Below are 46,853 nucleotides of genomic sequence, written 5' to 3' on the forward strand. Positions count from 1 at the left end.
TTTTATTTAGGATTGACTATATCGTTATACTCATATTACACGATGGTATTCGTGCTATGCATCGATTTCATATATGTTTTATCGCTAGGCTGATATAGTAACGATCATGTCAGCCCCGTTTTTATATTTATTTTAATCAAAACCAGGGTTGTTGGCTTTAGTAAACATAAACCCTCAGCGCCAATATACGGTCTCTGATTGACGTCATATTATTGTTGTTTTAGCGGCGTGCATGACCAACGTAGCTACTGTATGATGGACAAAACGTTATCTTGCCATTATTTACATAATGCAGGATAACCCAAGGCATGGTTATTTCATACTGACTTTGTACAATTTTGTGGCTGCGCGCTGATATCGTGGCAGGCTCTATATACATGTATATGAATCAAATCATGTTATGATAGCAAGCAAAACAAATCATAAAACAAACAAAAGTCAATTAGTAAAAATGCTATCGACTACTCGTTTATCAAGCTTGCTATCATCATCCCTGTTTTCCATCTTTTGCATTTTTAGACCACTGTTATTTGTCTAAGAATGCTTTTGCCCTTGCTACTTTATAGTGTATATATCATCTCAAGCTCATGTTGCGATTCATGATGGCTATCAATGTGATGACCCAGATATAATCAGTAATGATAACAATTGATCATAAACGAACGGTAGCGACTATCTTATAGCAGCTATGGATAGATATAAAATATGACAAGATTACAAAAGGATTAATTTATGGATACCGCCCTATTGCTATCCGGCGTGGTTGGGATTGGCATTGCCGCCCAATGGCTGGCTTGGTATTTGAAGCAACCGTCCATTTTATTTTTATTGCTCATTGGCATTATCATCGGACCAGTCCTGGGGGTGTTTGACCCTGATTTGGTATTAGGTGAGCTGATGTTCCCCTTTATCTCTTTGGGCGTGGCAATTATTCTATTTGAGGGCTCGCTAACGCTAGAGTTTGATGAGATCAAGCAGCATGGTACTGTGGTGCAAATGCTGGTCTCGATTGGTGTACTCATCACCATCGCTATCGTGGCGCTGTCGACTTATTTGCTATTCGATGTCGACCCATTGATTGCACTCCTGTTTGGTGCGCTGGTCTGCGTGACCGGTCCGACGGTCATTATGCCGCTGTTGCGTAGCGTACGCCCCAATAAAACCATCTCTAATATCCTAAAATGGGAAGGCATTATCATTGATCCAATCGGCGCAATTGCCGTGGTATTGGTCTATGAATATATCATCTCAGGCGGTGAAGCCAGTAGTATCTTGCTATTTGCCAAAATTGTCGTATTGGCAACGGCACTTGGTATGGCAGGCGCTTGGTTACTGGCGTTCCTCATGCGGCGCCATATGGTTCCTGAGTTTTTGCGCAATGTTTTTACCCTTGCATTCGTCTTGGTCTTGTTTTCGGTATCAAATCACTTGGAGCATGAATCAGGATTATTGACTGTGACCGTACTGGGTGTGGCTTTGGCAAACTGGCCAAAATTCCCACGCGAGACGATTCTAGAGTTCAATGAGTCTTTAACCGTTCTACTGATCTCTGTGCTATTTATTATTTTGGCCGCTCGTGTAGAGCTGGCAAGTTTATTGAGCGTAGGATTTGTAGGTCTGGTGCTCCTTGCTATTGTCATGTTTGTGGCGCGTCCATTATCAGTATGGGCGTCCTCCATCGGCTCCAACCTCAAAACCAATGAAAAGCTGATGATCAGCTGGATTGGCCCTCGCGGTATCGTCGCTGCTGCTATCTCATCCCTGTTTGCGATTCGTTTGCAAGAGTATGATATTCAAGGCGTTGAGCTGCTTGTACCATTGGTATTTATGGTCATCATCGGTACGGTAATGATTCAGGGTCTGGGCGCAAAGATGGTCGGCAACTTGCTGGGCGTACGTGAGCCTGAGACCAACGGTATTCTTATCGTCGGCTCAAACCCGATTGCCCTACTCATCGCCACCTCTCTTAAAGAGCAAGGCTTCGATGTCATCGTCGCCCATAATAACTATACCAATATCGCGCGCGCACGCATGAGCGGACTGCGTACTTACTTTGGCAACCCAATCTCTGATCACGCTGATCACCATCTTGATCTGATTGGTATTGGGCGTCTGTTTGCCATGAGTATGGACAAAGAGATGAATACCTTGTCTGAGATTCATTATCGTCATGAATTTGGCGAGCGTAAGCTATACCGCCTCAAGTTCAGTGATGAAAAAGTCAAAAGTGAGCGCGACGACAAGCAGTCCAATTTTCACTCACAGTGGCTATTTGGCAAAGATGTGACGTATACCAAGCTTGCTAGTATGCTGTCCAAAAAAGCCCGCATCAAAATCACCAACATCACTGACAGCTATAGCTTTGAGCAGTATAAAGCGGATAACAAGCAGTTTGTGCCGCTATATACCATAGACAAAGAAGGCAAGCTGCACGTCATTACTGATAAGTTCGAAGGTACGGTGCCTCGCGATCGCAAGCTTATCTCCTTAGTTGTGGATGATGAAGTACAGCCAAAACCAGTGGACGTAACACCAAAACAAGAGCAAGCGCGTATGGTCGCCGATGCCAATTTTGAGTCCAGCTCAAAAGCGCCTGAAAAGCGTAAAGAAAAAGAGCTGGGCAGCGATAACCTACAAAAACCAGCGCCAGAGGCACCAACTAATACGGCTCAAAATACTGAGCAAAGCGTCGCCAGTGCCCCTAATGCGAACAGCGCCATAGATAAGTCCAATACTGCGACAGTCGCGGCCGATGATAAGGCAGTAGCACCAAAAACAGAGGCTACCAACACAGCGAACACAGGTGTGATGACAGCAAACTCGACCGCGACCTCAAAGACTAAGCCGTCTAGTAATAGTAATGCCAATGGTAATGGCAACGCGCCTAAAAATAAAAAAGGAGCGCTTGATCCCAATCGTCTCCCTGACTCTGGTCAAGACAGTGCTACTCATTCGACTGCCAAAGCTGACACCGACGCTTCTGGCGCGGTTGGGAAAGAAGCCAAACAGAGTGAGCTGAATGACAAAAATAGTGATAAATAAACTCTATCGTTATTTAACCGCTAACGTCATAATTGGTTAAATAACAAACTGTCATCAATAAAAAGCCCCAGCGACATGCTGGGGCTTTTTATTTTTATCATATCTGCTTGATTATTAAATCTACTTACAAGATAAACATGCTCACTCAAATATGATTATTCAACATCAAATCTGTCTACGACTGCCTGCCATATTCGCGCGCTCACCTCATCAGTACTGCCTGACGCATCGATACGCTGGATACGTTCAGGATGCGAGCTTGCAAGTTGACTAAAACCGGTATGTACCCAAGTAAAAAACGCCATTGCCTGCTGCTCAAAGCGATCTGCTGCGCTGCGCTTATTGGCGCGTGCCATGCCCTCTGCTACAGGTAAATCAAGCCATAAAGTCAGCTCAGGCAACTGCGTCACAAACTGCTCGATCAGCGTCTCAATTTTGGTCAGCATCGCTTTATCGCCATGTCCGCGTCCAAAACCCTGATACGCAATAGTAGAGTCCGTAAACCTGTCACAAATAACCCATGTGCCACGTTGTAGCGCAGGCAGGATGACTTGCTGCATATGATCACAGCGTGCTGCAAATAATAATAAAAGCTCTGTATCATCCTCAATTTCAGTTGCAGGATCTAGCAATATATCGCGCAGTCGCTCAGCAAACGGACTACCACCCGGCTCGCGCGTACGAAGGTAGTGAATACCGTTTTTCTCTAGTTGCAAGCATAGCTGTTCAATCGCCGTGGTTTTCCCGACGCCTTCCGTTCCTTCAAAACTAATAAACCGCCCTGCAATAGGTGCGGTCGTCGTTTGTGAAGCATTTGATTCCGGTAGCGTGGACGATGCTGTACTCGTTTGTGCGGATGGCGCGTTGGTCTGTATAGATACTGACATGATATGACCTTATGTCATCGGTGAGCGCTATCGTTAGATTATAGCGCTCAATAAACGATACGTTTTATAAGAGATAAAGAAGTGCTTTATTGCGGCGGTGTTTGAGATTTTTTCTCGCGCATGACGCTCAGATAGTCTTTTACCGCTTGGTTGTGCTCAGCCAAGCTATTGGTAAATTTGTGTCCGCCGTTACCAGTTGCCACAAAGTAAAGGGCGTCGCTATCGGCAGGATGCAAGGTGGCTTCGATAGACGCAGCAGATGGCAGCGCGATTGGCGTTGGCGGTAAGCCATCAATCTGATAGGTATTATAAGACGTTTTTTCATCGATGTCTTTGCGGCGGATATTACCATCATAACGGCTACCCATACCATAAATGATGGTCGGATCGGTCTGCATACGCATGTTTTTAACCAAGCGATTTCTAAACACGGCAGAGACTAGCGGACGCTCTTCTGGTACGCTGGTTTCTTTTTCGATGATAGATGCCATTACTAGTGCTTCGTAAGGGCTATTATAAGGTAGGTCAGGCGCACGGTTTTCCCACGCATCAGTCAGCGCTTTTTGCTGGCTTTTATATAGGTCCGTGAGCACTTTTTTATCGCTCGTCCCTTCACCATAATAATAGGTATCGGGCGCAAACCACCCTTCAAGATTATGATTGACGATAGGATCACTACTGTTGGTCACGTTATCTGGCAATATACCAGCCAAATCTAACGCTTGTGCAATGCTGGCATTATCACTGTCTGCGGTCAGCACTTCTTTTTCGATATTGTCATTATCACGCAGCGCTTGATAGAGGTCTTTTGAGGTTTTGCCTTCGATGATTTGCACCTTTACCATAGCTGCTTTTGCGCCCTGCTCTAATATTTGCAATGCCTCAGCAATGGTTGGATTTTCAGGTAATTGATAAATGCCTGCATGCAAAGGCGCATCGACTTGCGACTTAATATATAGCTTGGCTACGCTGGCCGAAAATAGCGGAATTTGATTTTGCCACTGCGGCAATAGGCCATAATACGTCTGACCTTGCTCAATCGTGACCATTTGCTGCGGCTGCTCGATACGACCAAACAAGGTCTGATACACCATGACTAAGAAAAATGCAGCAATGAGCCCTAGCACCAGCAATACTTGATAACCGCGCTGCATAAAAAATGAGGGATTGTTGACTTTATATTGACGCGGTTTGCTGTTGCCACTGATCAGTGAGACATTGGTCGCTGGCGTGTCTTGCACCCTATCTACCACTGGTTGCGCGTCCGGTAGCGTGGTGTCTACACGCTCCTCGACTGTGCCATCTTGCTTATTCGATGGCGACTTATTGGGACGTTCAGGTGGTGTATTGGGTGTGGGCTTGCTCATGGCAACTCGCGAGGCAGATGTTTGCTAGAATTTAGCACTGAACCGTACGATTTTCAATGGTATTTGCTTAGCTTATGCATTAACTTGGTCTATACACTGATTTATATGGCTCAACATTCCCACCTTTTACTGGTATTTTTATCACTGTCCATCGATGCTGACACTCTATTATGAATCTATATTTTGACCAAAGACTCGCCAAAAACTATCACTCTAAATCACAGATTATTCGTGTTCTCAGTGAAACATGGGTAACAGAAAATGGTTACTGTCCTAATTGTAGCGAGCAGCCTTTGACTGAATTTGCTAACGGTCAACCTGTTGCTGATTTTTACTGCGCGCACTGTAATGAGCAATATGAGCTAAAAAGTAAAAAAGCCAAGTTAAGCAACATCGTTAATGATGGCGCTTATAAGACGATGGTTGAGCGTATCAATAGTAAGGACAATCCCAGTTTTTTCTTTTTGACCTACTCAAAAGCATACGCCGTTAATAACTTTCTCATTATTCCCAAGCATTTCTTTACGCCCGATATTATTGTTAAGCGCAAACCATTATCAGTGACTGCCAAACGCGCAGGTTGGGTGGGTTGTAATATCGACTTACGAAAAGTGCCAGAGTCAGGCAAAGTCTTTTTGGTCAAAGACCAAAAAATTATGGATAAAGAGTCGGTTACCCAGCAATTCCAAAAAACCCTATTTTTACGCACGCAATCTATAGAGTCGCGTGGCTGGACATTAGATGTTTGGCAATGTATCGATCGACTTGATGCTCACTTCTCTCTGAATCAGGTTTATGCTTTTGCTGATGAGTTACAGCTCAAACATCCTGAAAACAACCACGTAAAAGATAAAATTCGCCAACAGTTACAGGTATTACGAGATAAAGGCATTATTGAATTTATAAGCCGTGGCCATTATCAAAAGTTATACTAAGAACACTTATCATCCCATAATGGCAAACCTTTGGCAGCAACCAAACGACCGTAAAACTTGTGAGGAGGATAATCTAGCTCTAGCTCATCATTTACTTTGAAAAAGTATTTCACATTGCCATCGAGACAGGTATAAGCTCGATTTTTTACCTGTTTATTCCAGCTCATTAACAGCCCTAACGGAGTGCGAGAAACTTTAGTAAAAGCTTGTCTTTCGGTTGTGATTGCACACATCACAGTATCTTCATGAAACTGCTTATCTAAACCTTGTTCAATGACTTCTTGACGGGTATGCGCATACTTAAACACACTTCCAAACGCTGTGTATTTTTTATCTTTCTTAGAATAAACAATACTAAATGCTATCTGTGAATAGCAAGGTAAGTGAATTACTTCATCAGGATTTTCTTTTGCTACACAGCAAACTTTATTAAATATCATCAATCTACGAACTTGTAGTGGAATTCGTTGATCTTTATATACCGAACGCATGCGATATTGTCCTTTTAAAAATTTCTATTGAAAAAGGATCATTGATCGATTTGCTTTATGGCACAAGTCTGCGTAACAAAAGACGATCACTTCTTTTGAGGGCTTTTGCTAATCTAATTGGTATAAATAACTGAAGTGATATATGAGAGACTTTAATTATTGAGGATATTTATGATAAAGACAGGCGGTTCAAATACTTATCAAATAGAAGTAATCGAAACGATGAGTGCACTTATAGAAGTGGTTGCAGAAGATGGTGAAATTGCTCTACTAAAAGCGCGAGAAATGTATAGAAGCGAGGATATTATTTTAGAACCTGATGATATGCTTGATACTGAATTTATTATCTTTGGCGTAGAAGAGGATGAGTAGCTAGCTCAAACCAAAAGTAGCTCTCAGTCCTTGTGAACATTAATGTATAAGCGTATAGATAATAGTAGAGCGCTTTCTCTTGACCAGTACATTCCATGATGGTTTAACAGTCAAAAACGGTAAAGTCCAGTCAGTCAATAAAGGTCAGTGGGACAAGCTTGTCAGTGACAATGATGCTTATTTATTCACCTATGAATGGCTTTTTGCTGTCCGAGAGAAAATGGCAGATAATGCGACATTATGGGTCAGTGGTACACATCACAATATTTTTACTCTGGGTCGTATTTTGCCGCAGCTTGGTTTTAAAATACTTAATGTTATAACTTGGGAAAAAACCAACCCACCGCCTAATTTTTCTTGTCGGTTTTTCACTCATTCTACAGAGTTCATTATTTGGGCGAGAAAACATCCTAAAGTGCCACATTATTTCGATTACGACTTGATGAAACGACTCAATAACGATAAGCAAATGAAAGATGTGTGGCGCTTGCCAGCAATTGCTAAATGGGAAAAATCTTGTGGTAAGCACCCTACGCAAAAACCTTTGGCATTATTGGCACAGATGATTTTAGCCTCTACTAAAAAAAATGCTTTGATACTTGACCCTTTCGCTGGATCTTCAACAACAGGTATCGCAGGTAATGTCTTAGAAAGACGTTTTATTGGTATTGAGCAGGAAACTGTATATTTACAGCTTAGCCAAGCGCGCTATGAAGACCTACAACATGAAGGGAGAAAAGAGTTTTTTAAACAACATTTCTATCGTTTATTAAATAAAGAAAATAACAGCTAAACAGATTTAAAGTCCACAATATCACCTGACAATAACGTCAAACTGCTAATAGGCATGATGCCGCGCAGCGCATTGCAAAAGAATAACCGCGTCAACCTAGGCAAGTCCTCATCTGATAACGACCGTATCACCACTGGATATTTTGTCGTGGACAAAGCATCAATGAGCACTTGCCGCATCACACCAGCAACGCCCGATTGTTCCATGGAAGGGGTGTACCATTGACCTGTTGTTAGATAGCTCTCATGCTTGTTCTCAACACCTTCGTGGCCACTAGGGTGCGTTTCAGATTCGCATAAAGGCTCATCTGCTAACTGATAGAACACATTGCTCATCGTACCTTCAACCCAATGACCACTCATATCACGTAGCAGTCCTTCACTGAGGCTCTTTGTAACGTTAGCCGCCAGTGGTTCAGCTTTTATACGCTGTAGCTCGCCACTGGCAAGGACATTATCTAGGCGGCTCAGGCTTTTGAGTCCTGCCAGCGATGGCGGCAGGCAGGCAATCTGTGAAGATAAACATATCGCCGAGGCATTCGGCTGCATGGGTACTAGATTGCCATCAGGTAATGACAGTACCACAGCCGTGGAGACTCTCATAACAGCCGGTTTTAGCCAGATCTCACAAGCACTTCCTGATTCACTTGGTACATAGCCATAACCGCGAATGTCTTGTGCGGCGCGAGTCACCACGAGCTTGAGCATACCCTGCTCTAGCTGCTGGGCATATATTTTTAATACTGCCAGTAATTCCTCGCAGTCTATATCTAACTGCAAGGCGTCGGCATGGGAGATGAGCCGCTGATGATGGTAGTCTGCCCATAGGATGAGTCCGTCCATCACACCCATGGTCGTAAAAAATCCATCCGCATATGCTAGGCCGCGGTTGTCTGGCGACAGTGTCACCGCTTTGCTAGTTGCCGTATCGTCTTGTGGATATAGACATACCCAGCTGTTGGGCAGTGACGTCATGTCTAGCATCGCTTAGCTATTGTCTGTTTGGGCAGCGGATTTATTGATGACTAGCATACAGCTATAAAACTCACATTTTGCCAGTTCCACTTTCTGTCCGCCAATGACTCTGTTTTTGATGATTTGATTACTGAGCATATCAGCGACCATTTTGCCACCCTCATCACCCATCAGTCGGCGCGATAGTTGGTAGGCTTTTTTGGCATGGTCTTGGCTCAACTCTTTTTCTTTATCAGAATCGGTCGGATTGGCATAATACCAGCCAAGCTCAAGGTATTTTTCGGAGTCGATAATATCTAGATAAGGCGCGTCCGTCTTCATAAAGCGATATTTGGTGGCAGGATTACTGGCATAGTCTAGGCTATTTTCATCCGTACTTATTACTTTACCAAATGCTGACTTGATACTATCTAACTCATCGGTGCCAAGGGGCTCGCCCTTGTCAGCGTTCCATGCCGAGACATCGTATTTTACTGGTGTACCTTGTTGGGCGGTCGCGCCATCTAGATCAGGATTGTCTACCGCGCTGTTCTCTACAGGAGCCTCAGCCACAGCCTGCTCGCTGCTCTCAGCGTTTGTCTCTGGATTTTGAGCATCCTCTTTGGTGCTATCACAGCCGCCAAGCGTCACACTAACTGCCATTATCGTACCGACTAGAAGAGTCTGAAGGTTATGATTCCACATGGTTAATTTACTCACACTTTTAGATTGATCTTAAAAGAATATTAACGAGCTGGCCCATAAGCCACCGATAACAAAGGTTTTTTTAATAAAGAATGTATGTAATAAAAGTTATAACCTAACAGTCATTAGAGCATATTATACTAATTAACATATAATCGATAGTTTACCCAACTGCTCAGCGCTTGACTACCTTTTAGGCTACACATAACGTTCCCAGAGGGTACATATTTGTTAAATATATCACTCATCAAACTCTGCCCGATATAAGGCTTATGAAGTGAGCCATTGGTTTGTCAATCATCATTTTATCGCTTATGATAAATGGCCGTAAGCGATGCATTTTTAATGATGTCTTGCCTCTTTTAGCCAATGGACCCTTTATGACCCAACACTTCATCGTTATTGGCAACCCGATTGCCCACAGCAAATCCCCTGAAATTCATGCGCAGTTTGCCTTACAGGCTGGTATTGATATTCGCTATCAGCGCCAGTATTGCCCTGACGATGCTGCCAGTTTTACAGCGGTCATTGAGGCGTTTTTTCATGGTGGTGGTATGGGTGCTAACGTGACCGTACCTTTTAAGCAAGTCGCTTATGACTGCTGTGCGGCGCGCGGCGGCTTGTCAGAGCATGCCAAAACAGCAGGCGCGGTCAATACGCTCATGATAAATGAGGCGCTACTACAACAAGGCGCGTCGATAAAAGAGGCCATATACGGCGATAATACGGACGGACAAGGGCTCGTTAATCATATAACACGCTTAGGTTGGCCACTGGACGGTGCTCGCGTTGCCCTGATTGGCGCAGGCGGCGCGGCGCGCGGTGTCATACTACCGCTGATTCAAGCAGGTATTGGCTCACTGACTATTGCCAATCGCACAGTGAGTAAAGCGGTAGATTTGGTGGATGAGCTGAGCGCAGCAAGCTCGGTGATTGCAGCGCAGCAGATTCAGACCTGTGCCACCAAGGATTTGAGCGGCACGTTTGATATGATTATCAATGCCACCTCTATTGGCTTATCAGGCGATAAACTGCCGCTGGATGACACTCTACACTGTCAATACGCTTATGACATGATGTATGGGCGCGACCTACCCTTTTTGCAGCATTTCGCGGCGCGTGATGCCCAAACGTCTGAAGGTTACGGCATGCTCATCGGACAAGCAGCATTGAGTTTTGAGCGCTGGACTGGTCATACAATTGATGTCTCAAAAGCAACAGAAGCACTGAGTCAAAATACTTAATGGAACTCTTAATCAGCAGCATCAAACTGCTGCTTATTATTCACTAAAGCGCAGCAGCAGCCAGTGCTCCAAACGCCGCAGTGGTACACGCAATTGTGTAGAGTGGATGGCCAAACCACCGCTCAGACCAATCACACAGCCAAGTGCCGTATCAATCATGCGCGTATGAATGACATCTCCTGCCACTGGCGGCACCGCCATCGTGCTGCCGTACTCTGCGATAAATATCGTCAACGGTGTAATAAAAATCACCGCCAGCCCATAATGCCGATCGACAAACGACTCAATCAATAGCATCATACATAATATAGCCACGGCGACACCCCATGTCGAGAGCCCCCAAGACAGCATCCAACTGGCAACCACCATACCAACCAACGTACCCAATATACGATGCAACTGCTTGATCCACATGGTTCGCAGCTGGATGCCTTGAATAATAATAAAGCAGCTCATTGCCACCCAATATGGATAAGGCATGTCTAATAAAACTGCTATTACCAACGCCAGACTGATGAAACTTACGACAATGAGGCTATCACTGATCATATCTGGCTCATAATGATAACTAGGCGCAGGGGCAATAGGACGTGTGGCGAGCAAAAACAGTGTATACAGTAGCGCGAGCAACATCGAAGATCCGCTACCCAATAACACAAGCCCTATCGCTGAGAGCACTCGATCTAATGGGACAGGAATAAAAAGCGCGATTGCCCCAGCCATCAATGTAAATAGCCCTGCTGGTGGTGGCTGCTTATAGTATCGACCCAACATCACCACGCTAAGCGCAACAAGCATAAAAACAGGCAGCCTGAGTATAGGTAATTGCTGCGCCATCAAACCCAGCGCAAAACTGAGTATCATGGCAAATCCCCAAGCCATCACTGTTACCAATCGATAAGGTAACCCGCCCACCAATGGCAGGTTTAAAATAATCATTGACCCTAGCGACGCTTTGATTCCAGCAGATAAGTCACCAAAGTAAGCCCCCACAAATACTGGAAAACTGATCGCAATCGCAGCAACAATAGGCATATGCCAGGGTCTTCGGCTACGATTGACGGTTAGTAAATGCCCAAGTTCACCATCAATGAGCCCCTTAATACGCGTGAATAGCGCGGTCAACCAAGAGGTTTGTTTGTGTAATTTTGACTCACTCATAGAGGGTCTGCCTTATTTATAGTCAATCAATATTAAAAGTGGTACAAGGCAGACGAGTGCAAGTACTACAGTAGTAGGCTAAACGAGTCTAACGCTGTAACACTTTAATAGTGGTTCGACTATATTATGTCTATTACTCTTCGGTCTTCTGCTTATCATCAATCATCTATAACAGATGATCTTTGAGCACGTCCAGCACATATATCAGCCACTTCATAAAACTAAAATTAATTAATTAAGGTAAAAGTCATGAATAATAGTTATGAATTGTATATTTATTGGTCTATAAGATTTATAATCATATCAACGCAATAATAGCTGACGCTCAACAAGGACGTCCTAAAGCCCTTCACAATGGACTCGCTGTTTATTACTAGCACTCATAACAACAGATATAGTATCTATCTCGATTAAAATAATGACACATCGCTGACATGACTCTTGACTCAAATATTGCGTCGTAAGTCTATGATAGCGAACCAACCAAAGAGAGCGATTATGTTAACTTACAAAGCACCTCTACGTGACATCAAATTTTTGATTAATGATGTATTTGATTACCAAACGCATTATAAAAGCCTAGACAATGGCGAAAACGCGGATCCTGAAACCATAGATATGATCCTACAGGGTATGGCAGATTTTGCTGAAAACGTCCTTGCTCCTATCTATCAATCAGGCGATGAAGAAGGCTGTCATTTTGAAAATGGCGAAGTCACCACACCAAAGGGCTTTAAAGAAGCTTATGACCAATTTGTAGAAGGCGGCTGGCAAGGTATCTCGTATCCTGAACAGTACGGCGGAATGAACCTACCCACATCAATCAACTTAATCAAAGCTGAAATGATCGGTACTGCCAACTGGCCGTGGGCGATGTACTCTGGCCTCTCAACAGGTTGTATCAACACTATCATGCAGTACGGTACCGATGAGCAAAAAGACCTTTATTTACCAAAATTGGTCGAAGGAACGTGGTCAGGTACGATGTGTTTGACCGAGCCTCAATGTGGTACCGACTTGGGTCAGGTAAAGTCAAAAGCCATCCCGCAGGATGATGGTACCTACAAAATCAGTGGCACCAAAATCTTCATCTCAAGTGGTGAGCATGATCTAACGGACAATATCATTCATATTGTTTTAGCACGCCTACCAAATGCGCCAGAGGGTACACGCGGTATCTCGCTATTTATCGTACCAAAATTCACGCCGAATGCTGAAGGCGAATCTGGCGAGCGCAATGCTGTTGTTTGCGGTTCAATCGAGCACAAAATGGGTATCAGCTCGTCTTCTACCTGTGTGTTGAACTTCGATGGTGCTACTGGCTACCTAATTGGCGAACCGCACAAAGGCCTAAAAGCCATGTTCACCTTTATGAACACTGCTCGTATCGGTACTGGTATCCAAGGTTTGGCACATACGGAGCTGTCTTTCCAAAATGCATTGCCCTATGCCAAAGAACGCCGCTCTATGCGCACCCTTTCTGGTACCAAAGACCCTGAAAAAGTAGCTGATGCGATCATCCACCACGCTGACGTACGCCGTATGCTCTTGACGCAAAAAGCCTTTGCTGAAGGCGGTCGCTCAATGATTTATCATTCAGCACGCTATGCGGACAAAATGGCACAAGGCATTGTCAATGGCGATGAAGAAGAGTTTGAAAAATGGGATGACAAGCTAGGTTTTTATACGCCAATCCTAAAAGGGTTCTTGACTGAGCTTGGTATCGAAGCGGCCAAACACGGTCAGCAAGTCTATGGCGGCCACGGCTATATCAAAGAATGGGGTATGGAGCTGATTGCTCGTGATGCTCGTATCGCGACCATGTACGAAGGTACGACTGGCGTACAGGCATTGGATCTATTAGGCCGTAAGGTTATCTTGCAATCTAAAGGTAAAATCATCCGTGACTATACCTCAAGCATCATGAAATGGTGCGGCGAGTATGCCCTTGATAAAGACATGCGTAAATTTGTTTGGGCACTTACCAAGCTGTGCGCTGAGTGGAACACCTTGACAGTACGCTTGATGCTAATGGCTCGTAAAGACCGTGAAATCATCTCAGCCGCATCAGATGACTTCTTGATGTACTCAGGTTACGTCATGATGGGCTACCACTGGGCACGTATGGCAGCCGTGGCCTATGACAAGCTTGAAAATGGCGGTACAGAAGCACCAGAATTCTACAAAGCAAAAATTCAAACCGCCGAATTCTATTTTGACAAGCTGCTACCACGTACCTCTGGACATGCTGAATCCATGGTCGCACCAAGCGAGAGCATGACAGCGATGGATATCGACAGCTTTGCTTTCTTAGACTAATACAGTATCAATAACGTATAAAAAAGCGCCTATCATTTAGGCGCTTTTTTGTGTTTAACTGACCGTATTATGATTAAAGACTATCAAAAGTAACCTGTAATTTAGGAGCAAATAATGGTTTTACCTAACGATAAAAACACGGCTTTAGCTGCTCGATATATACGAGCATTGGTCATTAGTACCACGCTCGTCAGTATTGGCATCAGCAGTGCAGCGGCCAAAAGTAGCGATAGTACTCTGCATTTTGCAAAAGGCGCTGTTACTAGCGTCGTCACTGGTAAACTCGCTCCTCATACCGATGAGCAGTGGTATCGTTTCGATGCTGCAAGTCAGCAATATGCCGTTATTAACATTGCACCACTTGCAGGTACGCCCGAGACTGCTAACGTCGGTGTATTGCATATGCCGGATGGTACCCAAGATGGCACCAAAGGCGGTATCATTTATCAAGGCTGTCTGCCACAAACGGGAAAATACCGACTCCGTATCGCACGTAATCTTATGGCCACTCATGGCAAAACAGCAGGCTATAAAGTTGAGGTCATGATACTACCAAAGGTTGCTAGTCAGTCTTTGTGCAAGCCCGCTTAACCATATACGTCTAACGCCTTCAAACAACAGTATTCAAAATATAATAAGTCGCTTTGGAAAAGGTTAAAGCGTTTAACATTAACTACCTAGCATCTTCTTATGATATACCGCACTAATCTCTTCGACTTCTACGCATATTTGCAGTGCCGCACGACCTGATTGCTCGTCTCCGATCTTTTCTTCGATGGTAGCGACCAAGAGCTCAGCCAGCTGATTACGAGTCTCTATATCGCGGCCGCTCATCAGTTTTAGATTGGCATAGATAAACCCATTCGCTTGCTCATCATCTTCCACACCCACCAAAAACGTCTCAATAGGTAAGATACGTGTTTTGATATCTGTCGGCTTACCAAAATATCCACTGTCCCATAATGCTTTATTGAGCGACTTTAGCAATGATTCTTCGTGAGGGATACTGACATTGGGCGTAGCTTGAACGGTTAAATGCGGCATGAGGACATCCTTAAATAGAGAAAGTAATAGATCAGTTGGCTTATTAGTTTACGCGCTCTGCCTCATCGCCGTAAAACGTTTATTTGTATTATTCATCAGTAATCGCACTAAAATGCGCATCAAGTGTGTTGGCTAATTGCGCTGGTGGTAACTCAATCTCCAAACCGCGACGACCGCCACTGACATAGACCGTTGTCTGATCTTGAGCACTGCTATCTATGACTGTTTTTAGGCGCTTTTTTTGCCCGAGTGGACTGACGCCGCCCAACACATAGCCGGTACTACGTTCTACTTGCTTGGGATCTGCCATTTGTACTTTTTTGCAGGACAACAATTTATTCGCGGATAAGGCTTTGGCCATTTTTTTAAAATTGAGGGTTTTATCTACTGGCAATATCGCAACCGCAAGGTCGTCAGTATCGGTCGATACCACCAAAGTTTTGAACACTTGCACTGCCGCCACGCCAAGCTTTTCTGCGGCTTCTAAACCAAAAGAGGCCGCATGACTGTCATGCGTGTATTCGTGTATGCGGTAATCAAGACCGCGTTTTTTGGCAAGATCGATAGCTGGCGTCATAATATTTCGGCTTAATAAAATAGAACTAAAGAATAGGCGTCATACGGATTAAGGATTAAATAGACATGGCATCAATATATTATTACGCCAAATATCGTAACTTTCAAATACTTGACCGTTTTATATCATTGCTCGCTTACTAGTGAGTAACCCAATAGTATTAATATTAGCAGTATATACAGACACTATATATCGCTTTAGTGGCTTTTATGGCATCATAAGCGCAACATATTTGACTATTTTTGATACTGATTATGATACCGAAGTTCCTAAAAAAACGGATTTTTAAAGCGCCAGTCAGCACTGACCGCACTTCTGAAACTGACGCGGGTCCAATCGTCACCAAGCCTTACGCTAATGCTCCGATCAATCAGCTGTATCGTAAACTATCGGGACAGCTACTCGATGTTGCTGTCAAACCGAAATTATTGGGTGAATTGCCTGATTTTGATAGCGACGAGCAGGTACTTAGATTTTATGTGCTACAGGATTATTCTCGCTCCAACAGTATTTTGATCGATTTGCAGACGCAAGAGCATAACTTGCCGCCTGCATTGGTTGGGGTCAATGACGCGGCTCACAATATCAAAGAAAATGCAGCCATCATATTTTTGAATCACCCAAGTGCCAAAGACAATCAGTTGTCTCCGCGCCTTTCTCGCTTAGTCTCTGCGGTTTTGCAATATCCAGAGCTAAAGGTGCGCCTAGTACCCGTATCTATCCTGTGGGGACGCGCCCCTGAAAAAGAAGACTCGCTATTTAAACTATTAACCGCTGACAATTGGCAAGACCCGAGTATCAGCAAGCAGTTATTTAATATCGGCGTGATGGGCCGTGATACCTTTGTACAATTCCACCCACCCCAAGATTTGCGTACTATCATCAATGATAGCCTCAAAGGTGAAAGCGCGGGCCCTAACGTTTTTGACTCAGTTTCTGAAGGCTCAGTTTCTAAAGACTTGGTTTCTAAAGATTTGGTTTCTAAAGATTTGGTTTCTAAAGATTTGGTTTCTGAGGATTCAAGTACTAAAAGCTCACCTGCTACAGACTCACAAGATACTGAATCAGCAACGACGGATAATGATGTCAAAACTGATGCTGAAAAATCACCTAGCTATACGCTCGTGGCGGCTGCTGATGGCAATCGTGAACTCGTGCGGATGCTACAGCAGCAATTGACGATTTATTTAGACAAGCAGCGCGCCAGTATGCTGGGCCCTGATTTGTCGGATAGACGTAATTTGGTCGATAAACTGGTCTACTCGCCAGCGATTAAGCACGCAATAGAGCTGGAAGCTGCCGAAAAAGGCACCAGCGTACGCGACGCTCGTAGTCAAGCGCGAGGATACGCCAATGAGATGGTGAATGACTATTCTCATTCCATTATTCGTGGGTTTTATAAGTTTTTAACGTGGTTATGGACACAGTTATATGACGGTGTCGAAGTCCATCACTTTGAGCGAGTACGTGACCTTGCGACCGATTATGAGCTGATTTATGTGCCGTGCCATCGCAGCCATGTTGATTATCTATTGTTGTCTTATGTCATCTATAAACGCGGTTTGAGTATCCCTTATATCGCAGCAGGTGATAACTTAGATGTGCCAGTATTGGGACCGTTATTGCGCGGCGCTGTCGCTTTTTATATTCGTCGTAGCTTCCGTGGCAATGCCCTTTATACCGCCGTATTGCGTGAATATATGCATACCCTTATCACGCGTAATACGCCGATCGAGTACTTCATTGAAGGTGGTCGCTCACGTTCAGGTCGCCTACTACCGCCCAAAATGGGTATGCTGGCGATGACGGTACATAGCCAGTTACGTCAAACCAATAAGCCTGTGGTGTTCATCCCAACTTATATTGGTTATGAGCGTATTATGGAAGGCGGCACTTATATCGGTGAGTTAAAGGGCAAACCAAAAGAATCAGAATCGTTGATTGGGCTACTCAAAGTGGGTCGTAAAATTGAGCGTATTTTTGGTAATGTACATCTAAGTTTTGGTACACCGCTGCATCTTAGCGATTTTATGACAAAGTTCGATGTTCCAGCCAACAGCTTACCGTCCGATCGCACCGACTCCCCACTCGATGAAAAAGCCAGTGCCATGGTCGATAATATCGGTGTAAAAGTCATGCAGCACATCAATAAAGCTGCCGTGATAACGCCTGTGTCGCTGCTATCATTGGTACTACTATCCGCACCGAAAGCGGCACTGGATGAAAACAGTTGCCGTGAGCAAATCGCTTTGTACCAAGGCCTTGCGCAACAGCTTCCTTATGCAGATGACACTGTCATCACAGATATGAGCCCGCAAGAAATCATTGATTATGGCATCAAGCTAAAACTCATAGAGCGTACGCCGCACATCTTGGGCGATATCATTCAGGTCGCTGGCAAGCAAGCGGCATTGCTCAGCTATTTCCGCAATAACATTCTACACGTCTTTATCTTGCTGTCTTTCTTATCAGCGCTAGTGGCACGTAACGGCCGTATCAAACGCAGTCGTTTAGATAGTATCGCTGAGCAGTTATACCCATTCTTGCAAGGTGAGCTGTTCTTATACTACCCAGCGCATGGTTTGGCGGAGACGCTCAACAAAAAAGTCGATAGTTTACTCTCTCATGGGTTGATTGTTGAGTTGGGTGATGACACGCTTAGTGTTCCTGAGTCTAATAGCAAGCGCTATCAACAGCTACAAGTACTGGCGACACCCGTTGGGCAAAGTCTTGAGCGTTATTTTATGACGCTTGCCCTACTCGCTCAGCAGGGCTCTGGTAATCTGACCGAAAGCGAAGTCGTTGACCTGTGCCATTTGCTTGGACAACGCTTGTCTGTACTGTATGCCGATGATATTCCTGACTTCTTTGATCGCGCATTATTTACTAGCTTTATCAGCGCTTTGACTCGTCTTGATTATCTACAAAAAGATGATGAAACGGGCATATTGACCTTTGACCATCGTATCAATGACATCGCCAGTCATGCCAAATATGTGCTGACGCCTGATATGATGCAAATCTTGCAGCAAGTCGCAAGTTTAAACGAAGAAGAAATCACTCGTGCTATTACTGAGATTAGTAATAAAAAGCAGCGTAAATTTGGGCGTAAGCGTTAATCGTTAGTCATGACTTTTAAACAATTAAGCTAAACAAAAAAGACCGCTATTGATTAGCGGTCTTTTTTTATGCAGTTCCAATATACCAAACAATGGTATTAGTTGGTGATTTTCTTATACTTAGCACGCTTAGGCGTGGCGTCATCACCCATTGTCTTTTTACGATAGGCTTCAAACTCACTGTAGTTGCCATCGAACCACACTGGGCCTTCTTCTTCAAACGCCAAGATGTGGGTGGCGATACGGTCAAGGAACCAGCGATCATGCGAGACGACCATGACCGTACCTGGGAATACTTGAATCGCATCCTCTAGCGCACGTAAGGTTTCAACGTCCAAGTCGTTCGAGGGTTCATCGAGTAGCAGTACGTTTGCGCCCTGCTTTAGGGTTTTTGCCAATTGCAAGCGGTTACGCTCACCACCTGATAATTGACCGACATGTTTCTGCTGGTCTGAGCCTTTAAAATTAAAGCGGCCGATGTACGCACGGCTTGGCGTGGTGTAGTCACCGACAGTAATCATGTCAAGACCGTCTGATACTTCTTCCCAGACGGTCTTTTTGTCGTCTAGGTTGTCACGCACCTGACCGACATAGGCAACCTTGACACTTTCGCCCAAATCAACCGAACCAGTATCTGGGGTATCACGCTCAGTAATCATGTTAAATAGCGTGGTTTTACCCGCACCATTTGGACCGATGATACCAACGATAGCACCCGCTGGGACATTGAAGCTTAGGTTTTCATACAATAAACGATCGCCAAACGACTTGGAGATGTTATTGACCTCGATAACTTTATTACCTAGACGCGGACCGGGCGGAATATAAATCTCTGAGGTCTCATTTCGCTGCTGGAATTCTTTTGAGTTCAGCTCTTCAAAACGCTGTACGCGCGACTTAGACTTCGCTTGCTGACCCTTTTGATTTTTACGAATCCACTCAAGCTCTTTTTTCAGCGCTTTGGCAAACGACTCTTCTTGCTTCTGTTGTTCCTCTAAGCGCTTGTTTTTTTGCTCTAACCATTCAGTATAGTTACCTTCATACGGGTAGCCATAGCCTCGGTCAAGCTCCAAAATCCACTGCGCCACATTATCCAAGAAATAACGATCATGGGTAATGGCAACGATAGTGCCGCTATAGTTTTGCAAGAATTGCTCAAGCCAAGCGACTGATTCGGCGTCCAGATGGTTAGTAGGCTCATCGAGTAGCAGCATATCGGGACGTGATAGTAGCAGGCGACATAAAGCAACACGGCGTTTTTCACCACCTGACAGTTTACTCACGTCCGCGTCCCATGGTGGCAGACGTAGCGCATCGGCGGCTTTCTCTAACTGGTTATTTAGATTGTGTGCATCCCATGACTGGATAATGTCTTCCATTTTGCCCTGCTCTTCAGCAAGTTTGTCAAAATCAGCATCCGGTTCGGCATACTCAGCATAGATTTGGTCTAAGCGCGCTAACGCATCTAACGCCTCACGCATGCCGTCCTCGACGTTGCCGCGCACATCTTTGCTGTCATCGAGTTGTGGCTCCTGCGGCAAGTAACCAACTTTGGTTCCTGTTTGCGCACGTGCTTCACCGCTGAACTCAGTATCCACACCCGCCATAATACGTAGCAAGGTCGACTTACCTGCCCCATTGATGCCTAAGACACCAATTTTGGCACCCGGGAAAAAGGACAGATTGATATTTTTTAAGATTTCACGCTTAGGGGGAACAAGTTTTGACACGTTGTTCATCGTGTAAATATATTGAGCCATTAACACTCCGATAGACTGCATAGAAGAGAACAGCAAATACCACTCAGCGCTGCTGCCAAGCGTGCCGTAACTCAAAATCAGGGTTACAAATTATCGTTCATTATCGCATTGTGGCGCATACCCTGCAAGCTAACAGGTTGTTTTACCCCTTGTTTTGCAGCTTTTGTCATAGAGTATCGCTGTTTCTGGATAAAAGCGGGCAAAAATATTTTTCTGAGGTTACGAGCTTAACATTCTGATTCATTGCTGTTTGATAAAAACCACAAAAAATAGCATCAAAACTTTCGCAAAGTTAATCAATAGCCGTTAACATATTAGAGTGGCTTAACAGCGCAAAAAATAATGGTTTAGTATGCCATTAATGAAACTGGCTATAAGCTGAGTCATTATTTCTCATATATTTTTAATAATATTTATACAGGTACTGATTAATGGCCAACGGCTATCGCCCTGAAATAGTTCAACGTGCGTTTGTCGATTTTATCGGGTCGCGCTTACATCCGTTTTGGTCATTGACGACACCCAAGCTACGCCTTATTGCTCGATACGAGATGAGTGATGATTTAATTGCACTGCAATTTGAGACCAATCGAGCGTTTAGGCAGCAGATATCCAAAGGGGCAGATGATTGGCAAGGCGGTCAGTATCTTGATTTACGTGTTTTTATCGATGGGGTTTATCATCAGCGCAGCTATTCACTCGTAGGATTGGCGAATCAGCCATTGTGGTGGCAAGATGATGCCGTCATTACTAAGTCAGCAAAAAGCCAACGCCATACGGTTACTATTGCTGTTAAACCGCAAGGGTTAGTATCTGACTATTTGACCAAGCAACTGTCGCTATCTAGCATCGTTGATACCAGTATGCCACTGGGTCATTTTACTTTGGCACAGGCAAAGACAAGTTTAGATAATAGAGAACCAGATAACCAAAAACTACACCCTTTATTATTTGTCGCTGGCGGTAGCGGTATCACGCCTATGCTAGGACTTATTGCGCAAGCACTAGCAGACGGACATCAGGTAGCGTTGCTACATTATAATCGAACGAAACTTGCCCAGTTTCAACATCAGTGGCAACAGCTGAGCGATATCTATCCAGCCTTCAGCTATCATTTTATCCATACTGATAACCCTGCGACTTATTTGGCTGGCGAACGATACTTAAGTGCAGAGGGTCTGTTATCACTTAATCTACCATTGGTAGATACTCAGATATTTGCCTGCGGTTCACAAGCGTTATTAGCTGGCTTATATAAAGCAGTGTCAGAAATCATTTTACCGCAAGGCAATCAGCTACGTGACAATATTATTATAGAGAATTTCGGTAGCGCACTGCCTGATTTTGATAGCGGTGGTAATCAAGTACTAGATAATGCACTACAGACAGAGTCGCATACGGTGTATTTGCGATCACGGCAACGGCAGTTCGATAGCGACACTACATTATTGGTCGCTGCCGAAAACGCAGGTATACGACTGGCGCATGGTTGTAGGCAAGGAATTTGCCAGTTGTGCCGCTGCAATAAAGTGAGCGGCGTGGTCAAAAACATCCAAACTTACAAGATAAGTAGTGATGGTTACGAGTCTATCCAAACCTGCATCAATATCGCCATGACAGACGTGGTGTTAGACATTTAGCCCTGCTGAAATTAAAAATACGACCACCAACCCCTGACTATCGCCCTCTTAAAACCAAAAAATAGACTGATGTTAATTCATATTGTATGCTAAAACTTAGATGACTCATAAAATCGAATCCAGTGCTGCTTATTCGTGCCATTTCGGTTAAGGATTATATATGCGCTTATTACCACCTATTGATACAGCACATTCTGCCGTACCCATGTTGACGCCTTTGTCCGATGCACAGTTGGCAAGAGATAGTAGCGAGCAGCCAACTCTATCATCACAGCAAACGCCTTATCCCACTGTGACGCAGGCGCCTTTACCCAAAGCACAAAGTGATGCCTTGACAGTAGAATTAAATGCGCTATATGAAGGTGTGATGGACTCATTAGGTAGCGATGACGCCAAATACATTCAGCGGATTTATGCGACTGTGGTCTATAGTGAGCTTGTCGCCCGTGGTTTACTGGCTGTCGCAGGACGCATGTCATCACGCCGCTCGCAGATAGGGGCTTGGCTGTTGGGTACGTCAATACTTAGTTTTAGCAAAATACTCAACAATATGGAGCTTGGGCATAATGTCATGCATGGTCAATACGACTGGATGCAGCATCCGCATCTGAACAGTCAGAAGTTTGATTGGGACATTGTCTGCCCTGTCCCATTATGGCAACACTCGCACAACTATCTACACCATACGTTTACCAATATTGTTGGGCGCGACCATGACGTTGGCTATCACTTGATTCGGGTGACAGATGAGCAGCCTTGGACGCCAGAAGATCGCTACAATATGTTTAGTACTGCCGTATTGGCCTTTGGCTTTGAGTGGGCGGTTGCCTTTCATGATATTCAGATCAGTGTCGATGAATACGCCGACTCCCCTAACTTGCATAAAATCATGCAGCAAAAATCTCGTGCACTATTTGCCAAAATTGCCCGCCAAGTTGGTAAAGATTATGTGGCTTTGCCAGCCGTAGCCGCCTTGACCTTAGGTCGTCGTAGCGCTATGAGCACACTGAGTGGCAACATAGCAGCCAATACGGTTCGTAACCTGTGGACGTGGGCGGTGATTTTCTGTGGCCATTTTACAGAGCAGGCTCACATCTATACCCATCTCGATGCGGATGAGAGCGAAGGCGACTGGTACGTGCGTCAGATTCTTGGCTCTAGTAATATCAAAGGGAATAAATGGTTTCACATTTTGACTGGCAATTTGTCTCATCAGATTGAGCATCATATCTTTCCTGATATGCCAGCTAGCCACTATGCCAGTATTGCCCCGCAAGTAAAAGCCATCTGTCATAAATATGATTTGCCTTACAACACTGGGCGTTTTAGCACACAGCTACGACAAGTAATAGGACGTATTCATCACTTTAGTAAGCCCAGCGAGCAAAAGTGGCAAGCCTACCAGTCGGTATCGGCTGCGGATACCACCACTCACTCACATAAGTCGACACCAGAGAGCGAGACAGCAAAGGGTCTTAGTCGATTCTTACCACCCGTCGTTCGTAAAGCGATAGCTTATATATGGTGATATATTCACATTTTTAACGCAGATTAAAAGACATTAATACTATTAACAATCGTCATAACGACTATTACGGTAAGCGACTAGATTGTTTGATATCAATCATACATACTCAACCAAGCACAAAATATTTACTGATGACGTAGTATTTAATAAATCTGCCTTCTTCATTCATCCTTAGAAAATATGGCAGTTATTAAAAATTCGATAATAATAAATGGAGTTGTATCATGAGTAACCAAACCACTAAATCAGCACTAGATATCACACATAATCAAGCAGCGAATCGTTTTGAGACTACCGTCGATGGTCAGACGGGCTATATCAGCTATCAAGACCGTGATGACACCCTCGTCTATGACCACACGATCGTTCCGCGACAGTTAGGCGGTCAAGGTGTCGGTTCAGCACTAGTCAAACATGCGCTAGATTACGCCCGTGAACATGATAAAAAGGTTGTGCCGCAATGCTCGTTTGTGGCCTCATATATCAGCAAGCACCCTGAGTACCAAGATTTGGTATAGCTTACCGCCCTTTATCCCAAACAACTAGTATGCAGCAATTTTAGATTAGGAGATCCATCCCAATATAACTTTTAATAAACCAATCCGTATAACAATAAAGGTTATTAATATGAGTAGTTTATCTGACAAGCAAATTGATCTACAGTTAGAAGAGCTTGCTGGTTGGCAGCGTGATGGCAATAGTATCGTCAAGACCTATCACTTCAGCGATTTTATTGAGGCGATGAGTTTTATGAACCAAGCGGCATTTTATGCTGAAGCACTCGAACATCATCCGGAATGGCGTAATATATACAATATAGTCGAGGTACGCCTAACCAATCAGGACACCGGCGGCGTTTCTAGTTTGGACATTCGCCTTGCAAAACGCATGGAGCATATCGTGCAACCCAAACGTCTATAGCCTTATATTTCTGTTAAATGAGTAACTGAAGTGCTTTAGTTGAACATAAGAAAAGACCCTCAATTGAGGGTCTTTTTTTATACTGGATTTTTTATAGTAATAAGCTGTGTTTACATTTTGCGACTAACAAACGCCACAATAAATAAAATCACAGCGACTGCTAAGAAGATGTATGCCAGATTAGCAGACAGTCCTGCAACGCCGCCAAATCCTAATAAACTTGCTAGCAGTGCGATTACTGCAAAGATAATAGCCCAACGAAACATAATATTCTCCTCAAATAATTGTTAAAAATCAGATAGTAAATTTTATATAGTATTGATTTAATATAGTATTGATTTAACTTTTTTTCTAATACCAGTCATATCTGCTTACAAACATAGATTAGCAATATTTCTCTTTAAACAACGTGCATTTTAGTAATGATGTCAGTAGATTATGTAAAGTTTGTAGCAAGTGTTAACACCTTTTATTTTTTCTTGTGTCTATAAACATATTATTTAGGATGATGAGCACCTTATTTGCTAAATTATTGATTGTCTTATGGTTGCATATAAATAACATCAAAAATTTCTGAAAAATAGATTTGGCAATGAAAACTGTCGCGACCCCATAAACTTCTAACTTATTCAGACCACTTGGTTTATAGTTTAAAGTCACATTATCATCCAATATATTAAGGACAATACTTATGAGTACCGAGACGGATACCGCAAAAACCGCACAACAAGATACTAGCGACAACCGCCCTTATGCCGTCATCTTATATGGCGCAACAAGCTTTGTCGGACAAATCACCGCTCACTATTTAACCAATTTTTTATCCAATGCTAAAAATAAAGATGGCTCTAACGTCACTTGGGCAATTGCAGGACGTGATGAAGAAAAACTCAATGAGCTACAGTCGAAACTTGAGAGCAAGGTAGATATTATCATTGCCAATAGTAAAGACTCTGCCAGCCTTGATGAGATGACCAAACAGACACAAGTCATCATCTCAACCGTCGGCCCTTACCTCAAATATGGCGAACCTTTGATAAAATCTTGTGCCGAAAATGGTACCGATTACGTCGATCTTACTGGTGAAGCGATCTTTATCAAAGACATGATGGACAAGTATCAAGATACTGCCAAACAAAGCGGCGCACGGATTGTCAACTCTTGCGGCTTTGATTCTATCCCATCAGATTTGGGCGTTTACTTTATGCAAACCAAAGCAGAAGAGAAGTTCGGAGAAGCTTGTAACGTGATTCACATGCGCGTAAAAGCGGCAAAAGGTGGCATCTCTGGTGGTACGATTGCCTCGATGGCTACGATATTCGAAGAGGCTGGTGAAGACAAGGCTCGCCGTAAGCAAGTAGCCAACCCTTATCTACTAAACGATGACACAGATGTGCCCAATGTACGTCAAGACAATGTCAGCAAACCAGAATACGACAGCACCCATAAACGTTGGTTGGCGCCCTTTGTGATGGCGAGTATCAACACACGTATTGTCCATCGCAGTAACCAGCTACTTGGTTATGAATACGGTCGCGATTTTAAATATGACGAAGCCATGTGGATGAAAGATGGTGTCAAAGGTAAGTTATCAAGCTACGCGATGAGCGCGGGTCTACTAGGATTTGCCACTGCCATGATGATTAAACCAAGCCGTGAGTTATTGTCCAAGCATGTATTGCCCAAAGCAGGCACAGGCCCTTCTAAGGATGAGCAGGAAAATGGCTACTTTGATATTCGCCATTTCGGACAAACAGCTAAAAACGACACCATCACGGTCAAAGTTACCGGCGATAAAGATCCTGGTTACGGTAGCACTTCTCGTATGCTCGCGCAGGCAGCATTATGTCTGGCACAAGATATCAGTAAAGAAGTCGTTGGCGGCGGATTCTGGACGCCTGCCTCTGCGATGGGTAATAAGCTCATAGCCCGTTTAGAAGAACATTCAGGTCTGAGGTTTGAAGTTATCGATGGTTAACCGAATGTAAAACATTTAAATAATGATTTATTAACGCTGATGATTTTCATGACCGTATCTTGATAACAAGGTGCGGTTTTTTAATACGCAAATTTTATAGCGCTCATCTATCATATTAGCGAATACTAATAGCGTATTTTTTGGTAATCAATGTTGCGGTTTTTCGATTTTTTAGTACATTATGCTACAGATTTTTAGTCTAATGGCACAGTCATACTCTCCTCAATACGCTAGAACAAAATACATTACGGTGTGATTGTTATAGAGAATATTGATTTAAAATTTTTAATCAAAGTTCACTTCAAAAAACATCATCTAGTAAAAATATTTCTCTAAAACAATATTATTGATCGAATTGATATTAGTCAGAATTTTCCAGTAGTTCGTGTGCCAGATAAAGGTTTTTAGCAGCCTGTTATCGATACAAATACTGGTAAATATATCATTGTTGAATAAAATAGATCCAAATGCTTACTTTATTTCTTAAATGAAATGTGGGTTTAGTAGTTTCACAACGTCACAACAATACACCAAGCTGTTAGAACCTTAATGAGTTTACTACTGAAATGTCTGTTATATAACTGGTACTTTGTTTTTACAAATTATAGTAAGGTCAAACCAAAATCTGGCTGTCCTCAATTATTTGGATTTTAGACATAATTATATATAGATATGGCAGCTGTTTTTAATCATTGTTCATTTATCGAATTTGGAGTTTTATAATGAAAAAGAATATTTTATCGTTAGTCTTAGGAGCGACACTTGTTTTGCCAGCGGCAGCAATAGCTGCACCTGTCAATACCAGTGACATTATGCCAGCAGATATGCGTGCCACTCCTGTCGATAATACTTTGCAAGCCGAAATAGAAGGCCCTGATGGCGAGCTTGTCGCTACTCAACCGGGTGCTGTTGATAACAACAACATGGACGCGATAAATGAAGATATGGAATCTGAAGAAGGTGACATGGACGAAGATATGACCGTTACAGCGGACAAAGAAATGCCTGAAGATCAAGTTAAAGCTGAAGTTGCTCAAGCCAGAGCTGAATTGGCTCAGGCCCGTGCTACCGCTGAACGCCCTACTCAGATGACAAATGACGTTCAAAGCAGCCAAGTAACACCTGCTGACATGCGCGAAAAGCCAGTCGAGATTACCTTACAAGAAAAGAAAAAAGACCGTCGTGGTGAGCTTTTAGCGACTCAGCCTGGTCAAGTGGAATTTAACGAAAACCGTCGTTTCACCATTCGTTAATAATGACAGTGCTTGATTGAATAGTATGATTAATAGTTTACTACTATCAATAAATGACATATAAAAAGGCAGCCAATTGGCTGCCTTTTTTGTTGCACACGGCTATAAATTTTGGCTATTTCTTAGTTTTAGTCACGCCAGCTTCTTGTAACAAGGCGCCAAGTGTACCCATTTTACTAGGTGCTTCCGCTTTATCGTTTTTGATCGGTTTGCTACGGTTACTATTCGTATTGTCCTGACGTTTACCACGTGGCTTAGACGAACGCTTATCAGCAGCAGAACGACTATTATTTGGACGGTTACTATTCGCCTGATTACTGCGTGGACGGCTCACTTTTTCACCACCTGTACTGGTTGCAGTAGACTTAGCAGCCGTACGGACAGATTTTTCAGACTCAGGCTTCATACTAAATCCGATACGACCACGTTTTTCATCGATAGAAATAACACGAACCGATACGATATCACCAGGTTTGACGCGGTTCATGGGATCTGCGACAAAGTCATTGGCCATCTGAGAGATATGGACCAAACCATCCTGATGTACACCGACATCAACGAAACAACCAAAAGCCGTTACGTTAGTGACCACGCCTTCAAGCTGCATACCTTCGCTCAAATCTTTGATGCTATTGACATCATCACGGAAGTTAGCCGTTTTAAATTCAGGACGTGGATCGCGTGCAGGTTTAGCAAGCTCTTCGATAATCGCTTTTACGCTGACATTATCATCGTTAGCAGCCAGCGCAGTCGTATCGATAGCATTCAGTACACCATCGTTACCGATGACTTCTGATAAAGGCTTGCCGGCTTGTGCGAGTAAGCTATCAACCAAGGCATAGCTCTCTGGATGCACGCCCGTTGCATCTAATGGATTGCTACCATTACGAATACGTAAGAAACCTGCTGCTTGCTCAAACGTCTTAGCGCCTAGACGTGGAACATTTTTGAGTGCTTCACGGCTATCAAATGCCCCGTGCTCGCGGCGATAAGTCACGATTTGCTGCGCCACATTACGGTTCAGACCCGCGATATGTGCCAAAATAGCAGGACTCGCTGTATTCACATCCACACCAACCGCATTCACGCTATCTTGAGTCACTTTATCAAGACTATCTGCCAGCTGGTTTTGGTTCACGTCGTGCTGATACTGACCTACACCGATGGCTTTTGGATCGACTTTGACAAGCTCTGATAACGGATCTTGCAAGCGACGTGCGATAGACACCGCACCGCGCACCGACACGTCTAAATTGGCAAGCTCATCACTAGCAAGCTCGCTCGCCGAATAGACGGAAGCGCCTGATTCATTGACGATGACAGCTTTGGCTTTAAGTGCAGCGTTCGCGGCCAAAATCTCTTTAATCATTGCATCGGTTTCGCGACTTGCCGTACCATTACCGATAGCGACCAAATCAACATCATAAGTACTTAATAGCTCATCAATGACTTTTTTGGCTTCATCCATTTTGTTGTCAGGGGCAAACGGATAAACGGTTGCGATGACAGGTTTTTCTTCGCTATCTGACATGACATGACCTTGCGCATCCACAATGGCCATTTTTACGCCATGACGGATACCAGGATCGACACCTAAGATCACTTTAGAGCCTGCTGGTGCAGCCATCAATAAATGCTGTAAGTTACTAGCGAACACATCAATCGCATCTGCTTCTGCAGCTAGGCGCTTTTCGGTCAGTAAGCGGTGCTCGATATGTGGACGCCATTTGTCTTTCCACAAACTACTGGCCGCCTCTGTCAAAAACTCACGGCGTGCTGCTGGCGCTTTGGCATCGACATCGAAATGATTGATAATTTTTTCGATAAATGGTGCGTCTTCGCCTTCGATTTTTAGACCCAAGACGTTTTCTTGACGACCACGTAACATCGCTAATAGGCGATGGTTTGGCAGTCGAGCCAGGCTTTCGCTATGCTCAAAGTAGTCTTTGAACTTTTCGCCAACTTCACGCTTTTCTTCGCTCGCAACGCTCGATACGATACTGGCAGTTTTGGCAAAACCATTGCGTAAGTTGTCCAACAACCCCAATGCTTGCGTCCACTCATCAACGATAATGGCTTGCACACCAGCAAGCTGCTTGTCGATATCGCTAAAGTCAACGTCGATCTCATTACCACTATCATCAGTGATACTTGACTGAACTTGATAATCAGCCAGCGCCTCTGTCGGGGTGATCTCTTGCGTCAAGACAGCTTGCGCAGCAGCATCGAGTCCAGCGGCACGTGCTTTGGCAGCCGGTGAACGACGACGCGGACGATATGGCAGATAGATGTCTTCAAGCTCAAGCTTAGACGTCGCGTTATCGATACGCGTCTGTAGCTCATCGGTCAAATTGCCCTGTGTGCTCAGTAGCTCAGTGATTTTGAGGCGACGGGTGGCCATGTCACGCTCATAATTCAAAGACTTCTCGAGAGCACGCAGCTGTGCGTCGTCAAGGTTTTGCGTTTTTTCTTTGCGGTAACGCGCAATGAAAGGAACCGTTGCGCCTTCATCATAAAGCTTCACAAACGCATTGACTTGAGCAGTCTTAATGCCAAGCGCGCGAGCAAGCTTGTCGTGAATATTCGCGTGTGTGGTTGCATCCAAAACCTGTGCATTTGTCGAGGTTTGAGATGACGTTAAGGTATCAGTGCTACTCATATACGTATCAATCGTTGAGAAATGTAGTTTTGCATTATAGCAAAAGCTGCATGAATAAAAATCCTTTTTATCTTTTCGTTAATTATCGCCTGTTTTGCGGCATAAAACGTTTTATATCAAACGTTCTGTAGCCTTGTTAAACAAACGCATACAGCATTTATTCTTATGAGTGATGCAATTCGCAGTGCAATCTTATACACTAAAGTATCCATAGCACAAATATTGAGATGTGCTGATATATTGAACAATAGTTTTTGGTTTTATGACGTGCTTGTTTTGATCCATCATTAAATAACGATAATTAATGGCAGTGTTTTACTCATCGCTTTTTACTCGTCATTTCTGCTAACAATAATTTTTATAAGAGGATGCCTGTATGACTGATAACAACAGCCCCGATACTTTGACTCAGCGTATTTTAGTTGTCGATGATGACGCTCGCCTGCGCTCTTTGCTACAGCGCTTCTTAGAAGACGATGGTTTTGTCGTTCGTACTGCCCATGATGGTAGTCAGATGGACAAACTCATGCAACGTGAGCTCTTCTCTTTGGTTGTGTTAGATTTGATGCTACCGGGCGAAGACGGTATTAGCATCTGTAAGCGCCTACGTGCGGACAATGCGGATATTCCGATCATTATGCTGACTGCTAAAGGTGGCGATGCTGACCGTATCGCAGGTTTGGAAGCGGGTGCAGATGATTACCTGCCTAAGCCGTTTAACCCAAAAGAGCTATTGGCGCGTATCAAAGCCGTCTTGCGTCGTCAGAACCGTGAGCTTCCAGGGGCACCAAGTCACCAATTAGAAGTGGTTGAATTTGGTCCATGGACACTAGATCTATCGACTCGCACGCTCAAACGTGATGGGAATGTCGTCACTTTGACGACAGGTGAGTTTTCGGTGTTAAAGGCTTTAGTTCAGCATCCACGTGAGCCGTTGACCCGTGACAAGTTGATGAACCTTGCTCGTGGTCGTGAGTGGGGTGCGATGGAGCGCTCTATCGATGTGCAAGTATCACGCTTGCGTCGCTTGATTGAAGACAACCCTTCGCAAGCCCGTTATATTCAAACGGTTTGGGGTGTGGGCTATGTATTCGTTCCTGATGAAGCTGAGGTAGAAACCGTCAAGAGTGAATAACCTTTGACTGATGACATTTCTTTTAATATAGGCCGTGTTTGATTATTCACAAACACGTGCCAATATGATGAGCATATCTGTGAAAAACCCTATTATTTTTCAAAACATACCCTGCACGTTAGTGACAGGGTTTTTAGGTGCTGGCAAAACCACCGTCATCAATCACCTACTTGCCACAAAACCTAATGACGAGCGCTGGGCTCTCTTAATTAATGAGTTTGGCCGTATCGGTATTGATGGTGCACTATTGGCAAGCTCTCAAGATAACGAACTTGAGCAACAGAATATCGCCATGCGTGAAGTCAGTGGCGGCTGTATTTGCTGTACCAGTCAACTGCCCTTACAAATTGCGATCAGTCGTCTGCTTAATGACCATCATCCGCGAAGACTGCTTATTGAACCCACAGGATTGGCACATCCACGCGAGCTGATATTACAGCTCAGTGCGCCGCATTGGCAAACCGCACTACAGATGAATGCGGTGATAACTGTACTGAGTGGCGAGCAGTGGCAACAGATTAAGTATCGTGACCATGAGGGTTTTCAGGCGCATGTTCGTGATGCCGATGTGTTGATCGTCAATCGCTATGATCAACTAAGTAGTAGCGAAAAACACACCTTGATAGAGTGGATAGCCACGCTAAACTCACATGCAAAAATCATTTGGGCAGTATCCGAACTAATAACTGAGACAACAGACGCATCAAACACCCCATTAACCAAGGAATACATAGCAGGTCTAAACTACCAACTCGACAAGCCCAGCCATATCATCGCAAATCAACGTAAAATCAGTATCACTCATCTTCACAAACCGATGATCGGCTTGCAGTCTCAAACCCATTCTTTAGCAACTGTACCATCATCGAGTTCATCTACCGATGAGACAGAAGCTCAGGCTAGTGCTAATAGTGATCTGCCCTATCGCTATCATGAAGAGCAGCAGGATTTTCAGTTGGCTGGATGGCGATTACCTGCACACTACATACTAAACGCTGACGATTTACAGAATTGGTTATTGAATTTGCCAAATTGGCAACGTATCAAAGGCGTGGTTCATACTTCTGATGGCTGGCTGCAGATCAATTTTAACCCTGGTAGTCTAACCACCAAAACAATCGATCCACAGACTGATAGTCGGCTAGAAATCATTTTGCAACTAGGCAATGCTGTCGATACAGCTACAGAAAAAACAGAAACTGAACATGATGCCAAAGCGTCAGCAGCTTCTATAAATTGGGAGGATTGCGATCGTGAACTGATGGCAATGGTTATATAGCAACAGACAGAAAAAAGACGGGCATTGCTATGTTATCTAGCAATGCCCGCCCTTTTGCTTTCTTCTTCCTTTTAGCGCAATTGGCTGTCTTTACTGCCGCGACGATTAAATAGCTCCACCGCCTTTGCCTCTTGCTCAAGCGCTGTCTGACAACTGACGCAATGCTGGATACCAGGCAACGCTAGTCGCCGCGCCTCCGGAATAGAATTACCGCATTCGTCACAAAACTCTGCACTCACACCTGTTGGCAATGAGCGTCTTGCGCGCTCTAACGCATCATTGACCGTTGCATCCATTTGCTCATGCTCAGCACCATCTCTTGACCAGCCACCTGCCATAATTTTATCCTATTTGTTTTTTATTAGTCATTATTTTGTATATAACTTCTTTAATAACAAATATATGGGGCTAGATACGACTGATTACAACCTAATAATCGTCGCAATATCATAAATAGAACATGACCACATAAAGCAAAAATATTACTGTTAATCTTTTGGCTGCAACTCAACAACTTGCCCGCGCACCCCAATACTGGCATCACTCATCAAACAGACGTAGCCTGCCATAATATCTTCAGGTGTTTTTAAGCTCATAGGGTTCTCCCCTGGATAAGCATGAGCGCGCATATTGGTGCGAGTAGCACCCGGATTGATACAGTTAAAGCGCAGGTTGGTGGTGTTTTGAGTTTCTTGCGTGAAGATATCACTCATACCTTCAACCGCTTGCTTAGAGAGCGCATAAGCGCCCCAAAACGCACGAGGATGCGTACCTACAGTGCTAGACGTAAAGACGATAGAGCCATGATCGGCATCTTTTAGCAGTAGTAGCAATGCTTGGGTGAGCATAAAGGTCGCTGTAAAGTTAACCTTCATGACTTGAGCGAATGTATCAACGTCATACATCTCAAGTGGCGTCAATTGCCCAAGCACACCCGCATTATGCAAAATACCATCCAGCTGACCAACTTCTTTATCAATCAATCCTTCTAGCTGCTGCATTTCAGCATAGGTCGCCCCTTCTAGATTCATCGGCAACATAGCAGGCTGTTTACCGCCAAGGCTCTCAATCTCGTCATAGACATACTCGAGCTTGCTGCTGGTACGACCTAGTAGTAATACTGTAGCGCCATAGCGAGCATAGGTTAATGCTGCAACACGGCCAATGCCATCCCCTGCACCTGTCACTAAGATAGTTTTTCCATCTAGACAATGAGTAGGTGGCACAAAATTGCGAATATCGTCATGAGTCAAAGGTTGAGTAAGACTTTGAACGTTTTTTTGGTTGTTTGTCTGATTAGCTGGCTGATTGATATTGTCACTCATGGTATTACTCACTACTTATCGTTGAATCATTAAAATATATGCTTATCAGTATGAACTCAAGATGACTCATACTGACCATTTACTACCCAAAAACCAGTCTATAAATACTCAAATTTGCCAGAAGAAAGCAGCAATTTTTTCAACTGCTCAGGGGTCTCAACAATATAGTCAGCTCCCCACTTTTTTAGCGTTTTTTGATCTTCAGGCGGAATATAACCATAAGCGGCCAAAATGGTTGGCATGCCAGCGGCGTTGCCCGCTTCAATATCACGGATATGATCGCCCACATAGAGCACAGAGCCAGCAGCACCGCGAGGGATGCCCAGTTTCTCTAGGGCCATATACATCGGCTCAGGATCCGGTTTTGAGCGTGATACATCGTCTGGACAGACCAAAGCGGCACAGCGCTCATCAAGTTGCATTTTATTGAGCAGTTTTTCTGCCAGATAGCGGGGCTTGTTGGTGACAATACCCCACGGTACGCCTTTGCTCTCTAGATCTGCCAGCACCGCGTCAAGGCTATCAAACAAGCAGCTATCGACACAGATGTCGGCTTCATAGTCATCTAGGAACTGTTGACGAAAATTAAGTAACTCGTCCTCGCCAACCTCTAGCTGATCGTTATGTCTGAGCATTAATTGCACCATAGCGGATGCACCCGCAGAGACTTGCTCACGAATATCTGTCTCAAGCGGCGCTTGCCAATTATTTTCAAGGCTCATTTTACCAATGATACGCACAAAATCTGCAGCAGTATCGATTAACGTGCCATCAAGGTCAAATAAAACAGCTTTTACAAATTGGCTCATAGTGAATGCTCTTGAGATTGATAACGTGTTTAGTAAAATTACAATGGATAAAGAAAGCCGTCTACAGTGTCAAATCTACCGCGTTAAACCAATGGCTTTTGAACGGCGATCATATAATTGACATCGACATTTTGAGCAAGCCAATAACGCTTGGTCAAGGGATTGTAATGCAAACCGATGATATCTTGGCGTGCAAATCCTGTATTGATGGCCATTTTGTCTAGCTCAGCTGGCGTGATAAATTTGGCATAATCATGCGTGCCGCGGTCGAGCAATCGCAATACATACTCTGCCCCAACGATGGCAAACAAATACGATTTTGGGTTGCGATTGATGGTTGAGAGCACGCAGACGCCGCCAGGCGCTAGTAGCTCATAACACGCTTGTACAATTGAGCTAGGATCAGGCACATGCTCCAGCATCTCCATACAGGTCACCACATCGAACTGACCTGCATGCGTTTTTGCTAGCTCTTCAACTGGAATATGCTGATAGCGCAATGTGTTCTCTAACCCGCTCTGTGAGGCATGTACGGTTGCGGCCTTGAGGTTTTCAGCGCCCAAATCAATCCCTGTCACATCCGCACCGCGGCGCGCCATAGATTCCGATAATATGCCACCGCCGCAGCCGACATCCAGTACCTTTTTACCAGAGAGCCCTTGCTCTGCTGTTTTGATCGCGCCAGTGTTGTTGCCATTGTTAGCGTCGTTTTGATAACCCCGTTTGACGTTTTCTTCTATCCAATTTAAGCGTAATGGATTGATTTCATGTAAGGTTGCAAATGCACCTGTATTGCTCCACCATTCACTCGCCAAGTTGTTAAATTTTTCGACTTCGCTGGGATCGACGTTTATCGTATTCGTTACTGTATCATCGAAGCGGTTTTTGGTTGTATCGCTCGATGTTGGCGAAGAAGATAAGGCTGAGCTCATAGTATTTCCTTTGTTGTCGTTATCATTATTATCGTAGAAGGTGCACGATTATGTGTTCAATATTATCATGAGCGCAGCTTCTTTGTCGTAAGTACATCGTCACTGATTGTGAATAGACTGGGCAAACACCTAAGTTTGTGTGCTAGCTGCTTTGTAATAGCGCCGTTATACGGCCTATTATAAAAATACTCATTCATATTATCGACAATTACTCCTAGTATAGAGAGATCTGATCTAAAAATATAAATGAGCGGATAATATTGATAAAAATACAAAGCAGCGTAAGTAAGATACCTTAAATAATAGCTAACAGCTTTACAACTGTCGGTTAAGAATCCGATTCACAAGCGCCCACGTTTTACGTTATCATAGTCGATACCTCAATATTATGTCACTTAAGTATATTGAAATTCTTCTCGCTCAGATATCATGTATTATAAGCGCCATAGATACACAAACCCTTTAACAAACTCTAAATCCCTACATCTTAAGGATAAAGTATGAAACGTGTCATTACATTGACTGGTCTGGCAATGGCCATTGGACTTGCTTCTATGGGCGCACAAGCTGCAGACTATGTCGCTGGAAAAGATTATCGTGTGCTAGACAATCCAGAGACCATCAGCGGTGATGCTATTATTGTTCGTGAGTTTTTCTGGTATGGCTGCCCGCACTGTAATGTGCTTGATCCACATATGGAAAAATGGGCAAAGACTAAAGACAAAGATGTCGTATTCTTTAAAACACCAGCAGCACTTAACCCTGTTTGGGAAGCCAACGCTCGTGGTTTTTATGCGGCTCAGCTTTTAGGGTTTGAAGACAAAACCCATTCTGCACTATTTGACGCGATCCACAAAGATGGCAAAAAACTGTTTGATCAATCATCATTGAGCAAATGGTATGCATCAAAAGGCGTGAATGAGAAGAAATTCAACAGTCTTTACAACTCATTTGCTGTCGGTACCAAAATTGGGCGCTCACAAGAAGGCGCTAAGCGCTATCAGCTTACTGGCGTACCTGCTGTAGTCGTACAAGGCAAATATGTGGTCACAGGTGAAGATGCTAAGGTGCCTAAAGTGGTTGAATATCTAGTCGATAAAGCTCGCGCTGAGAAAAAATAGCCTCTATATACAAGCTTATACAGCGCATACAAGAAAGCCAATCAGTCATTGATTGGCTTTCTTGCGTTCTAAAATCTAGTCGATATTACTATCGTATATCTATTTTTTCAATTGCGACAAGATCGCCACTTCGCGAATATAGCTTGCCAAGTCTGCTTTGGATTCTGCCATTAGCTCATCGTCTTGCATATGTTTGGCGTACTCAATCCATAGTAGTAATTGATACATACTGTTGTGCTCAGAAGCTTTGTATTGTTTGACAAACTGCTTGAGCGTGCCCTCATCATTGATATTTAGGCGATCGTACCAACTTTCGATTTTAGACACCTGCTCTTTAGGGAAAAATGCATCAAACAATGCCTTGACCAGCTCATGGCGATTTTCTTCGCTGATGAGCTTACCGACGCGTTTGGTCTGACGGTTACGAGCATTGGCGCTGGTAATATCGGCCAATGCCATGAGCTCCGCCATAAAATAATCACTGGCTGGCAACGTTTTTAACTGCTTTTTTGAGAGGCTAGCGAGTGGTATGGATAACTGCTGTAAGCGCTCGTGGGCTTTTTTGAGCTCTGTGCGCGAGACGCGCATATCTTGTTCTGACCAGTCAATCATAAAAGCTTTCCAAAATAATAAGTAATAAATTAATAGTGCTGAATATAACTACCAACGACTTTTTTCACGGTGCTTTGCCAATACTTTGACGCCTGATGGCATTGCCTTAGCGAGGCGACGCTGTAGATGATCGGTGATAAATACTGAACGGTGCTTACCGCCGGTACAACCGATCGCAACCGTCACTGTATGACGATTATTGTGCAAAAACTCTGGTAGCCAACGTGTCAAAAACTTATCGATATCATCTAGCATTTCAGCCACTTCAGGATACTCTGCAAAAAACGTGCTGACTTCAGCATCGAGCCCTGTCGAGGCACGCAGCTCAGGATTCCAATGTGGATTAGGCAAAATCCTGACATCGAACACAAAATCAGCATCAATAGGACTACCGTGCTTAAAACCAAATGACAGCAGGTTAATGACAATTTGATTGTCCATGCCAATATGTTCGCGTAACCTGTCTTTTAACTGATGAATATTTAAAGTCGTTGTATCGATCTTGATATCTGCTTGACTGGAGATGGGCTTTAACAGCTCAACTTCTTTTTTGATCGCGGCAGGTAGATTGAATACGACATGGTTTGCATTGTCACTATCGACATCCTGAGACATGAGTGGATGTACACGGCGCGTCGCATTGAAACGCGCTATCAGGGTACTCTCCTGCGCGGTCACATACAACACTTGAACAGCTTGACTGCCGTAAGTGTCTTTTAATGCTGCATAGGTTGCTGCAAAATTGGACAGATCCGCGCGCGGCGTTCGAATATCAACGCCAAGGGCAATGCGATTGATACCGCTCTCTTTTACCAGTTTGTGCGCGGCGCTCGGCAATAAAGACAACGGTAGATTATCAATAGAGTAGTAACCTAAATCCTCTAAGATATTCAGTACTGAGGTTTTTCCTGAGCCTGAACGGCCTGATACCACTAGAATGCTGAGTTTATCCGTTGATATTTTTGGCGCTGATATTTTTGGCGTTGTCGATGCGGCTTGATTCTCGCTTTGATCCTGATTTATATCCATGATCTACCCATTCTAGTTCATTGCATCCGATACAATATGTACCGAAGGGTTTACCCCACCACTACTAACTGATTATCCAATAAACGTGCGCGTCCCAGCCATGCTGCAACCAAAATAACAATGTTTTTATTTTCTATATTGAAAGTTGTAGAGTCACTTACGACAGAACCCAGCGCTTCAGTTTTTACTTCTAGATAATCGATCGTGAAACCTGCATCACTAATGCGTGTACGCTTGTCTTTTAGTAATGATTCAAACGCTTGCTGACTAATACCACCACCTTTCAACTGCTCTGCCAAATCTTGTAGCTCTCGATGCAGTATAGGCGCAACTTGTCGCTCAGATTCGGTTAAGTATTGATTACGTGAGGAGAGTGCTAGCCCATCATCAGCACGAATAATAGGTGCACCAACAATCTCAATTGGGTAGCTCAAATCACGCACCAACTGCTTAATAATAGCCAGCTGCTGATAGTCTTTTTGGCCAAATATCGCCACATCTGGTTGCACAATGTTGAAAAGCTTAGAGACAACGATACCAACGCCATCAAAATGACCAGGACGTGACTGACCACATAGTTGGCTACTAATAGCGCCAGCTAATACAGTAGTCGGTGGTGGTAATACTGGGTACATCGCATCAACGCTTGGCGCAAACACATAATCTGCACCAACAGTGGCAAGCTTAGCCACATCGTCGTCTAGTGTACGTGGATAACTATCAAAATCCTCGCCCACACCGAACTGAGTAGGATTGACAAAAATACTAACGACGACGATATCCGCATGCTGTTTAGCAATTTTTACCAGCTCTAGATGACCCTGATGCAGATTACCCATTGTTGGTACTAACGCAATACGCTGCTGACGGTCTTGTTTGTCAATTTCGTGACCACGATAAGGCTGAAGCGCTGCACGTAGTGATGGGATATCATGATAAATAATTGGAGACATGGTAGTTTTTCTTATATTTCAACATTCTGATATTTGAAAGCTCAAATAGATTAGCTAAATTGATGCTGTTCAGTTGGAAAACTGCGGTCACGTACTGATTGCTGATATAACGCAAAAGCCCCTTCAATACTGCGTGCATGATTGCGCTCATCGGTCAAAAAGTCATGTACAAAACGTGGCACACGACCGTGTACCATGCCCAACATGTCATGCATCACCAGTACCTGACCATCAGTATCTGCGCCTGCACCGATGCCAATGACTGGTACAGCAACAGCATCTGTCACTGTTTTGGCAAGTGCTGCCGGCACACACTCTAGCACCAACAGCGCTGCACCAGCATCAACCACTGCCTTAGCATCAGCGAGCAATTTGTCAGCCGCTTCGTCACCGCGGCCTTGAATCTTATAGCCGCCAAAGACATTGACCGATTGCGGAGTCAAACCAAGATGTACACAAGTAGGCGTTCCTGCTTGCGCTAAAGTCGTCACCAATTCACAGAGCTCACTACCGCCTTCGACCTTAATCACATGCGCCCCTGCTTGCATCAATTGGCGGCTATTGGCAATGGCTTCTGGCAACGTCACATAACTCATGAACGGCAAGTCCGCTAAGATCAACGCATGCTGATTACTACGGGCGATATTGGCTGTGTGATATGCCATATCATTGACGGTTACAGGTAGTGTTGAGTCATGACCTTGCACGACCATACCTAGACTATCACCAATCAAAATCGTATCGATCTGTGCCTTATCCATCATCCGTGCAAACATTGAGTCATAGCACGTCAAGCAAGTAAACTTAGTACCCTCTTTTTTAAATTTATTCAACGTAGATAATGTTGTCATATGACCCTCAATTAACTTGCAATGCCTTTAATTATCAATGTCTATCATTTTAGCTAGCGTTAGTGAGCTATCATAAAAAGTATCTAATACTTAATCAGTTATGATAAGCTACTGCAGATCAGTCGTTTGATAATAATTTTAAGCCTGTCCAATCATGACTTTGTGGGTAATCAGCTATTGGTGTTTCTACGATAGTCAAATGTGGCGCTAACTCTCGCAGTGGTATTAATACAAAATTACGCTCGCATAGTCCAACGTGCGGAACCGTTAGCTGTGGTTCGGCAATCTGCATATCACCATATAGTAAAATATCGACATCTAGACTACGCTCACCCCAGCGGCGCAAACGTGCCCGCTTGGCCATGCTCTCTAACTGCTGACAAAAACTAAGCAGCTCAAAAGGCGTCATTACCGTTTCAAACCCAGCAACCGCATTGATAAAGTCTGGCTGGTCTTGTGGACCCATTGGCGCTGACGCATAAAAAGAAGACACGCTAATTTCGCGTATTTTCTCACTCTTTTTCATGCTTTCAAGCGCTTGCTGCAAATGGTCTATAGGCGAGCCCAACTCATTAGATAGATTGCTACCTAGGCCCACATAACAGGTAACCCAGTGACTATCATTCATACTGTTATTCATATCAGGCACTTTCAGTACTAGGCTGACGGCGACGGCGTTTTGATGGCACAGGGCCTTTATCGTCGGTCACTTTAACAGCAGGCGCTTGATTACTATCAACTTGCTCAGTCTTTGCTTTGACTGGTTTCTTGGCCTTTGTTGGTGTAGCCGCTTTCTTTGTCCCTTCACGCGCTACAGTTTTTGCTTCTGTAGTATCAGCTGGACTAGCTGATGTCGCTACTGACTTAGGTGCTTTTCTCGCATACTTCGCTGTTGATTGTTCTTTATCATTCTTACTTTGCAACTCGACACTATTTGTACTATCAACAGTAGGCTGACGACGGCGACGCTTGTGCGGAATCGGCTCGTTATTCATACTGACAAGCGCAGGCGATCTGGCGATTGTGCGAGTTGGTTTTACCTGATCAGATGATGCCTTAACCTCTGACGAATTAGCTTTAGACAACTGAGTACTATCTGAACGATCAGCTTTATCCGTTTGCACAGGTGTATTCTTGCGCTTCGGCTGCGATGCACTCTCTGCTGGCAGCTGCTTTTGTAGCGGTGGCACAACTTTTTCGTGTTCTATCACAAACAGTGGGGCAGGTTTAGAGTGATGGCGTTTGTTTGTCGCCTGGTTATTACTGGCAAGCGATAGCTGCTGTAGCTGCGCAAGCTCATTACTGTCTTGCTTTACCTGCTGCGTGTTGTATGCTGTGTTGTTACTGCTGTCATTTTTAGACTGACTGACAGCGCGACGACGGCGTGCTGGGATATTTGATGGGTCATTTACCATTGTCTGATCATTCCTACCTTTATCAGTACTAGTATTGGCTTTACTTTGTTTTGCACTGTTCTGATTAGATGGTGAGTGATCAGTGATATTTGCTTCTGGTTTTTGACGATTGCGCCCGCGACTACGTTGCCCTTTTTTATAGGCACCGCGGCGAATATTTTCGTCGAACGCTTCAATCGCTTGCTGCTGCTCTCGTTCAGACAATGTCTGATACGTCTGCCACCACTCGCCCATGCCATTCGTCGACTCTGACAATGGGTGCTCAGCATCACCGCATTGCTCACGCAATAATAAAAAGTCAAAACCTGCACGAAAGCGCGGATGCTCAGAGAGCTGAACGATTTGCTTGCTACGCGGAGCCGCAAGTTTTGGCTGCAATATCCAGATATCACGGATAAACTGCTCAGCAAATTTTGGAATAGCGGTTTTGATGCGTTGACGGTCAATGACTTTACCGGCGGCATGCATTTGTGCTTCAGCAAACGGCATATTGCGCTTTTTAGCTTTTGCCAATTGATGCAAATAGTTTTCCCACAATAGCGCCGCATAAAAGAACGCTGGATTGATGCTTTTGCCTGCCGCAATACGCTTGTCGGTATTGATGGCCACTTGATTGACTAAGGCGCTTGGCTCGGCTGGTGGGTAAATGATGAGGCTGTCCATCGCACCCGACTCAAACAATAGTGGCAACAGTGGCACTAGATAGCCACCGGTAAACATCTTCTGTGTTTCATCGTAGAGACGATGTGGCGATATCTGCTCAAGCAGCGCCCAATTACCATCATGAAACTGATCGGATAACGCATCGTCAAACTCAAAGCCCAATTTGGCTTTAAATCGCAGCGCACGTAATAGTCTTACTGGATCTTCTTCGATACGCACTGGCGCATGACCTAATAGACGAATGATTCTATTATCAATATCATCAAGCGCACCGCAGAAATCATGAACCACGCCTTTGAGCGGCTGATAATAAAGCGCGTTGATAGAAAAGTCACGACGGGCAAAGTCTTGCTTGATATCGCCCCACACATTGTCGCGCAGGATCATACCGTCCTGATTGGTATTGGCGTTGTTGGTCGGTGGTCCGCGAAAGGTAGCCACTTCGATTAACTCGCGACCTGAATATACATGCGCCAATTGGAAGCGACGACCGATGATACGGCAACGCTTGCCAAAGACGTCTTTAATCTCGTGCGGCTTGGCATCAGTCACGGCGTCAAAGTCTTTTGGGCGCAGACCCAATAAGGTGTCGCGCACACCACCACCAACGATATACGCATCAAACCCAGCTCGGGTCAATGTGGCAATCACTTCAGTAATGGAATTGGGTAATTCAGATTTGTTCAGTTCTAACTGCTTGGCGGCACGCTCGGCCATGCATCTACTCCTCGCCGGTATTCTTTAACCACCCCTGAATAACACAGCGTTTATCAGGCGGATGTACCCGCTAGTTTAACAAATTTTGCACGTGCTGGGTGTGTTATGACATTTACTTACATGCTATTTTGTCAATATTGGGATTGATTAATGCAAAATACCGCTATTAATCTTGCACACTTAAGCGTCTTCGATTTTTCTCAAGCGTTTTTGCACCAATACCTTTCACCTTTGCCAACTCATCTACTGTTTTGAATTCACCAAACATTTCACGATATAAAATAATCGCCTGGGCTTTACTGCTGCCAATACCATTTAGCGATACCAGCTCGCCTTCACTGGCAAGATTGATATTTACGGTGGCTTCATCTCGTGCCTGTATTTTGGCATTTTCTTGTGCCAACAGATAAGCGTAAGCGCGCTGAGGGTTGTCAAAACAGGGAGCAGCGTGGGCATTATTAAGCATCAGCAGAGCGCATAAAAGACTAACAATAGACATTACTATGTAGCTGCTAGGCGAAATATAGCTACTAGGTAGAATTTTATGATGAGCGTTCATGTTGTTTCGCCGCTTCCCACAATGCATCCATTTCGGTTATATCGCTGTCCTCCAAACGCTTACCACTTAATGCTAATTGCTCCTCGATATAACCAAAACGTGATTTAAATTTATGTACGCAGGTTAAGGTAGCCACTTCTGCATCAAGGTTTAGTTTACGTGCGACATTGACGAGCGCAAACATGCAATCGCCTAATTCCTTTTCTACCTCTCTGATATTGGCTTTGATCTCGACTATAGATTTATCTGTTAGCTCATGCTTTAGCTCGGCAATCTCTTCGTCTAGTTTTTCGACGGCACCAGCGACACCGTCCCAATCAAAACCCAGCGTTGACGCTTGGTTTTGCACATCTTGTGCCTGCATTAAGGCACTACCCGCTTTGGCATTATCCAGTCGGCGCTTGGGTTTGCCGCGCGCCTCGCGGGTTTGCTGCTCTTCCAATTTAATTTCATCCCAGCGTATTTTTACTGCGGCATCATCTTTGAGCGTTTCGGCTTCAAATACATGAGGGTGACGGCGAACCAACTTCTCTTGTAAAGTCGTAATGACATCACTCATATCAAAACGCCCTTGTTCAGCGTACATCTGACAATGAAAGATGACTTGTAATAGGACATCTCCCAGCTCACCCTTTATATCTTCATCATCATCGCTTTGCACTGCTTCGCCCAGCTCATAGGCTTCTTCAATGGCATACGGAATAAGGCTATGGTTGGTCTGTTTCCTATCCCATGGACAATCTGCTCGTAGACGAGCCATCAAAGCCAGCAGATCATCAAACTCACCGCTCGCTTCTGGTGTGCCTTGCACGGGCTTAGGCACTGTTACTTTGTTGTCTAAAATACTCATAGGAAATACTCTTATATCTTATTTATCATGCCATTTTTTGGCTTGGTATAGCGTATAGTTTATCATTCTCGTATGTCAGTGTAGTACGAGGCTTATTGATCGATCAGCATAAATCTGCGTCATACATATCGACATGTATCTAACTCATTGAGTAGTTAATGTATCATTGAACCCTGATTGGCTTATAATTATGCTATCTACTTTCTTATTTTATCATTGCTCATGCGCAAGGAATTTTATCATTATGTCGACTTCTGCGACCACCAGCTATCAGCCAGCCACGGAATTCAATGCTATCACCATCAACTCGTTTAAAGCCTATGATATACGCGGTGAGCTTGGCGTCAATCTCGATGAAGACATCGCCTACCGTATTGGTCGGGCTTTTGCTCAGATTTTATATCAGCGCTATCAGGCAGCCATTGAAAATAAAACCAATGATATGGCAGATCTAAAACCAGCTATCGTTATTGGTAGTGATATTCGCCACTCTAGTGAGCAATTAAAACAAGCCGCTATCACAGGCATCGTTGATGCAGGCGTCGATGTAATCGATTTGGGCATGAGTGGTACGGAAGAGGTGTATTTTGCCACCAGTTATTATCAGGCGCTGGGCGGTATTGAGGTGACTGCCAGTCACAACCCTATCAACTATAATGGTTTAAAACTGGTCAAAGAACATTCAAAACCTATCAGTGCTGATGACGGTTTGGCAGAGATTCAGGCATTGGCAGAATCAGGACAATTTACCACTGACAATCAATCAGGAAAGTTGCAATTATTGACTGATAAAAGTGCTTATATCGATCATGTCATGACTTTTATCGATGTTGATAAATTAAAGCCGCTTAAACTGGTCATCAACTCTGGCAATGGCAGCGCAGGTCCAGTCGTGGACTTGTTAATTGATAAGCTATCACAAGCAGATGCACCGATTGAAGTGGTTAAATTGCATCATACACCAGATGGCAGCTTCCCTAACGGCATCCCCAATCCAATGATTGAAACCAATAGAACGGCCACCCAGCAGGCCGTTTTGGAAAACAAAGCGGATCTTGGTATTGCCTTCGATGGTGACTTTGATCGCTGTTTCTTATTTGATGAAAACGGTGTATTTATTGATGGTAGCTACATCGTCGGTATGCTCGCTCAAGCATTTTTGAACAAATACCCGAGTGAGTCAATCGTCTATGATCCACGAGTGATATATAATACTGAAGCGGTTATCGAAGCGCATAATGGCAATGCCGTCATCAGTAAATCTGGACATTCTTTTATCAAGCAAATCATGCGCGAGTCAGGTGCGGTCTATGGTGGCGAGATGTCGGCCCATCATTACTTCCGTGATTTTTTCTATTGCGACAGCGGTATGATTCCTTGGTTACTCACCATTGAGCTGCTGTCTATCACAGGTAAGACCTTATCAGAATTGGTCACAGGTTATATTCAATCTTATCCCAGCTCAGGCGAACTAAACTTCCGCCTCACGACTCATGATGCCCCAACCATCATCAGTGCCATTGAAGAAAAATTTAGTATCGACAATCCAACTAAATCTCTGCTTGATGGCTTAAGCCTAAATTTTGGCGAATGGCGCTTCAATTTGCGTGCTTCAAATACTGAACCACTGATTAGATTGAATATCGAAAGTCGCGGCGATCACTCGTTATTGGCTAGTAAAACGCAAGAAATTCAACAATGGCTAGCGGTACAAGGAGCAGTACCAGCGTAAAGTCACAAAAAAAGCTCGCTAATCATGGTTAGCGAGCTTTTTTGATAATGAATAGGGCGTGTTGAACATTCGCAAATAGGCACTGCTGATCGCTAAAATTGTTCCAGACAAGGCACAAAGCGA

41 protein-coding genes are annotated in these 46,853 nt (G+C 44.1%); 18 read left to right on the forward strand and 23 right to left on the reverse strand.

Annotated elements, in window-relative coordinates:
• Positions 1-732 precede the first annotated feature (732 nt).
• Positions 733-3,042, forward strand: a complete 2,310-nt coding sequence (locus B3V51_RS12065; RefSeq protein WP_227674195.1) for a cation:proton antiporter — start codon at positions 733-735, stop codon at positions 3,040-3,042.
• Between the two features lie 155 nt (positions 3,043-3,197).
• Here the strand turns inward: B3V51_RS12065 and tmk are convergent, their stop codons facing one another.
• Positions 3,198-3,830 (reverse strand): dTMP kinase, encoded by a 633-nt coding sequence (gene tmk, locus B3V51_RS12070; protein WP_227674224.1) that lies wholly within the window; start codon positions 3,828-3,830, stop codon positions 3,198-3,200.
• Positions 3,831-4,015: 185 nt separating this feature from the next.
• Positions 4,016-5,296, reverse strand: coding sequence for an endolytic transglycosylase MltG (mltG, locus tag B3V51_RS12075; RefSeq protein WP_093071433.1), 1,281 nt, complete (start codon positions 5,294-5,296; stop codon positions 4,016-4,018).
• A 170-nt stretch (positions 5,297-5,466) separates the two neighbouring features.
• On the opposite strand from mltG, the gene B3V51_RS12080 reads away from it, so the two are divergent.
• On the forward strand, positions 5,467-6,231 hold the full coding sequence (locus B3V51_RS12080; RefSeq protein ID WP_286708496.1) for a DpnI domain-containing protein: 765 nt from the start codon (positions 5,467-5,469) through the stop codon (positions 6,229-6,231).
• Here B3V51_RS12080 and B3V51_RS12085 read toward each other — a convergent pair.
• The gene (locus tag B3V51_RS12085) at positions 6,228-6,722 is read right to left on the reverse strand and encodes a hypothetical protein (protein WP_212564012.1); all 495 of its coding nucleotides are present in this window, start codon (positions 6,720-6,722) and stop codon (positions 6,228-6,230) included. The genes B3V51_RS12080 and B3V51_RS12085 overlap by 4 nt on opposite strands.
• A gap of 171 nt (positions 6,723-6,893) precedes the next feature.
• On the opposite strand from B3V51_RS12085, the gene B3V51_RS12090 reads away from it, so the two are divergent.
• Together B3V51_RS12090 and B3V51_RS12095 are read left to right on the forward strand one after the other, a co-directional pair.
• Positions 6,894-7,094 carry a DpnD/PcfM family protein gene (locus B3V51_RS12090; protein WP_071002531.1) on the forward strand — a complete coding sequence of 67 codons (201 nt, stop codon included), beginning with the start codon at positions 6,894-6,896 and terminating at the stop codon, positions 7,092-7,094.
• Between the two features lie 79 nt (positions 7,095-7,173).
• Positions 7,174-7,887: a DNA-methyltransferase gene (locus B3V51_RS12095; protein ID WP_071002532.1), complete on the forward strand. Its 714-nt coding sequence runs from the start codon at positions 7,174-7,176 to the stop codon at positions 7,885-7,887.
• On the opposite strand, the gene B3V51_RS12100 is transcribed toward B3V51_RS12095, so the two are convergent.
• Both B3V51_RS12100 and B3V51_RS12105 read right to left on the reverse strand, forming a co-directional pair.
• A complete protein-coding gene (locus B3V51_RS12100; RefSeq protein WP_071003716.1) occupies positions 7,884-8,861 on the reverse strand; it encodes an aminotransferase class IV in 978 nt (325 codons plus the stop codon). The two genes, B3V51_RS12095 and B3V51_RS12100, sit on opposite strands and share 4 nt — an antisense overlap.
• Positions 8,862-8,873: 12 nt before the next feature.
• Entirely contained in the window at positions 8,874-9,560 is a 687-nt protein-coding gene (locus tag B3V51_RS12105; RefSeq protein WP_286708497.1) for a hypothetical protein, read from the reverse strand.
• Positions 9,561-9,925: 365 nt separating this feature from the next.
• Between B3V51_RS12105 and aroE the strand changes: the two genes are divergently transcribed.
• Positions 9,926-10,789 (forward strand): shikimate dehydrogenase, encoded by an 864-nt coding sequence (gene aroE, locus B3V51_RS12110; protein ID WP_212564013.1) that lies wholly within the window; start codon positions 9,926-9,928, stop codon positions 10,787-10,789.
• A gap of 36 nt (positions 10,790-10,825) precedes the next feature.
• On the opposite strand, the gene B3V51_RS12115 is transcribed toward aroE, so the two are convergent.
• A complete protein-coding gene (locus B3V51_RS12115) occupies positions 10,826-11,950 on the reverse strand; it encodes an FUSC family protein (protein ID WP_212564014.1) in 1,125 nt (374 codons plus the stop codon).
• A 498-nt stretch (positions 11,951-12,448) separates the two neighbouring features.
• Between B3V51_RS12115 and B3V51_RS12120 the strand changes: the two genes are divergently transcribed.
• Positions 12,449-14,269, forward strand: coding sequence for an acyl-CoA dehydrogenase C-terminal domain-containing protein (locus B3V51_RS12120; protein ID WP_212564015.1), 1,821 nt, complete (start codon positions 12,449-12,451; stop codon positions 14,267-14,269).
• Positions 14,270-14,383: 114 nt separating this feature from the next.
• Positions 14,384-14,860, forward strand: a complete 477-nt coding sequence (locus tag B3V51_RS12125; protein WP_212564016.1) for a hypothetical protein — start codon at positions 14,384-14,386, stop codon at positions 14,858-14,860.
• 78 nt (positions 14,861-14,938) lie between these two features.
• On the opposite strand, the gene B3V51_RS12130 is transcribed toward B3V51_RS12125, so the two are convergent.
• Complete coding sequence (locus tag B3V51_RS12130; protein ID WP_212564017.1) at positions 14,939-15,313, reverse strand: 5-carboxymethyl-2-hydroxymuconate Delta-isomerase; 375 nt, start codon at positions 15,311-15,313, stop codon at positions 14,939-14,941.
• 88 nt (positions 15,314-15,401) lie between these two features.
• Positions 15,402-15,890 carry a Cys-tRNA(Pro) deacylase gene (gene ybaK / locus B3V51_RS12135; protein ID WP_212564018.1) on the reverse strand — a complete coding sequence of 163 codons (489 nt, stop codon included), beginning with the start codon at positions 15,888-15,890 and terminating at the stop codon, positions 15,402-15,404.
• A gap of 254 nt (positions 15,891-16,144) precedes the next feature.
• Between ybaK and plsB the strand changes: the two genes are divergently transcribed.
• Positions 16,145-19,009 carry a glycerol-3-phosphate 1-O-acyltransferase PlsB gene (gene plsB, locus B3V51_RS12140; RefSeq protein ID WP_212564019.1) on the forward strand — a complete coding sequence of 955 codons (2,865 nt, stop codon included), beginning with the start codon at positions 16,145-16,147 and terminating at the stop codon, positions 19,007-19,009.
• Positions 19,010-19,107: 98 nt separating this feature from the next.
• Here plsB and ettA read toward each other — a convergent pair whose 3' ends face one another.
• Positions 19,108-20,769: an energy-dependent translational throttle protein EttA gene (ettA, locus tag B3V51_RS12145; protein ID WP_071002540.1), complete on the reverse strand. Its 1,662-nt coding sequence runs from the start codon at positions 20,767-20,769 to the stop codon at positions 19,108-19,110.
• A gap of 431 nt (positions 20,770-21,200) precedes the next feature.
• Here ettA and B3V51_RS12150 point away from each other — a divergent pair, with 431 nt between their 5' ends.
• The 4 genes from B3V51_RS12150 (at position 21,201) to B3V51_RS12165 (ending at position 24,858) form a co-directional block, all read left to right on the forward strand.
• Positions 21,201-22,409 (forward strand): flavin reductase family protein, encoded by a 1,209-nt coding sequence (locus tag B3V51_RS12150; RefSeq protein WP_093069823.1) that lies wholly within the window; start codon positions 21,201-21,203, stop codon positions 22,407-22,409.
• 160 nt (positions 22,410-22,569) lie between these two features.
• The gene (locus B3V51_RS12155; protein ID WP_093069821.1) at positions 22,570-23,937 is read left to right on the forward strand and encodes a fatty acid desaturase family protein; all 1,368 of its coding nucleotides are present in this window, start codon (positions 22,570-22,572) and stop codon (positions 23,935-23,937) included.
• A gap of 224 nt (positions 23,938-24,161) precedes the next feature.
• Positions 24,162-24,455: a GNAT family N-acetyltransferase gene (locus B3V51_RS12160; protein WP_071002545.1), complete on the forward strand. Its 294-nt coding sequence runs from the start codon at positions 24,162-24,164 to the stop codon at positions 24,453-24,455.
• 109 nt (positions 24,456-24,564) lie between these two features.
• On the forward strand, positions 24,565-24,858 hold the full coding sequence (locus B3V51_RS12165; protein WP_071002546.1) for a 4a-hydroxytetrahydrobiopterin dehydratase: 294 nt from the start codon (positions 24,565-24,567) through the stop codon (positions 24,856-24,858).
• 110 nt (positions 24,859-24,968) lie between these two features.
• Here B3V51_RS12165 and B3V51_RS12170 read toward each other — a convergent pair whose 3' ends face one another.
• A complete protein-coding gene (locus tag B3V51_RS12170) occupies positions 24,969-25,124 on the reverse strand; it encodes a DUF1328 domain-containing protein (protein WP_021814049.1) in 156 nt (51 codons plus the stop codon).
• Positions 25,125-25,549: 425 nt separating this feature from the next.
• Between B3V51_RS12170 and B3V51_RS12175 the strand changes: the two genes are divergently transcribed.
• A complete protein-coding gene (locus tag B3V51_RS12175; RefSeq protein ID WP_286708498.1) occupies positions 25,550-26,836 on the forward strand; it encodes a saccharopine dehydrogenase family protein in 1,287 nt (428 codons plus the stop codon).
• Positions 26,837-27,558: 722 nt separating this feature from the next.
• Positions 27,559-28,089 (forward strand): hypothetical protein, encoded by a 531-nt coding sequence (locus B3V51_RS12180; protein ID WP_286708499.1) that lies wholly within the window; start codon positions 27,559-27,561, stop codon positions 28,087-28,089.
• A gap of 115 nt (positions 28,090-28,204) precedes the next feature.
• Here the strand turns inward: B3V51_RS12180 and B3V51_RS12185 are convergent, their stop codons facing one another.
• Positions 28,205-30,748 carry a Tex family protein gene (locus B3V51_RS12185; RefSeq protein ID WP_286708500.1) on the reverse strand — a complete coding sequence of 848 codons (2,544 nt, stop codon included), beginning with the start codon at positions 30,746-30,748 and terminating at the stop codon, positions 28,205-28,207.
• A 376-nt stretch (positions 30,749-31,124) separates the two neighbouring features.
• Here B3V51_RS12185 and ompR point away from each other — a divergent pair, with 376 nt between their 5' ends.
• Positions 31,125-31,883 carry a two-component system response regulator OmpR gene (gene ompR, locus B3V51_RS12190; protein ID WP_071002551.1) on the forward strand — a complete coding sequence of 253 codons (759 nt, stop codon included), beginning with the start codon at positions 31,125-31,127 and terminating at the stop codon, positions 31,881-31,883.
• A 67-nt stretch (positions 31,884-31,950) separates the two neighbouring features.
• The gene (locus B3V51_RS12195; protein WP_414706390.1) at positions 31,951-33,162 is read left to right on the forward strand and encodes a CobW family GTP-binding protein; all 1,212 of its coding nucleotides are present in this window, start codon (positions 31,951-31,953) and stop codon (positions 33,160-33,162) included.
• Between the two features lie 71 nt (positions 33,163-33,233).
• On the opposite strand, the gene B3V51_RS12200 is transcribed toward B3V51_RS12195, so the two are convergent.
• From B3V51_RS12200 to ubiG, 4 genes are all read right to left on the reverse strand, one after another.
• Positions 33,234-33,500 (reverse strand): DksA/TraR family C4-type zinc finger protein, encoded by a 267-nt coding sequence (locus tag B3V51_RS12200; protein WP_071002552.1) that lies wholly within the window; start codon positions 33,498-33,500, stop codon positions 33,234-33,236.
• 150 nt (positions 33,501-33,650) lie between these two features.
• Positions 33,651-34,487, reverse strand: coding sequence for a YciK family oxidoreductase (locus B3V51_RS12205; protein ID WP_286708502.1), 837 nt, complete (start codon positions 34,485-34,487; stop codon positions 33,651-33,653).
• Between the two features lie 98 nt (positions 34,488-34,585).
• Positions 34,586-35,296 carry an HAD family hydrolase gene (locus tag B3V51_RS12210; RefSeq protein ID WP_186475273.1) on the reverse strand — a complete coding sequence of 237 codons (711 nt, stop codon included), beginning with the start codon at positions 35,294-35,296 and terminating at the stop codon, positions 34,586-34,588.
• A gap of 83 nt (positions 35,297-35,379) precedes the next feature.
• On the reverse strand, positions 35,380-36,228 hold the full coding sequence (gene ubiG, locus B3V51_RS12215; RefSeq protein ID WP_071002555.1) for a bifunctional 2-polyprenyl-6-hydroxyphenol methylase/3-demethylubiquinol 3-O-methyltransferase UbiG: 849 nt from the start codon (positions 36,226-36,228) through the stop codon (positions 35,380-35,382).
• 500 nt (positions 36,229-36,728) lie between these two features.
• On the opposite strand from ubiG, the gene B3V51_RS12220 reads away from it, so the two are divergent.
• Entirely contained in the window at positions 36,729-37,349 is a 621-nt protein-coding gene (locus B3V51_RS12220; protein ID WP_071002556.1) for a thiol:disulfide interchange protein DsbA/DsbL, read from the forward strand.
• 99 nt (positions 37,350-37,448) lie between these two features.
• Here the strand turns inward: B3V51_RS12220 and yjgA are convergent, their stop codons facing one another.
• From yjgA to mazG, 8 genes are all read right to left on the reverse strand, one after another.
• Positions 37,449-37,961, reverse strand: a complete 513-nt coding sequence (yjgA, locus tag B3V51_RS12225) for a ribosome biogenesis factor YjgA (RefSeq protein ID WP_071002557.1) — start codon at positions 37,959-37,961, stop codon at positions 37,449-37,451.
• 48 nt (positions 37,962-38,009) lie between these two features.
• Positions 38,010-38,990, reverse strand: coding sequence for an RNase adapter RapZ (gene rapZ, locus B3V51_RS12230; protein ID WP_286708503.1), 981 nt, complete (start codon positions 38,988-38,990; stop codon positions 38,010-38,012).
• 50 nt (positions 38,991-39,040) lie between these two features.
• Entirely contained in the window at positions 39,041-39,943 is a 903-nt protein-coding gene (gene panC / locus B3V51_RS12235) for a pantoate--beta-alanine ligase (RefSeq protein ID WP_093069799.1), read from the reverse strand.
• Positions 39,944-39,993: 50 nt separating this feature from the next.
• On the reverse strand, positions 39,994-40,794 hold the full coding sequence (gene panB, locus B3V51_RS12240) for a 3-methyl-2-oxobutanoate hydroxymethyltransferase (protein ID WP_186475277.1): 801 nt from the start codon (positions 40,792-40,794) through the stop codon (positions 39,994-39,996).
• Positions 40,795-40,912: 118 nt separating this feature from the next.
• Positions 40,913-41,434 carry a 2-amino-4-hydroxy-6-hydroxymethyldihydropteridine diphosphokinase gene (gene folK, locus B3V51_RS12245; protein WP_223334360.1) on the reverse strand — a complete coding sequence of 174 codons (522 nt, stop codon included), beginning with the start codon at positions 41,432-41,434 and terminating at the stop codon, positions 40,913-40,915.
• A 1-nt stretch (position 41,435) separates the two neighbouring features.
• Positions 41,436-43,589: a polynucleotide adenylyltransferase PcnB gene (pcnB, locus tag B3V51_RS12250; protein ID WP_212564022.1), complete on the reverse strand. Its 2,154-nt coding sequence runs from the start codon at positions 43,587-43,589 to the stop codon at positions 41,436-41,438.
• A gap of 166 nt (positions 43,590-43,755) precedes the next feature.
• Positions 43,756-44,055: a ComEA family DNA-binding protein gene (locus B3V51_RS12255; protein ID WP_286708504.1), complete on the reverse strand. Its 300-nt coding sequence runs from the start codon at positions 44,053-44,055 to the stop codon at positions 43,756-43,758.
• Positions 44,056-44,131: 76 nt separating this feature from the next.
• Entirely contained in the window at positions 44,132-44,998 is an 867-nt protein-coding gene (mazG, locus tag B3V51_RS12260) for a nucleoside triphosphate pyrophosphohydrolase (RefSeq protein WP_286708505.1), read from the reverse strand.
• A 244-nt stretch (positions 44,999-45,242) separates the two neighbouring features.
• On the opposite strand from mazG, the gene B3V51_RS12265 reads away from it, so the two are divergent.
• Positions 45,243-46,730 (forward strand): phosphomannomutase CpsG, encoded by a 1,488-nt coding sequence (locus B3V51_RS12265; protein WP_286708506.1) that lies wholly within the window; start codon positions 45,243-45,245, stop codon positions 46,728-46,730.
• Positions 46,731-46,853: the final 123 nt, after the last annotated feature.

Source organism: Psychrobacter sp. UBA2514, assembly GCF_002341255.1.
GTDB classification, from domain to species: domain Bacteria; phylum Pseudomonadota; class Gammaproteobacteria; order Pseudomonadales; family Moraxellaceae; genus Psychrobacter; species Psychrobacter pacificensis.

Excerpts from the sequence above, each read along its gene's own strand:
- B3V51_RS12065 (WP_227674195.1), top strand. The coding sequence starts at position 733 with ATGGATACCGCCCTATTGCTATCCGGCGTGGTTGGGATTGGCATTGCC.
- mltG (WP_093071433.1), bottom strand. The coding sequence starts at position 5,296 with ATGAGCAAGCCCACACCCAATACACCACCTGAACGTCCCAATAAGTCG.
- B3V51_RS12080 (WP_286708496.1), top strand. The coding sequence starts at position 5,467 with ATGAATCTATATTTTGACCAAAGACTCGCCAAAAACTATCACTCTAAA.
- B3V51_RS12085 (WP_212564012.1), bottom strand. The coding sequence starts at position 6,722 with ATGCGTTCGGTATATAAAGATCAACGAATTCCACTACAAGTTCGTAGA.
- B3V51_RS12090 (WP_071002531.1), top strand. The coding sequence starts at position 6,894 with ATGATAAAGACAGGCGGTTCAAATACTTATCAAATAGAAGTAATCGAA.
- B3V51_RS12100 (WP_071003716.1), bottom strand. The coding sequence starts at position 8,861 with ATGACGTCACTGCCCAACAGCTGGGTATGTCTATATCCACAAGACGAT.
- aroE (WP_212564013.1), top strand. The coding sequence starts at position 9,926 with ATGACCCAACACTTCATCGTTATTGGCAACCCGATTGCCCACAGCAAA.
- B3V51_RS12115 (WP_212564014.1), bottom strand. The coding sequence starts at position 11,950 with ATGAGTGAGTCAAAATTACACAAACAAACCTCTTGGTTGACCGCGCTA.
- B3V51_RS12120 (WP_212564015.1), top strand. The coding sequence starts at position 12,449 with ATGTTAACTTACAAAGCACCTCTACGTGACATCAAATTTTTGATTAAT.
- B3V51_RS12125 (WP_212564016.1), top strand. The coding sequence starts at position 14,384 with ATGGTTTTACCTAACGATAAAAACACGGCTTTAGCTGCTCGATATATA.
- B3V51_RS12130 (WP_212564017.1), bottom strand. The coding sequence starts at position 15,313 with ATGCCGCATTTAACCGTTCAAGCTACGCCCAATGTCAGTATCCCTCAC.
- ybaK (WP_212564018.1), bottom strand. The coding sequence starts at position 15,890 with ATGACGCCAGCTATCGATCTTGCCAAAAAACGCGGTCTTGATTACCGC.
- plsB (WP_212564019.1), top strand. The coding sequence starts at position 16,145 with ATGATACCGAAGTTCCTAAAAAAACGGATTTTTAAAGCGCCAGTCAGC.
- ettA (WP_071002540.1), bottom strand. The coding sequence starts at position 20,769 with ATGGCTCAATATATTTACACGATGAACAACGTGTCAAAACTTGTTCCC.
- B3V51_RS12150 (WP_093069823.1), top strand. The coding sequence starts at position 21,201 with ATGGCCAACGGCTATCGCCCTGAAATAGTTCAACGTGCGTTTGTCGAT.
- B3V51_RS12155 (WP_093069821.1), top strand. The coding sequence starts at position 22,570 with ATGCGCTTATTACCACCTATTGATACAGCACATTCTGCCGTACCCATG.
- B3V51_RS12160 (WP_071002545.1), top strand. The coding sequence starts at position 24,162 with ATGAGTAACCAAACCACTAAATCAGCACTAGATATCACACATAATCAA.
- B3V51_RS12165 (WP_071002546.1), top strand. The coding sequence starts at position 24,565 with ATGAGTAGTTTATCTGACAAGCAAATTGATCTACAGTTAGAAGAGCTT.
- B3V51_RS12170 (WP_021814049.1), bottom strand. The coding sequence starts at position 25,124 with ATGTTTCGTTGGGCTATTATCTTTGCAGTAATCGCACTGCTAGCAAGT.
- B3V51_RS12175 (WP_286708498.1), top strand. The coding sequence starts at position 25,550 with ATGAGTACCGAGACGGATACCGCAAAAACCGCACAACAAGATACTAGC.
- B3V51_RS12180 (WP_286708499.1), top strand. The coding sequence starts at position 27,559 with ATGAAAAAGAATATTTTATCGTTAGTCTTAGGAGCGACACTTGTTTTG.
- B3V51_RS12185 (WP_286708500.1), bottom strand. The coding sequence starts at position 30,748 with ATGAGTAGCACTGATACCTTAACGTCATCTCAAACCTCGACAAATGCA.
- ompR (WP_071002551.1), top strand. The coding sequence starts at position 31,125 with ATGACTGATAACAACAGCCCCGATACTTTGACTCAGCGTATTTTAGTT.
- B3V51_RS12195 (WP_414706390.1), top strand. The coding sequence starts at position 31,951 with ATGAGCATATCTGTGAAAAACCCTATTATTTTTCAAAACATACCCTGC.
- B3V51_RS12200 (WP_071002552.1), bottom strand. The coding sequence starts at position 33,500 with ATGGCAGGTGGCTGGTCAAGAGATGGTGCTGAGCATGAGCAAATGGAT.
- B3V51_RS12205 (WP_286708502.1), bottom strand. The coding sequence starts at position 34,487 with ATGAGTGACAATATCAATCAGCCAGCTAATCAGACAAACAACCAAAAA.
- B3V51_RS12210 (WP_186475273.1), bottom strand. The coding sequence starts at position 35,296 with ATGAGCCAATTTGTAAAAGCTGTTTTATTTGACCTTGATGGCACGTTA.
- ubiG (WP_071002555.1), bottom strand. The coding sequence starts at position 36,228 with ATGAGCTCAGCCTTATCTTCTTCGCCAACATCGAGCGATACAACCAAA.
- B3V51_RS12220 (WP_071002556.1), top strand. The coding sequence starts at position 36,729 with ATGAAACGTGTCATTACATTGACTGGTCTGGCAATGGCCATTGGACTT.
- yjgA (WP_071002557.1), bottom strand. The coding sequence starts at position 37,961 with ATGATTGACTGGTCAGAACAAGATATGCGCGTCTCGCGCACAGAGCTC.
- rapZ (WP_286708503.1), bottom strand. The coding sequence starts at position 38,990 with ATGGATATAAATCAGGATCAAAGCGAGAATCAAGCCGCATCGACAACG.
- panC (WP_093069799.1), bottom strand. The coding sequence starts at position 39,943 with ATGTCTCCAATTATTTATCATGATATCCCATCACTACGTGCAGCGCTT.
- panB (WP_186475277.1), bottom strand. The coding sequence starts at position 40,794 with ATGACAACATTATCTACGTTGAATAAATTTAAAAAAGAGGGTACTAAG.
- folK (WP_223334360.1), bottom strand. The coding sequence starts at position 41,434 with ATGAATAACAGTATGAATGATAGTCACTGGGTTACCTGTTATGTGGGC.
- pcnB (WP_212564022.1), bottom strand. The coding sequence starts at position 43,589 with ATGGCCGAGCGTGCCGCCAAGCAGTTAGAACTGAACAAATCTGAATTA.
- B3V51_RS12255 (WP_286708504.1), bottom strand. The coding sequence starts at position 44,055 with ATGCTTAATAATGCCCACGCTGCTCCCTGTTTTGACAACCCTCAGCGC.
- mazG (WP_286708505.1), bottom strand. The coding sequence starts at position 44,998 with ATGAGTATTTTAGACAACAAAGTAACAGTGCCTAAGCCCGTGCAAGGC.
- B3V51_RS12265 (WP_286708506.1), top strand. The coding sequence starts at position 45,243 with ATGTCGACTTCTGCGACCACCAGCTATCAGCCAGCCACGGAATTCAAT.